The 56,072-nt window shown below is 70.6% G+C and carries 62 protein-coding genes; 25 read left to right on the top strand and 37 right to left on the bottom strand.

Annotated elements, in window-relative coordinates; translation table 11 throughout:
- The first annotated feature begins 129 nt into the window (after window positions 1-129).
- Together ACWCP2_RS08815 and ACWCP2_RS08810 are read left to right on the top strand one after the other, a co-directional pair.
- Window positions 130-645, top strand: coding sequence for a hypothetical protein (locus ACWCP2_RS08815; protein ID WP_450907878.1), 516 nt, complete (start codon window positions 130-132; stop codon window positions 643-645).
- Between the two features lie 136 nt (window positions 646-781).
- A complete protein-coding gene (locus tag ACWCP2_RS08810; RefSeq protein ID WP_450907973.1) occupies window positions 782-1,627 on the top strand; it encodes an SAM-dependent methyltransferase in 846 nt (281 codons plus the stop codon).
- Between the two features lie 17 nt (window positions 1,628-1,644).
- Here ACWCP2_RS08810 and ACWCP2_RS08805 read toward each other — a convergent pair whose 3' ends face one another.
- The 31 genes from ACWCP2_RS08805 to ACWCP2_RS08655 form a co-directional block, all read right to left on the bottom strand.
- Window positions 1,645-2,613, bottom strand: a complete 969-nt coding sequence (locus tag ACWCP2_RS08805; RefSeq protein WP_450907877.1) for a DUF5753 domain-containing protein — start codon at window positions 2,611-2,613, stop codon at window positions 1,645-1,647.
- Window positions 2,614-2,668: 55 nt separating this feature from the next.
- Entirely contained in the window at window positions 2,669-2,902 is a 234-nt protein-coding gene (locus tag ACWCP2_RS08800; RefSeq protein ID WP_450907876.1) for a DUF397 domain-containing protein, read from the bottom strand.
- Window positions 2,903-3,737: 835 nt separating this feature from the next.
- Entirely contained in the window at window positions 3,738-5,033 is a 1,296-nt protein-coding gene (locus tag ACWCP2_RS08795) for a DUF317 domain-containing protein (protein ID WP_450907875.1), read from the bottom strand.
- A 28-nt stretch (window positions 5,034-5,061) separates the two neighbouring features.
- Complete coding sequence (locus tag ACWCP2_RS08790; RefSeq protein ID WP_450907874.1) at window positions 5,062-6,177, bottom strand: DnaB-like helicase N-terminal domain-containing protein; 1,116 nt, start codon at window positions 6,175-6,177, stop codon at window positions 5,062-5,064.
- Window positions 6,177-7,415 (bottom strand): DNA cytosine methyltransferase, encoded by a 1,239-nt coding sequence (locus tag ACWCP2_RS08785; protein ID WP_450907873.1) that lies wholly within the window; start codon window positions 7,413-7,415, stop codon window positions 6,177-6,179. The genes ACWCP2_RS08790 and ACWCP2_RS08785 overlap by 1 nt, the downstream gene beginning before the upstream one ends.
- Entirely contained in the window at window positions 7,412-9,202 is a 1,791-nt protein-coding gene (locus ACWCP2_RS08780; protein ID WP_450907872.1) for a type IV secretory system conjugative DNA transfer family protein, read from the bottom strand. Before ACWCP2_RS08780 ends, ACWCP2_RS08785 begins: the two co-directional genes overlap by 4 nt.
- A 28-nt stretch (window positions 9,203-9,230) precedes the next feature.
- Complete coding sequence (locus ACWCP2_RS08775) at window positions 9,231-10,010, bottom strand: DUF317 domain-containing protein (RefSeq protein ID WP_450907871.1); 780 nt, start codon at window positions 10,008-10,010, stop codon at window positions 9,231-9,233.
- The gene (locus ACWCP2_RS08770; RefSeq protein WP_450907870.1) at window positions 10,007-10,588 is read right to left on the bottom strand and encodes a hypothetical protein; all 582 of its coding nucleotides are present in this window, start codon (window positions 10,586-10,588) and stop codon (window positions 10,007-10,009) included. The genes ACWCP2_RS08775 and ACWCP2_RS08770 overlap by 4 nt, the downstream gene beginning before the upstream one ends.
- Window positions 10,589-10,632: 44 nt before the next feature.
- Window positions 10,633-11,445 (bottom strand): DUF317 domain-containing protein, encoded by an 813-nt coding sequence (locus ACWCP2_RS08765; RefSeq protein ID WP_450907869.1) that lies wholly within the window; start codon window positions 11,443-11,445, stop codon window positions 10,633-10,635.
- 2 nt (window positions 11,446-11,447) lie between these two features.
- Window positions 11,448-11,825 carry a hypothetical protein gene (locus ACWCP2_RS08760; protein ID WP_450907868.1) on the bottom strand — a complete coding sequence of 126 codons (378 nt, stop codon included), beginning with the start codon at window positions 11,823-11,825 and terminating at the stop codon, window positions 11,448-11,450.
- 37 nt (window positions 11,826-11,862) lie between these two features.
- Window positions 11,863-12,672 carry a DUF317 domain-containing protein gene (locus ACWCP2_RS08755; RefSeq protein ID WP_450907867.1) on the bottom strand — a complete coding sequence of 270 codons (810 nt, stop codon included), beginning with the start codon at window positions 12,670-12,672 and terminating at the stop codon, window positions 11,863-11,865.
- Window positions 12,669-13,040, bottom strand: coding sequence for a hypothetical protein (locus ACWCP2_RS08750; RefSeq protein WP_450907866.1), 372 nt, complete (start codon window positions 13,038-13,040; stop codon window positions 12,669-12,671). Before ACWCP2_RS08750 ends, ACWCP2_RS08755 begins: the two co-directional genes overlap by 4 nt.
- A 272-nt stretch (window positions 13,041-13,312) precedes the next feature.
- Window positions 13,313-13,720, bottom strand: a complete 408-nt coding sequence (locus tag ACWCP2_RS08745; protein WP_450907865.1) for a hypothetical protein — start codon at window positions 13,718-13,720, stop codon at window positions 13,313-13,315.
- Window positions 13,721-13,742: 22 nt separating this feature from the next.
- Complete coding sequence (locus ACWCP2_RS08740) at window positions 13,743-14,504, bottom strand: hypothetical protein (RefSeq protein WP_450907864.1); 762 nt, start codon at window positions 14,502-14,504, stop codon at window positions 13,743-13,745.
- A gap of 68 nt (window positions 14,505-14,572) precedes the next feature.
- On the bottom strand, window positions 14,573-15,001 hold the full coding sequence (locus ACWCP2_RS08735; RefSeq protein ID WP_450907863.1) for a helix-turn-helix domain-containing protein: 429 nt from the start codon (window positions 14,999-15,001) through the stop codon (window positions 14,573-14,575).
- 27 nt (window positions 15,002-15,028) lie between these two features.
- On the bottom strand, window positions 15,029-15,700 hold the full coding sequence (locus ACWCP2_RS08730) for a hypothetical protein (RefSeq protein WP_450907862.1): 672 nt from the start codon (window positions 15,698-15,700) through the stop codon (window positions 15,029-15,031).
- 8 nt (window positions 15,701-15,708) lie between these two features.
- Window positions 15,709-16,128 (bottom strand): hypothetical protein, encoded by a 420-nt coding sequence (locus ACWCP2_RS08725; RefSeq protein WP_450907861.1) that lies wholly within the window; start codon window positions 16,126-16,128, stop codon window positions 15,709-15,711.
- Between the two features lie 114 nt (window positions 16,129-16,242).
- The gene (locus tag ACWCP2_RS08720) at window positions 16,243-16,740 is read right to left on the bottom strand and encodes a hypothetical protein (protein WP_450907860.1); all 498 of its coding nucleotides are present in this window, start codon (window positions 16,738-16,740) and stop codon (window positions 16,243-16,245) included.
- A 30-nt stretch (window positions 16,741-16,770) separates the two neighbouring features.
- Window positions 16,771-18,036, bottom strand: coding sequence for an MFS transporter (locus tag ACWCP2_RS08715; RefSeq protein ID WP_450907859.1), 1,266 nt, complete (start codon window positions 18,034-18,036; stop codon window positions 16,771-16,773).
- A 664-nt stretch (window positions 18,037-18,700) separates the two neighbouring features.
- Window positions 18,701-19,072: a hypothetical protein gene (locus ACWCP2_RS08710; RefSeq protein ID WP_450907858.1), complete on the bottom strand. Its 372-nt coding sequence runs from the start codon at window positions 19,070-19,072 to the stop codon at window positions 18,701-18,703.
- An 80-nt stretch (window positions 19,073-19,152) separates the two neighbouring features.
- On the bottom strand, window positions 19,153-19,578 hold the full coding sequence (locus tag ACWCP2_RS08705; protein ID WP_450907857.1) for a hypothetical protein: 426 nt from the start codon (window positions 19,576-19,578) through the stop codon (window positions 19,153-19,155).
- 992 nt (window positions 19,579-20,570) lie between these two features.
- Entirely contained in the window at window positions 20,571-20,825 is a 255-nt protein-coding gene (locus tag ACWCP2_RS08700; RefSeq protein WP_450907856.1) for a hypothetical protein, read from the bottom strand.
- A 32-nt stretch (window positions 20,826-20,857) separates the two neighbouring features.
- The gene (locus ACWCP2_RS08695; protein ID WP_450907855.1) at window positions 20,858-21,559 is read right to left on the bottom strand and encodes a hypothetical protein; all 702 of its coding nucleotides are present in this window, start codon (window positions 21,557-21,559) and stop codon (window positions 20,858-20,860) included.
- Window positions 21,560-21,637: 78 nt separating this feature from the next.
- The gene (locus tag ACWCP2_RS08690) at window positions 21,638-22,036 is read right to left on the bottom strand and encodes a hypothetical protein (RefSeq protein ID WP_450907854.1); all 399 of its coding nucleotides are present in this window, start codon (window positions 22,034-22,036) and stop codon (window positions 21,638-21,640) included.
- A 254-nt stretch (window positions 22,037-22,290) separates the two neighbouring features.
- Entirely contained in the window at window positions 22,291-23,805 is a 1,515-nt protein-coding gene (locus ACWCP2_RS08685) for a VirB4 family type IV secretion system protein (protein WP_450907853.1), read from the bottom strand.
- Window positions 23,806-23,835: 30 nt separating this feature from the next.
- Complete coding sequence (locus ACWCP2_RS08680) at window positions 23,836-24,297, bottom strand: DUF6238 family protein (protein ID WP_450907852.1); 462 nt, start codon at window positions 24,295-24,297, stop codon at window positions 23,836-23,838.
- Between the two features lie 40 nt (window positions 24,298-24,337).
- Window positions 24,338-25,807, bottom strand: coding sequence for an SCO6880 family protein (locus ACWCP2_RS08675; RefSeq protein WP_450907851.1), 1,470 nt, complete (start codon window positions 25,805-25,807; stop codon window positions 24,338-24,340).
- Window positions 25,808-25,908: 101 nt separating this feature from the next.
- Entirely contained in the window at window positions 25,909-27,267 is a 1,359-nt protein-coding gene (locus ACWCP2_RS08670) for an SCO6881 family protein (RefSeq protein WP_450907850.1), read from the bottom strand.
- A gap of 29 nt (window positions 27,268-27,296) precedes the next feature.
- Entirely contained in the window at window positions 27,297-27,992 is a 696-nt protein-coding gene (locus tag ACWCP2_RS08665) for a hypothetical protein (RefSeq protein WP_450907849.1), read from the bottom strand.
- Window positions 27,992-28,300, bottom strand: coding sequence for a hypothetical protein (locus ACWCP2_RS08660; RefSeq protein ID WP_327255400.1), 309 nt, complete (start codon window positions 28,298-28,300; stop codon window positions 27,992-27,994). The genes ACWCP2_RS08665 and ACWCP2_RS08660 overlap by 1 nt, the downstream gene beginning before the upstream one ends.
- Before the next feature lie 148 nt (window positions 28,301-28,448).
- A complete protein-coding gene (locus tag ACWCP2_RS08655) occupies window positions 28,449-29,579 on the bottom strand; it encodes a C40 family peptidase (protein ID WP_450907848.1) in 1,131 nt (376 codons plus the stop codon).
- A 469-nt stretch (window positions 29,580-30,048) separates the two neighbouring features.
- Between ACWCP2_RS08655 and ACWCP2_RS08650 the strand changes: the two genes are divergently transcribed.
- The 23 genes from ACWCP2_RS08650 to ACWCP2_RS08540 all read left to right on the top strand — a co-directional run bounded on the left by ACWCP2_RS08650 (window position 30,049) and on the right by ACWCP2_RS08540 (window position 51,437).
- Window positions 30,049-30,801, top strand: coding sequence for a DNA-methyltransferase (locus ACWCP2_RS08650; protein WP_399260651.1), 753 nt, complete (start codon window positions 30,049-30,051; stop codon window positions 30,799-30,801).
- 145 nt (window positions 30,802-30,946) lie between these two features.
- Window positions 30,947-31,585 (top strand): DUF4913 domain-containing protein, encoded by a 639-nt coding sequence (locus ACWCP2_RS08645; protein WP_450907847.1) that lies wholly within the window; start codon window positions 30,947-30,949, stop codon window positions 31,583-31,585.
- Window positions 31,582-32,058, top strand: a complete 477-nt coding sequence (locus ACWCP2_RS08640) for a hypothetical protein (RefSeq protein ID WP_450907846.1) — start codon at window positions 31,582-31,584, stop codon at window positions 32,056-32,058. Before ACWCP2_RS08645 ends, ACWCP2_RS08640 begins: the two co-directional genes overlap by 4 nt.
- Window positions 32,055-32,666 carry a DUF3631 domain-containing protein gene (locus ACWCP2_RS08635; protein WP_450907845.1) on the top strand — a complete coding sequence of 204 codons (612 nt, stop codon included), beginning with the start codon at window positions 32,055-32,057 and terminating at the stop codon, window positions 32,664-32,666. Before ACWCP2_RS08640 ends, ACWCP2_RS08635 begins: the two co-directional genes overlap by 4 nt.
- 92 nt (window positions 32,667-32,758) lie before the next feature.
- Window positions 32,759-33,217 (top strand): N-acetyltransferase family protein, encoded by a 459-nt coding sequence (locus tag ACWCP2_RS08630; protein WP_450907844.1) that lies wholly within the window; start codon window positions 32,759-32,761, stop codon window positions 33,215-33,217.
- Window positions 33,168-33,851: a hypothetical protein gene (locus tag ACWCP2_RS08625; RefSeq protein WP_450907843.1), complete on the top strand. Its 684-nt coding sequence runs from the start codon at window positions 33,168-33,170 to the stop codon at window positions 33,849-33,851. The genes ACWCP2_RS08630 and ACWCP2_RS08625 overlap by 50 nt, the downstream gene beginning before the upstream one ends.
- A 24-nt stretch (window positions 33,852-33,875) precedes the next feature.
- Entirely contained in the window at window positions 33,876-34,583 is a 708-nt protein-coding gene (locus ACWCP2_RS08620) for a hypothetical protein (protein WP_450907842.1), read from the top strand.
- A gap of 161 nt (window positions 34,584-34,744) precedes the next feature.
- Window positions 34,745-35,185 carry a hypothetical protein gene (locus ACWCP2_RS08615; protein WP_450907841.1) on the top strand — a complete coding sequence of 147 codons (441 nt, stop codon included), beginning with the start codon at window positions 34,745-34,747 and terminating at the stop codon, window positions 35,183-35,185.
- Window positions 35,182-35,589: a hypothetical protein gene (locus ACWCP2_RS08610; protein WP_450907840.1), complete on the top strand. Its 408-nt coding sequence runs from the start codon at window positions 35,182-35,184 to the stop codon at window positions 35,587-35,589. Before ACWCP2_RS08615 ends, ACWCP2_RS08610 begins: the two co-directional genes overlap by 4 nt.
- A gap of 115 nt (window positions 35,590-35,704) precedes the next feature.
- On the top strand, window positions 35,705-35,995 hold the full coding sequence (locus ACWCP2_RS08605; protein WP_450907839.1) for a hypothetical protein: 291 nt from the start codon (window positions 35,705-35,707) through the stop codon (window positions 35,993-35,995).
- A 30-nt stretch (window positions 35,996-36,025) separates the two neighbouring features.
- On the top strand, window positions 36,026-36,880 hold the full coding sequence (locus ACWCP2_RS08600) for a winged helix-turn-helix transcriptional regulator (RefSeq protein ID WP_450907838.1): 855 nt from the start codon (window positions 36,026-36,028) through the stop codon (window positions 36,878-36,880).
- Window positions 36,877-37,548: a winged helix-turn-helix transcriptional regulator gene (locus ACWCP2_RS08595; protein WP_450907837.1), complete on the top strand. Its 672-nt coding sequence runs from the start codon at window positions 36,877-36,879 to the stop codon at window positions 37,546-37,548. Before ACWCP2_RS08600 ends, ACWCP2_RS08595 begins: the two co-directional genes overlap by 4 nt.
- 92 nt (window positions 37,549-37,640) lie before the next feature.
- Window positions 37,641-38,903 (top strand): MFS transporter, encoded by a 1,263-nt coding sequence (locus ACWCP2_RS08590; protein ID WP_450907836.1) that lies wholly within the window; start codon window positions 37,641-37,643, stop codon window positions 38,901-38,903.
- Between the two features lie 147 nt (window positions 38,904-39,050).
- Entirely contained in the window at window positions 39,051-39,410 is a 360-nt protein-coding gene (locus tag ACWCP2_RS08585) for a hypothetical protein (protein ID WP_450907835.1), read from the top strand.
- Window positions 39,411-39,444: 34 nt separating this feature from the next.
- Window positions 39,445-40,689, top strand: a complete 1,245-nt coding sequence (locus tag ACWCP2_RS08580; protein ID WP_450907834.1) for an ATP-grasp domain-containing protein — start codon at window positions 39,445-39,447, stop codon at window positions 40,687-40,689.
- A gap of 29 nt (window positions 40,690-40,718) precedes the next feature.
- A complete protein-coding gene (locus ACWCP2_RS08575; RefSeq protein WP_450907833.1) occupies window positions 40,719-41,570 on the top strand; it encodes a DUF317 domain-containing protein in 852 nt (283 codons plus the stop codon).
- A 28-nt stretch (window positions 41,571-41,598) separates the two neighbouring features.
- The gene (locus ACWCP2_RS08570; protein ID WP_450907832.1) at window positions 41,599-42,093 is read left to right on the top strand and encodes a hypothetical protein; all 495 of its coding nucleotides are present in this window, start codon (window positions 41,599-41,601) and stop codon (window positions 42,091-42,093) included.
- 218 nt (window positions 42,094-42,311) lie between these two features.
- A complete protein-coding gene (locus ACWCP2_RS08565; protein ID WP_450907831.1) occupies window positions 42,312-42,965 on the top strand; it encodes a DUF317 domain-containing protein in 654 nt (217 codons plus the stop codon).
- Between the two features lie 27 nt (window positions 42,966-42,992).
- Window positions 42,993-44,009 (top strand): SpaA isopeptide-forming pilin-related protein, encoded by a 1,017-nt coding sequence (locus ACWCP2_RS08560; RefSeq protein WP_450907830.1) that lies wholly within the window; start codon window positions 42,993-42,995, stop codon window positions 44,007-44,009.
- A 228-nt stretch (window positions 44,010-44,237) separates the two neighbouring features.
- Window positions 44,238-44,591 (top strand): DUF317 domain-containing protein, encoded by a 354-nt coding sequence (locus ACWCP2_RS08555; protein ID WP_450907829.1) that lies wholly within the window; start codon window positions 44,238-44,240, stop codon window positions 44,589-44,591.
- 101 nt (window positions 44,592-44,692) lie between these two features.
- Window positions 44,693-44,989, top strand: coding sequence for a hypothetical protein (locus ACWCP2_RS08550; protein WP_450907828.1), 297 nt, complete (start codon window positions 44,693-44,695; stop codon window positions 44,987-44,989).
- Between the two features lie 15 nt (window positions 44,990-45,004).
- Window positions 45,005-45,751, top strand: a complete 747-nt coding sequence (locus tag ACWCP2_RS08545) for a DUF317 domain-containing protein (RefSeq protein ID WP_450907972.1) — start codon at window positions 45,005-45,007, stop codon at window positions 45,749-45,751.
- 283 nt (window positions 45,752-46,034) lie between these two features.
- Window positions 46,035-51,437: a sacsin N-terminal ATP-binding-like domain-containing protein gene (locus ACWCP2_RS08540; protein WP_450907827.1), complete on the top strand. Its 5,403-nt coding sequence runs from the start codon at window positions 46,035-46,037 to the stop codon at window positions 51,435-51,437.
- A 220-nt stretch (window positions 51,438-51,657) separates the two neighbouring features.
- On the opposite strand, the gene ACWCP2_RS08535 is transcribed toward ACWCP2_RS08540, so the two are convergent.
- The 6 genes from ACWCP2_RS08535 to ACWCP2_RS08510 all read right to left on the bottom strand — a co-directional run bounded on the left by ACWCP2_RS08535 (window position 51,658) and on the right by ACWCP2_RS08510 (window position 55,925).
- Window positions 51,658-52,359, bottom strand: coding sequence for a hypothetical protein (locus ACWCP2_RS08535; RefSeq protein WP_450907826.1), 702 nt, complete (start codon window positions 52,357-52,359; stop codon window positions 51,658-51,660).
- A gap of 86 nt (window positions 52,360-52,445) precedes the next feature.
- The gene (locus ACWCP2_RS08530; RefSeq protein ID WP_450907825.1) at window positions 52,446-52,940 is read right to left on the bottom strand and encodes a hypothetical protein; all 495 of its coding nucleotides are present in this window, start codon (window positions 52,938-52,940) and stop codon (window positions 52,446-52,448) included.
- A gap of 42 nt (window positions 52,941-52,982) precedes the next feature.
- A complete protein-coding gene (locus ACWCP2_RS08525) occupies window positions 52,983-54,704 on the bottom strand; it encodes a relaxase/mobilization nuclease domain-containing protein (protein ID WP_450907824.1) in 1,722 nt (573 codons plus the stop codon).
- 15 nt (window positions 54,705-54,719) lie between these two features.
- A complete protein-coding gene (locus ACWCP2_RS08520; protein ID WP_450907823.1) occupies window positions 54,720-55,355 on the bottom strand; it encodes a MobC family plasmid mobilization relaxosome protein in 636 nt (211 codons plus the stop codon).
- Window positions 55,352-55,561 (bottom strand): hypothetical protein, encoded by a 210-nt coding sequence (locus ACWCP2_RS08515; protein ID WP_450907822.1) that lies wholly within the window; start codon window positions 55,559-55,561, stop codon window positions 55,352-55,354. The genes ACWCP2_RS08520 and ACWCP2_RS08515 overlap by 4 nt, the downstream gene beginning before the upstream one ends.
- 139 nt (window positions 55,562-55,700) lie before the next feature.
- Window positions 55,701-55,925 (bottom strand): hypothetical protein, encoded by a 225-nt coding sequence (locus ACWCP2_RS08510; RefSeq protein WP_450907821.1) that lies wholly within the window; start codon window positions 55,923-55,925, stop codon window positions 55,701-55,703.
- Window positions 55,926-56,072: the final 147 nt, after the last annotated feature.

Here is a 56,072-nt window from a genome sequence, read left to right as displayed (position 1 = left end):
CCCGCCCCGGCCGCCGCACTGTCCGTGCGGCGGCCGACCACCTGACCCACCAGGAGCCCTCGCGAAACCCGACTGCCTCGAGCCGCCCGCTGCTGCCCCGCGGCCCGGCCCGGGAACGAGGTGACAAGCATGCAACCACGCTCCAGCCATCCGATGCTGAGAGCACACGACGAACGTGTTGGCAGGGCGGGTAGTCCCTGCGGCGAAGACCCGGGCCGCCGCTGTGCTGTGACTGCTTATACGGTCTTCTGCCGTGAACACTGGCCGGTCTACTCGCGGTTCGCGACGGCCGTCACCGGGAGCACGCCCGTCGGGCGCGACGTCGCGCGGGCCGTCCTGGAGCAGGTGGGGGCCAAGTGGTCCGCGGCGCTGCGGAGCGCGTCACCTTCTGGCTATGCCTGGACGCTCCTGACGGACGCCCTCGCACCCCATCGAACGGAGGGAATCCGAGCCCTGTACGAGGATCTTCGTGCCGAAGAGGCGGATGCGTTGGTCCTGCGTCACCGGCTCGGATGCTCAGCCGCCGACGGCGGCCAGGCCATGGGCCTGTCGTCCGCTGGCTTCGAGCTGCTGCGCAGCACGGCGCTGAGGAACGCCGCCCGCCCCAATGCGGGTCGGCATATGCCCGGGTCGGATGCCGTCTGACCTGCGGTGGTGTGCGCCGGAGTGTTTCACGTCAGTTCCGTGGCAAATTGGCTCCGAACGCGTTTCGCTCGTTGGTGGCTGCGGGTAGCCCTGGAGCGGACCGTCCTCCTAGCATGTGATCTCTACCTTCGGAGGGCTGGCGTATCGATGGGATACGTGTGGCCGGGAGCGTGGGGAGCCTCTCATTCTTGATTTCAGCAAACCCAGCGTCGCGAGAATGTATGACCATCTTCTCGGTGGGACCGACAACTACAAGGTCGACCGGGACGCCTGCGAAGAATTGCTGCGAATCGCGCCGAGCACCAAAGACCTCGCCCTTGTCAACCGCGCGTTCCTCGTCCGAGCAGTCCGATATCTTGCCCAAGAGCGAGGGGTGCGCCGCTTCCTCGATCACGGCTCGGGCCTGCCGACCAGTCCGAACGTCCACGAGGTGGCGCAAGCGGTGGACCCGTCGTGCGAAGTCGTCTACATCGACAACGACCCCGTCGTGTCGGCGCACGGCAGGATGAGCCTGGCCGAGGACCCGTCGACCACCGCCGTCCTGGAGATGGACATGCGGGCGACAGACCAGATCTTCGAATCACCGTGGGTGCAGCGGCTCCTCCGAGGAGACCAGCCGGTCGCGGCGCTGTTCGTCTCCGTGCTGCACTGCATTCGGGACACCGACGATCCGTGGGGCCTGGTCCGGCGGGTCGCCCAACGACTGCCCGCCGGCAGCTACATGGTGATCTCCCAACTGGCCAGCGACGACCCGGACCTGCGCGCTGAGATCACCGGTTTCATGGACGACGTCACCGGCGGCAACTGGGGCGAAGTCCGCTCACTCAGCGAGGTGACGCGCTTCTTCGACCAGCTCGAACTGCTGGAGGTGCCGAAGCAGGAGCCGGTAGAAGTCTCCCTCTGGCGTCCCGACAGCGATCTCGCGCCACGCCAGAACAGCAAGGAGTGGATCGAGTACGGCGGAGTCGCTCTCATCAAGTAGGGCCTGAGGCGGCGGACTCAGTCGTTGAGCTGGTCGATGTAGCGCTGGAGCAACTTCATGGTGTCCGGCTTCTCGCCAGCATCCACCCACAGCTCGTTCAGTGACTGCATGTAGGCCTCGACCTCGGCCTCGTCAGTGATCAGTTCGCCGCCCCGGTTCCTGTTCTCCAGGTAGACGACCCGGCCCCTCTCATCGTCATACGGCTTGATCAGCGTCATGGCGTTGTGCAGGGCCGAACCGGCGCTGGGCGCCGAGCCGGGCAGGATGCGCAGGCGTACCCCGGGCTTGTTCTCCGCCACGTTGTACAGGTGCCTCAGCTGCTCCCGGTGGACGCGCGGCCCGCCCCGCTGGGTGAGGAGCGCGGCCTCGGCGATGATGGCCTCGTAGACGGGGGCGTTGTCCCCGTCAAGGAGGGCCTGACGCCGCATCCGGAACTCGAGGCGCTCATCGATCTCCGTCTGGAGCTTCTGCTGCAGGGTGGCGTCGCGCTGCGTCCGGCTGAATTCCCGCATGAGCTCTTTGGCGTAGGCCCGCGTCTGCAGCATGCCGGGGATGCTGGACTCGTGGTAAGCCCTGATGACCTTGGCGCACGACTCCACCGCGGACAGAGCGCGGAACGCTTCGGCGGTGCCGGGCGGCGGAGTCCAGCCCGGCATCTGCTTCGCCCGGCTCAGACAGTCCAGTGCCTCTTCAATGTCCTTCTGCGGCGCGCGGTAGTAACGGAGCAGGGCGACGACCTTCTCGGGCTTCATCTCCACGCCGGCGTTCTCGTAGCGGCTCAGTGTCGGCACCGAACCGATCTCCGGCACCGCCGCCAGGACCTCGGCCTGCGGCTGCCCGTTACGGAACTTCTGCAGCATGTCCGCGACGGCCCGCTCCAGAGGATGAGCGGACCGCCGCGGTTTCTTGCCGTCGGGGCCTGGCAGCGAGGCGAGGTGACGGGGCAAATCTAACTCCCTGACCGCGGGCAGCCTCTTGCTGCCCATGCAATCAGATGATGGACGGCCCGAATATGCCGTTGCAACCCGTGGCCGGGGTGTTTCAGACAGTCATGGCGTCGAATTCTCCCTTGGAAGCTCCGTCGACGAACGCGGCCAGCTCCGACCTGGTGAAGATCAGAGCGGGTCCCTCGGGGTCGCGCGAATTGCGCATCGCGACGCTTTCACCAACCTCGGCAACCTCGACGCAGTCGTTAAGGCCGTCGCTCGCAGACGCCTTGACCCACCGGATGCCAACCAGCGACCCGGCAGCCACGCCGTTGTGCAGTCCCATCATATTGATGCCCTCTCATACGCTTCCTGGCCAGCGCTGACGGCCTGGTTCCGTGCGCTGACAACCCACCTGAATGCCCAACTTTCGCGCCGCCGTGAAAATTTCACGGACCGGCGAGACCGGACTGAATGCTAGACCCCCGCAAGGGGGCTCCGCTGTCCCTCGAAAGAGCGTTCTCAGTAGCGCTGAAAGCTTGAAGTAAGGTGATCATATTAAAGGTGTGGGAGTGGATGGTGAATGGCCGGAGTTGGACGGCCTGCCCAGCTGATTTTCAGGAAACACCCTCAGGGGCACTGTGGACTCGCTAGAATCTCTCGGCTTTCCCGCAGGGGGCGGCTGGAAGAGCTGCATAACGATGTCGAGCCCGCTGCATTGCGACGCCCGCCCCGGTCGCTGACAGGGGAGTCGTACGCGGCCAGGGTCCACTAGGCGCGCAGGGTCTGTGTCTCGTGGTTCGCGAGGGTGGTCTCGTCGCTCCAGGTGCATGCCTTCTCCCGTCGCGATGCTCCTCGAAGAAGGCCTCCAGGACCTTCTCGTGGTCGCCCGGATCGGCGGCGTAGACGGGCATGGTCTCTACGACGGGCTCGGCGGGCAGTTCCTGAGTCGCAGGTTTGGCTTCCGGCAGGGTTGTCGGTAGAGGGCTCAGGGCGGCCGCGGCCGCCGTCTCGGTGTCCGTGGAGGGAGCCGACGCTCTCTGAACTGTCGCCCCGTAGAGCTGTTCGAAGTCGTCGAGTGCCTGGGGCAGGCTGTCGTACGAGCGGCTGACCTGGCGGAGGCGGTCCTCTTCGTGCAGTACGACGGGGTGAGCCCCAGCCGTCCGGTCTCGTGGTTGCCTGGCTCAGTGGAGGCGGGCGCGCGGCTGGGGAGGACGCGCGGGGAGGCGAGAGTTGGGAGGTGACCGCCGTGTTACGGAAGGCGGAGGCGAAGCGACCTTGGCCACTGCGGCGGCGAGCTGGACGAGGAGGTCGTGGGGCACGCCTGCGGAGAGGCGGACGGCCCAGGCGGGTCGGTTCGCGTCGTCGCCGCCGAAGGCGGTCCACCGGTCGTCGGCCGCGTGCGGCAGGTACTCGAAGGCGACGCTGCGGGTTGGGGCATACCACGTCGTGCGGGCCGGGTGGCTTGCTGCGGACCAGCCGGCCTCCTCCAGAGGAGCGTGGGGCTCTGCTGCGTCTACCGGGAGCGGGACGTCGAGGTGGTCGATGATCGCGTGGATGAGGGGGACGGGGGTGCCGGCAGTGATGGTCGCCCGCCAGAGCCTCTCGCCCACGGGCCCGTCGTACTCGGCGATCGTCCAGGTGATGTCGGTGCGATGGCGGGCCTCGTGGTCGAACTCGACCCGGACTGTGAGGCTCTCGTGCACGGCGATGGTCGTCTCGTCGCTCCAGGTACGGTGCTTGACCCACTGCTGGCTCGATTCGAAAAGGGCGTTGAGGAACCGCTTGTGTTCGCCGGGACCGGCGACCGTCGGCGAGGCCGGCTGCGCTTCGGTGAGCTGGAGCCTGGTCGGCGGTGTGGTCTCGCCGCGGAGGGCTCGGCGGACGCTCTGTTCGAGGTCTGTGAGCGGGGCGGGGCCGGGCCGGACTGCGACGGTGTACAGCCTGTGGAACTCTGCCACGGCCTCAGTCTCGTCCTCGTAGGCCATGGCGACTTGGCGGACGTGGTTCTCTCCGTGAAGGTGGACGTGGCGGCGGACGCCAGTGGCGTACGTGCCCACGGCGACGGTCGTGTGCCCGTCGTTGGCGTGCGCGTGGATGATCAGGCGGCCTTCGGCGATGTCGTCGTGGATGCGCTGGGCTCCGGCACTTACCTCGCGGACTTCGTCGCGGGTGCACCAGGGGAAGGGATAGTTGCCCCAGGTCCATTCCGTGTCGATCTCGTCCTGGAGAGCCGTCTCGATCTCGACGGTGAAGCCGTACCGACTCAGTTGCTTGGCTGCGGTGTTCGCGTAGTACGGCTCCTCGTGGTCGATGCGGGCGAGGACCATGGTGTCCGGTCCGATGTTGCGGAAGCCGAGGTCGTGCAGGTGAGAGCGGGCGGCGTCGCTCGTGGAGCCGGAGGTCGTGGCGATGACGGCCGGGTGGTGGTCTGGGTGGAGGGCGAAGCGGATGAGCGCGTCGGCGGGGGCGTGAGGCATGAGGGGCTTTCGGTCGCGGCGGGAATGGTCATCGGCCTGGCCGGGCTGGGGTTCGTGCGGCGGGGCCAGCTCGTACGGCCGGAGTTCGCGGGGCGGCTGACGGGCGAGACGGGGGCTTCTCGCCAGGGTCGTTGGTGGCGTGGTGCCAGCGGGTCCGGACGGAGGACAGTGCGGAGAGTGCCCGGCGGCTGCCGGTGGCCAGTTGGTGGACGGAGGTTGCCTCGTCCGACGTCAGCGTTGCGATCCGGGCGGCGACCGTGACGGCTTGACTGAGGAGGGCGCGCTGGAGGATCTTCTGGCCCCAGTGCTCGGGAGCCCCGGCGGGATGGGAGACCAGGTCGAGGACCTCGTCAGGGCCGAACCCCACGTGAAGCAGGCCGCGTTGCTGGGCCTCCCACAGCAGGGTGATGGGGTCCACGGGCGCCCCTCTGCGGGCGAGGGCCGTCAGGCAGGCGAAGAGGGCGGCGTGCACAGGGACGGTGAAGTCGCTTTCGTGTAGCCAGCGCATCCGCGGCAGGTCGTCGGGGCGGGCGGTCGCTGCGGCCAGCAGCATCCGTTCCTCGTCTTCCGCCTCCGCAGGCGCCTCGGCTGCCGGGCCGGGTACCTCCGGGGTTCGGGGCATCGACCCGGGGTGAGAGGGGAAGGCCGTGGCCAGCTCGTCGAGGTAGACGGCGAGCTGGTCGGCGCGGGCCAGTACCGTTCCGGCCGGGTCGGGCCCCGGGGTGCGGGCGGCCTGGGAGAGGATCTCGGCGTGCCGGCGCAGGAGGCGGCGGGCGTGTCCGGAGCGGACCATCTGGGCATAGGCCGGGGCATGGGCGTCTGTGGGGCAGTTGCTGATGAGGATGTGCAGGTAGGCGGCTGTCAGGGCGCGGGTCTGGGCGGCGGCGAGGAGCTGATTGGGCCATACCGGGCTGGTGCGGTGGACCTCAGGCGTGGGCGGGGACACCGTGCGCATCGCCGCGAACAGGCTGCTGTGGGCGGCGCTGGCGAAGTGCTCGGGCTCGAGCGGGCCGATGGTCTTCAGGCGGTCGGGTACCAGGAGCAGGGCGCCGAGCAGGGCCTGCTCGGCGTAGTGGACCACCGGCAGCGGCGGCGGATCGCCGAGGGGCTCCTCCTCGGATGCGGCGCGGGCGTGGTCGGCCATCACGCCGCCAGAACGAAGTCGTCGCGGTTGAGCATGCGTTCCACGTGCGGGGCGATCAAGTGCCCTGCGAGCAGCGGGGGGACGGCGTTGCCGATCTGGGAGAAGCGCTGGCCCTTGGTGCCCTGCCAGGGGTAGGCCGCCGGGAAGGATTGCAGGATCCCGGCCTCCTCGGCGGTGATCCGGATGGCCGGCGCCGCGACGGAGCACAGAGCCGTGGTGGAGCGGGTGGTCCAGATGCATTCGTTGGCGCGGTTGCCGAAGAACAAGGTGGCGGCCGGCTCGGTCACGGGGCGGACAGCCGCGTTCGCCTGGCTGTTGCTACGCAGAACCCAGCCCGGCCCGGCCGTGCAACGCGGCGACGGCCGGGCTCCTCCCCGGCACCTGCACGGCGAGCTGGCCTTGGAGCTCCGGGAGGGTTCCATGCGGGGCGGGGGGCTTTGCCAGGCGCCGCGGTCGCGGGCGTCGGACAGCGTCTTACGGGAGCCGGACGGGAAGGGTTCGGGCCCGCCCCCGGGTCCGCCGCCGGCACACACAGTGGGCACGGGCCCGTCCGTGCGGCCCCAGCCCAGGGCTTCGGCCATGGATACCCATCGCTGGCGGCCGGGCCCGAAGAGGGATTCCTGCTCGCCGAGCTTGGCGTGCGTAGGTTCGGGCGGGGCGGCCCGACGGGTGCGGGAGGCGATCAGGATCGCCCGCCTCCTGGTCTGCGGTACGCCGTAGTCGGCCGCGTTCAGAATGCCGCTCCAGGTGGAGAATCCCCAAGTGCGCAGCACGGCGGCGTACTGCTTCCACAGCGGTGCGACGTCGGGCACCTCCTCCATCAGCACCCACTCCGGCTCGCCCACGGTGTGGAGGGCGTGGAGGTATCGCATCGGCTCGGCGGCCAGTAGCGACCGCGGGTCCTGGCAGGCGGCAAGCAGCTGGGGCCGGGTGTCGCGGCCGACCGCGAGGTCGGCGACCGCCTGGTGAACGAGAGGCTGGTCGACAAGACCGAGACGTTTGCCGGCCATGCTCCATGCCTGGCAGGGCGGGCTCGCTATCAGCCCGCGGGTCCGCCCCACGAAGGGCCGGACCGGGTAGAGCGCGACGTCGGTGCGGATCGTGGTCTGCCCGGCTGCGGCGCGAGTCTTGCAGGCCCATTCGTCCCACTCCAGGCCGACGTCGCGCACACCCAGGACGTGCAGGGCATGCCCCCAGCCACCCGGACCGGCGAAGAGGTCCACGATGAGGTCTCTCATACGGCCAGCCCGAAGTCGGTCTTCTTCGGAGCGGCCTTGGCGACAGCGCGGGCGGTGATCCCCCTCGAGGCGGCTGCGGAGGCGGCGGACAGGCTGTCGGCGCCGGGCTCCAGGTACCAGGGCCTCAGGTCGAGCATGGCGGCGCGCATGCCGGTGGCGAAGCAGAGTGCGGTGCCCTTGGGGAGGGCGCGGATCGCGTCGGCGGGCAGGATTCGTTCCTGCCGCATGCTGATGGAAGTGGACTTCCCGGTGTCGGAGACGGAGGTGGACTTGGTCTCGACGTCGTGGTCGCCGATCAGCCTGCTGAGCTTGTCGGCGAAGTCCGGGTCGTCGATGCCGGAACCGATCACCTTCACCGTTGAGGCGGACCACATGGCGTCCATGCCGGCGTCCCCCCAGACCTTCTGCCCCTGTCTGTAGGACTGGAGGATGGTGATCGGGATGATCCCGCGGGAGCCCAGGTGGGAGTACAGGTCGGGGAGGTCGCTGATCTTGCACACGTTGGCGGCCTCGTCCAGGATCGCCAGCATCGGCGGGTCCAGGCGTCCGCCGGCGCGCTCGGCTTCCGCGGTTGCGGCCCGCATGACTGAGTCCGCGCATGCCGCGATCAGCGCGCTCGCGCCGCCACCGCCGTCCTTCGAGAGCAGGAACAGGGTGTCGGTGCCCGTGACGAAGTCCGACGGCTGGAATTCGGCGATGCCCTTCTGCGGGGTGACCCAGGCCGCGATCTCCGAGTTCAGGAGGGCTGACGCGTACTGTCTCGCGGTCTCGTAGATCCCGTCTCTGGTCTCCGGCGGGCCCTCCACGGTGCCCTTGAGCTGGGAGGCTACCGCGGTGAAGCGGTGGTCGCGCAGGATGTCCAGCGGGGTGCGGTCTGCGGGGAAGGCGAGCCAGGCCATGACGTCGGTGATCGGCCGCTCGTCGAGGGCAGCGGCGAGGAAGAGCTGCGACAGGATGTTGCTGCCGGCCTTGGACCAGAAGTCGCCCTGCTGGCTCGCGTCCACGGAGGCGGCGAGGAAGTGCCCGGCCAACCGGCCTGCGCCCTCAAGGGACTTGGCGCCCGCGAGCGGGTTCCACCACATGGCACGCTCGGTGTGGGCGATCTGCTGCGGGTCCATGGCCCAGACCCGGCCGACCTGGCCGCGGGCGTCATACGTCGTGGTAAAAGCATCGCCCGCCGCTTTGTTCGAGGTGAGCAGCACGGGGCCGGGGGCGGCCAGGATCGCGGGGATCGCCAGGCACGTGGTTTTCCCGGAGCGCGGCGCCATGATCGCCACGGCAACGTCCTCATAGCCCATGCGGACTTCATGCCTGCTGCCCTGGAGGTTGCCGAGCAGGATGCCGGTGTCCTTCGCGGCAATGTCCTTCGCGTCCTTCAGGCTGGGGCGCAGCGAGCGGGCCTTGGCGGTGATCGCCTTAGCGAGAAGCGGCTCGATGTCGGATCGCTTCGCCATCCCGGCGACGCGCTTGCGCTTCCTGCCGCCCGTGTTGTGGCGCCTCCACCAGACGAAGCCGGTCAGGACGAGCGCGAGGAGAAACACGGAGGGCAGGATCCGGGTGGCGATCAACAGCGCCGTCTCACCGCTGTCCGGCCACAGGAGGTCGGGATGGAGGAGGGCGTTGGCCGGCTGATAGGGAACCCAGGATCCGGTGCCGCTGACCCAGGCGAGCGTGTTCCCGCCGAGCCAGGACAGCGTGGACAGGGGGACGATGACGGCCATGGCGCCGAGGAGCGCCTTGAAGGCTATGTCGTAGCCGTCACCACTGGAGTTGGGGGAGTTGGACAAGAGGGCGGTTCCAAGGGGGAGGGCTGGGTCAGCGGGAGCGGTGGGGCCGGGGCTGTACGGCAAGTCCGGGTGGGGCCGCAGGGCGGCACGGGACGGGGCTCCGGGAGACGAGGGCGTCGATACGTCGCTCCAGGGCGAAGGCCACGTCCGCAGCGGGCAGCTGCCGGATATCGGTCTGCATGCGGCCCTGCCCCAGAGGGGGCGCACGCTGGGGGTCGCGGGGGAGCGGTGAGGGATCGGCCAGGGCCCGAGTGACCGCCGAGATCAGGTGCGCCGGGGTTCCGGCCCCGAACTGTGCCCGCCAGATCAGCCCCACAGGGTCGCCGCTGATGGCCACGTCGATGAACCAGGTGCCGGAGCCGGTCTCCGTGAAGCGCTCGACCTGCACGATGCCGTCAGGGGAGGTGAACCCGCTGTGGTCACGGGCCGGCTGCCATCCGACGTCCCGCAGTGGTTCGTACGGGCTGCCGCCGGCCGAGGGAGTCGCCGGGTCGGTGAGGGCGTCGGTGAACGCGGCGATGATCTCGGCCGGTGTGCGGGCGCCGAAGCTCGCCTGCCAGGCCGGCGTGCTGGCAGTCCGGGCATGGCGGATGACCCACCACGGCTGGTCCGGCTCGGGTTCGAGACGGAGCAGGGCCTGCTGGTCGGGGCTGGCCAGCACAACGCGGGCGAGAAGGGGGTCGTGCCCGTAACTCCATCCGCTGGCTCGGTGGAGCGCGGCGGTGACCCAGGCCGGGTCGCCGGGTCCTGCGAGATAGCGAGGCCTGACGAGGGCCTGCTCGACGGAGGGCTCGTGTATCCGGCTCACCGCCGCGGCCCGACGGTGGAGTCCGCTGTCGAGGGCGGGGCCGGTGCCAGAGCAGGGGGCGCGGGTTTCCGGGAGGGCTTGGCTCGGGCGGCGGTGGCGATGTCGATCACGGATTGCCCGTGGAGGGCCCAGGCGTCGAGGTAGGCCCAGGCCTCCGCGTTTCGCTCGGCGAGCGGCTCGTCGTACTGCTCGGTGCCCGGGCGGGCGCTGACCGGGAGGGTGTCGCGGACGCCGAGCCACTCGGACTGAAGGGCGTCGATCTCCTTGAGCGCGGTGCGCAGGACCTTCAGGTGCCATCCCCGCCGCAGCGAAGTACTGCTGGTGGGCATCCGGCTCAGCTGGGCTTCGGCGGTATCGAGCATGGCCGCGGCGGTGTCGCGCACGGTGGTGAAGGCCCGCCAGGTGTCGGCATCGCGGTGGCTCTGCCGGCGTCCGTAGGCGGTCTCGTCGTGTGGCCATCCGTCCGGGTCGGTGTGCAGGTCGGAGTATTCGTCCCAGGAGTCGAGGGTGTCCTCGGCTTCCCGCAGGAACGCGCCGAGCCGCCGGAGCGCGTGCTGGTGGGCTTCGTCGGGGGGCATGGGCAACGGGGCAGATCCTTTTGGCATTGGGTACGTCGGCGAGGTCAGCGGGAGGGGCGGGCGCCTGTCCGGTCCGCGGCAGCCGGGACAACAGCACGGGCCGCGGGGGACGCAGGGCGGGGACGGGTTAGACGGGCCTGGGCCAAACGCACCTTGTACGCGGCGAGCACCTCGCTGCCGATCGCGAATTCGGGGCCGACCGCAAGGTGGGGGCCCTCGTCGATCTCGAAGCGGCTGCGCAGAACGGCTGTCGGCGTGGAGACGGCGTCGGCGACGGAGGCCAGGAGGTGCGTGGGGGTGTCCTCGTTGAAGTAGGCCCGCCACAGCGTCCCCTCGGGGCCGTACTCGCCGTGATGGCGTGCGGCCTCGAATTCCCATCCGCAGAGGAAGGCGGAGACACGCAGCTCGGCCTGGACGATGCCGTCCGGTGAGACCAGCGTCTGGGAGCCGGCGTCGTTGGTCCTGTGCGCCCAGCCGCGGGCGGTCAGGATCTCCACGACCGTGGGCGCGGCTTCGTCAGGCGCGGGACGGATCAGGGCGTCGGTCAGGCCGGCCACGATCTCCGCGGGGGTGGTGATGCTGAAGGTTGCGGACCAGTAGCCAAGGAGGAACTCGGTGCTGATCTTCCAGGCGTAGTGATGGCTTGCGGGGTTGAGGCTGAGGTGGTGGGCGTAGTCGGGGCTGGTCATCGTGATCGACGGGTGGAGCGGGTCGGAGGTGTTCGTCCACCCGGCGGCGCGCAGGGCGTGAGTGATGTGCCGGGGGTCGCCGGGCCCGGCCAGGTAGCGGGGGCTGATTGCCGAGCCGAGCTTGTGTTCGTGGTCGGAGGCGAAGACGGCGAATTGCCGGTCGGTCACTGTCAGGACGTGCTTCCTGCCTGCCGGCTGGGAGCGGCGGCCTGCCGTTCGACCTCGGCACGGATGGCGCCCAGCTGCCAGTCGAGCTTGTTGTATTCCAGGAGGAACTCGGAGGCATCGCTGTACACGCCCCACAGGTGGTCGAGGTCCTCGGCTTCTCCGGTGAGTTCGGGCCTGCCGTAGAAGTAGCTGTTGACTTCGGCAAGCGCCTGGGAGAGGCGAGCCACTGCGCCGTCGTACTTGTCAACGAGCGGTACGAGATAGGGAAGCAAGCTGTTGGCGTCCGGGTTGCTGCGTATGTACCGGGTGAGGCGGATCAGGGTGCGGGTGACCTCCTGGACGTCGTCGGGGGTGAGGTCGGCGTAGTCGGATCCGGGCATGAAAGTCCTTACCGAAGGGGGAGCCGTAGTTCTGGGGCTAACGCCTCTGGTGTGTGCCGCCGGCCGACGCATAGGGGCTGGCGGCCGGGGCGTGCCTACCCGGGCGGGCTGCTGCCCAGGAGTTGCGGGCCCAGGTAGTGGCGCGGGCGGCGGTGATCCGTGCCTGCTGCCACGCCCCGAGCTGGGAGGGCCGTACGGAGACGGAAGTGGTGCGGACCCACTTCGTCGCGGGGATGTTCCCGCGCGGACGCATGACCGGGGTGGGGTCGGCCAGCGCGGCCGAGAAGCCTTCGACGAGGTGCATCGGGGTGGTGGGGGTGAACACGGCGTCCCAGGTCCGGCCGTGTTCCGTGCGGGCACCGGCCCACCAGTGAGCCTGGCCAGGTTCGTTCTGGTGGAACTGCAGCCAACAGTTCCGGTCAGGGGATACCGCGGTGAAGTGCTGGCCGCGCTCGGTCTCCCACCCGTGTTCCTCCAACGGAGCCCACGGGTTGGGGGCATGGGCGGAGCGCGGCTTGGTCAGGGTGTCGGTGAACCCGGCGACGACCTCCACCGGCACCGTGGTGGTGAGGGTGGCGTGCCAGGCGGCCTGGTCACCGATGGCTTGACCAGAGACGGTCCAGCCACCCGGCATGCTGTGCGGATCGAAGCCGATCCGTACGGTCCGGTCGGGGCTGTCGAAGACGATCGGCCCGCCGGTACGGGAGAGGTCCTTCCAGCCGGAGGCGCGGAGATACTCGGCCACGTACCGGAAGTCGCCGCCGCCGGCCAGGTGCCGCGGCTCGACGAGGTAGTGCTGCTCGGGCTGGTCCGCCGTCGGGCCCCAGCCTGTCCATTGCTTCTTCACCGGTGCCTCCGCGCGACGAGCGGCGAGGCGACCGGCGGGATGCCGACGACGACCGGCGGACGGGCGAGACGATGAAGGTCTTCGGTGTGCTCGGCGAGGTCGTTGCTCACAGCGGCGAGTTCGTTCGCGGCTCGGCCGATCGCCAGCCAGACCTCCGCGGGCAGCGCGCCGACGGTGGCACGGTCCCGGGCGAACCGTGAGCCAGCGGCCATCAGGTCGGTGACCTGGTCGAGGATGCCCTCGGGAGCCAGCACCTGTGCGAGTACCTGGGCGGCTTCGGCCGGTTCGGCGGAGTCCAGGTGGGCGGTCAGCCGACTGATCTCCTGGGTGATTTGGCGTACGAGCGCCTGCGGGTCGTAGAGGGTCACGTTCCTCCGGTGCGGTTGGGGCCGGCGGTGCGCCGGCGGGACTCGTGCAGGACGCCGAAGGCTCCGGTGGCCAGTACGTTGTGGCGCCCGGAGGACGAGGCGGTCACGGCACGCAGGTACCGGCGGAGCAGGAAGACGGCAAGGCGTGGGCGGCGGGCGGCGGAGATCGGCGGCGGGGTGGGCGGGGACGTCGGGATCGTGGTGCTCCGGTTGGGCGAGGAGGGGGCTGTCCCCGGCCTCAAACGCCGGGGACAGCCAGGTGAAGAGGAAGGTCAGCGGGACCGAGGGGCTGTGGGACTGGCCGGTCCGGTGGGGGGAAGAGCTGGAGGACCCGACGCCTGTGCCTGGGCCGAGCGGTGTTCGGAGATGGCCTTCGCCCAGGCGGTCACGTCGTACACGTCCGGATCGATATTGACGTCGTAGTCGGCGATGAGCACCGGGAGCATCGAGCGGGTGACCAGCCCCTTCTGCTCCTCTTCGCTCAGGCCCTGAGGTGTTTCGTGCCAGACGTAGACGGGGCCTGAGGTCTTCTCGGTCTTGCGTTCGAGGCCGGCGCTGTCGAGGAGGGCCAGCAGTTCTTCGGGGGCTCCGGTGCGGCTGACGACGTGGATCGTGTCGGGGTTGAAGGCCCGACGGTAGATCTCAACATCGGTGCCGGATTCATCGGCGACATTGCCCACGGGGACTCCTTCGGGTGGTGGGTCAGCGGCTGGGGGACGCGACGGCTGGGGCCGGGGGACGGGCGGGCCGCGATGTCGGCTTCGGCGCTGTGGGGGCGGGGCGGACCGTGACACCGACGCCGATCTGGGCCAGCCGTTGCGAGACGGCCTGGATGCGGGCGAGCTGTTGCCGGTCGCCGTAGGACGCGGGCAGCAGGAACATGCGGTGGTAGGGGTGGTACTGGAAGCCGTGGATGTAGAGGAGGCCGGTGGCTTCGGGACTGCCGGTGACGGCGCCGACGGCACCGTCCGGATACCAGGCGATGCTGACGTTCCCGGCGATCACCGCAGGTGCGGGCCGACGGGGCACCGGGTGGGCTGTGTTGTGCCGGACCTGCCGGAGTGCCGTCTCGTATCGGGGCAGCAGCCTGCGGGCGATTTGGGCCGCGGCACGGGCGGGGTCGGCGGGGATGGCGAGGCCGTTGGGTTCGGCCACCAGGTGGAAGGCGTCGTCGTGGGCTTCCGGCTGCAGGGCGCCCACCATGAACTGGCGGCGGCACAGGGGGCGATCGAAGATCAGCAGACGGGCTCCATCGCCGCGGGCGAGGACCGCCTCGTGGCCCAGGACGAAGTTCGTCGCGGCGTATCCGACGGCCCCGATGTCCCAAAGTTCTTTGGTGGTTCGGATCTGGTCGGGGTATTCGCCGTGGCGGGCGTAGGTGGTGGTCCAGGTGTCGCCGGGAAGCCGGGCGGCGAGGGCGTGGGCGAAGGCGCCGAGGTCGGTGCGGGGCGGGTTGGAAGGCATGGGGATCTCGGGAGGGTGGAGGGGAGGCGGTTCGCGCAGGACAGGTGGTGGAGCTGGGGGGGCGTGCCCTACTCGTTGTTCGGGGCGCCGGGCCACTCGTGGATGTCAGGGTGTTTGGCGAGGTAGGCGGTCAGGTGATCGCTTGCCTGCCGGTGGGTGGGTTGGGCCTGCTGGACGGCGCGTTCGGCGCGAGCCAAACCCTCGATCAGCTCTGTGGCCTTGGTGGATAGCTCTGGCGGGCTGACGAGGTCGGTGAGGGCAATCCCGAAGACCTGGGCGAATCCAATTGCCTCGTCGAGGTGGATACGCCGTTTGCCGTTCTCGATCCGCCACACCGCCGACGGGTTCATTCGGCATCCGCTGTGGTTGAGCCGGTCGGAGAGACTGGTCGTGCTCCACCCGCGGTGTCTGCGTTCGATGTTGATTTGTGCCGCGGCGTGGTTCTCGCCGAGGACATGCCCTGCGTGGGTGCTGTCTGTGGTGACGTCGCTGGCCATGCGCGAGTGCTCCGTTTCAGTGGGGGGTCATCGGGTGCGCCGGGCGGATGTCGGTGGTGGCGGTGCTGGTGGGCACGAGCAGGTGACGGAGGCTTCCGCTTCCAGGGGGTCGACTCCGGTGCATGCGGGGCGAAGCGGGTGGGCGGTGTGCCGGTCGGCCAGCAGGTTTCGGTAGGCGCCCACCTCGGTGGTGATGACCGAGAGCTGATCGGCGAGGTGGCGGATCCGGTTGGCGTGAGCCGGGTCGGCTTCGTCTCCGAGCCCTTGCAGGAAGTCGGCCGTGGAGTGGAGAACCTCGGCCACGGCGGGCAGGATCCCGTCGTCGGGCGCCACCAGCTCGGTGATCGCGGCGGTGGCCCACTCGCTGTGTTGGGCAACCCGAATGTGCTCCGCGAGTCCGGCGACCTGGGCGCCCAGCGTGAGGTCGTGCATGGCACGGACGTCGGAGGCGAAGTCGGGGTCGTGCTGCGGGGCATATCCGACGGCCTTGAGCAGGGCGACGGCGCGTCGGGCCCGACGGACTTGTTCGTCCGGCTCCAGGCCCCGGGGAAGCCGGTGGTACCGGTCGTGGCCTCGGTGGATGGGGATGAAGCCGCTGCGTTCAAGGAGGGACTCGGCTTCGGCGTCGCCTCCGCGGGCGAGGACTTCGTCGGAGTGCGGATCGCGGCCGATATGGACGATGCGGGTGGTCAGGGGCATGGCGCTGGCTACCTGCGGCCCGAGCTGTCGGCGACGTGGACGAGCTGGTCGAGGGCGGTCAGGGTGTACCAGCCGCAGTCGACGGCGGTGCTGTCCGCGTTGGCCCTGCGCACCATGAGCCTTTCCATGGCACGCAGGTAAATGAGGCAGTCGGCGCAGCGGCGGTTGAGATGGACGAGATAGCGGGGGTGTGCGGTGACGAACGTGTGCTGACCGCCGTTGGGGTCACGCAGCCGCCAGCCGTCCTCGTTGGTGGGTGTGTGCCAGGACGGGGTGACGACGGTCATGGAGTCCCCCCAGAGCTCGTCGCCCGCGATCCCCTTTAGGACCACGACGCGGTCGCCCGGGGCGAAGTGCCGGTGGGTGATGTCCCGGTCAGGGGTGAGGGTGTCGGCCGGAGCAGTGGGACGGGGAGCGGCTTCGGGCACGGAGGATTCCTTCCACGTGAACGCGGCAGAGACGGCGGTGGGGATGACTTCAATGGTCCGGAGAATCCGGGATTTACGAATTCACGGATACCGTGATAGCTGTCGCGTAATTCGTCACCGGAATGGATTCTCGGTACCGCGGTCGTCGTCACCTGCGGCGTCGAGGAGTTCGGGAACGTCCACACCGTCGGCGTCACGCTGGTCGATCCACCAGCCGGCGCGGGTCACGGACCGGATCTTCTCCTCCAGGGCCGCCCAATCGGCGTCATCCCAGGTGCCTTCGACAACGAGAGCGGTATAGGCGGTGGTGACCAGCTGGTGCCGACTGCGCTCGCCCCACTCCAGGGCACGCTCGGGCCCGTCGAGCGGCGGCATGTCGAACTGCTCGGCCCACTCCTTCGCGGCGGCCTGCTCTGCAGCCCGCCGGGCGGCGAGCCACTCCTCGCGGCTGAGGTTGTCGCTGGTACGGCTCGCCCTCCAGCAGTCGGTGCAGTCGCGGCCGGAAAGCCATCGGGCGAATCCCGCACGCCGGTCGGCGGGGCGGTCGGAGAGATTGTGATCGACCTCGTGCCCGCAGGCGTGAGTGACGGTCCAGGTAGTACGTACGGCCATGAAGAGGTGTTTCTCCTTGCGGGGATGAGGTCAGTTGTGGGCGGCACGGGCCCGGGTTCGCCGGTGCCGGCCCCGGCGGCGCGACGCGCCAGCGGGGGCGAGACGTCGGCGGGCAGCCGTGAGGAACGACAGCGACACGGCGGCGCCGACGGCAGGAAGCGCTGCTCCGGCGAGCGGGTGCGCTGCGAGAGCGCCGGCGAGCGCGGTGCCCGCGGCCTGGCCGACGCCGACGGAGAGGATCAGCCACGCGTACGCCTCAGTGGTGCGCGTCGGCGGGGCGAGCGAGTCCACGGTCATGAAGGCACAGCTGACGACCACCGTGAGGAACAGCCCCGGTACCGCGACGGCTGCGACGGCAGCGCGCGGGCCGGGCAGGGTGAGCAGCGGCAGCCATCCGGTGAGGAAGCACGCGGCACCGACGAGGAGCTGCGCCGCACTCGAGCCAGGCCAGACACGGCGCCCGTAGAGCAGGCCCCCGAGGAAGCTGCCCGTAGAGAACGCGGCGGGGATCGCACCGGACAGCAGCTCCATGTGGTGGCCGGCCGCCATCGCGACGGACCACACGTTCATGGCGCCGATGGCGCAGCCGGTACCGGCGAGGGCCAGGTGCAGCATCAACAGCCCTGGGGACAGCAGGCGTCCGTGGGCTTCGCCGCCGCGGGATGTCGGTGGGCGCCAGAGTCGGGACGGCGGCGCGGTGAGGACAATGACGGTGCCCAGCAGCCCGAGCACGGCCGTGGTGACGAGCGCGAGGCCGGGACCGCGGGCGGCGGCGAGGGCGGTCACCAGCAGGGGGCCGACGATGTAGAGCAGCCCCTGGGTGCCGGTGTCGAGGCTGACAGCGATGCGCCGCCGGCCCGGATCGGCCAGGACAGCCGGCCACAGGGCACGCAGACCGGCTTCCAGCGGCGGTGTACACAGGCCGGCCACACCCACTACCGCGGTGACGACCGCGGGATGCCCACTCGCGTCGATCACCGGAAGGGCCAGCAGGCTGGAGGAATTGAGGATCACTGCCGGTCCGGAGACGCGGGTCTGACCGAATCGGTCCATCAGCCTCCCCTTGACGGGCTGGCTCAGCCCGGACGCCAGTCCGTACAGGGCGCTGAGCATCCCTGCGAAGGCCAGGGAACCGCCAACGCCCGTGATCCACAGGGCAAGTCCGACGGGAACCATGCCGTTGGGCAGGCGCCCAATGAGGGTGCCACCGAGCAGACGGGCAACGTGCCGACTGCCCAGTACCGCACCGTAGGTGGCGCGCGGCCGCGGGACGGACGGGGGATCGGTCAGGGACAACAGGGGAAGGGCTTTCCGTCGGAGGCATACGGGAACGGTGGCGGTGCGGCGCCGCAGGCTGGGCGGACCTGTCGGCGCCGCACAGGGTCAGTCGGAGTGGGGCTCGCCGGGAGCGAAGGCGAAGGGCTCGCGCGCCTCGCTTACCTGCCGCGCCCGGTCGCTGACGTGGCGGGGGCCGGCCGAGGGACCGCGGGTGTCGATGCCGCGGGCGCGCACGGCAGCGTGGTGTGCGGCGTGTCTCGCTGTGGGGAACGGGAGTTGGCGGCCTGCGCGATACGCGAGCGGTGTTCGTGAAGGGTGGCCGTCCGCTGCTGGTGCGGCGGGTCCGGTGTGAGCTCTGGGTCGAGGGCGAAGTCGGCCTGCACACGCAGGCCCAAGGCGCGTATTGCTGCTACGGCTTGCCGGGCGCGGCGGCGGCCGTCCTGCACCGGCTCGGTGAGCCGGTGCAGGTTGGTTCCCGGAACGGGTTCGAACTGGACGCGGTCCAGGACCCAGTTCTTGAGATGGTCGGTCAGGGGCCGGCCGGAGGCGGCGACGAACCCGTGCTCTTCGTGCCAGCCGATGTACAGGTGGGGCGGGTCCGCAGGCAGGGGGCGGTCCTTTCAGTGCAAGGTGTGGGTGAAGTCCTCGGTCGCAAGCCGAGCTGGGCTGTGGCTTGCGACGGTCAGGCCGGGGCCGGTCCTGGGTGCGCGGCGGCGAGCTGGTCGACGCCCAGCTGGAACGCGAGCCGGTCGGCGACGTCGAGGAGTTCGCTCGTGCGGCGGTAGCGGTCACCGAGGGCGCGCTGACCATGGCCGTCGCACCACGCACCGGCAGCGCGCAGGAAGTCACGCAGGGCCAGCAGCGCACCGCCCTCGGAGCCGATGACCGTGTCGGTGACGACGTGGAACTGCGCGGCGGTCTCGGCGTTCGCGAGCGCCTGGGTCCAGGGCAGCAGGCTCTGTCCCGGACCCGGCAGGTCCAGGGCCGCCAGGTAGTCGGCCGCCTCCAGACGGGCAGTGCGCCGCAGGTCGCTGCTGCCGGGTACGGCCGCCATCGGCGGCTGCTCCCCCTGCACGTCGAGGCCTCGGTCTTCGCCGGTGGTCGGGTCGGGCGCCTTCCGGAGAGGTCGGGTGCTCACCGGCGGGTCGCCGACTTCGTGGCCTGCGCGCGGGGTTCGGCTTTGCGGACCGTCGTGGTGGGTGCCTGGCTGCGACTGGCAGGGCGTGTGCGCCAGCGTTCGGGGTCGTCGGTGAACGGGGTGAGCGGGTCCACGTCCCAGCCGACGACGAGACCGCGAGGCCCGTTCTGGAGGCTGGCGACCTCGACTCCCTCTGGACGCAGGACATACGCCCAGCTCAGCCAGCTTTCCTGGGCGGATACTTCGTCGAAGGTCATCCGCTGGACGGGGCTGCCGTCCAGCGTGACCAGGCCGGTCGTCGGGCGGCACGCGTCGTACCCGTTGCCCAGGCGCTGCTGTACGGGTTCCGGCGCGTCGGTGAGGAGGTCCGCGCCGAGGTGGTCCCAGCTGACCTCGGGGGAGTCCACAAGGAAGCGGGCCATCGCTTCAATGTCGCCCTTGAACCGGAACTGGTGGGCGGCGAGGAGAAGCGGCAGGTGATGGGTGGGGTAGCCGTCCCAGTGGACGTAAATGCCCTCGAAGCCGGTCGGGGTCGGTCGGGCGATGCAGGATCGGGTGGCCAGAACAATCTCCTGATACGGGATGGATGAGGCAGTCGGCGGACGGACCGAGGGCCGGCCCTGGCCGAGCGGATGCCTAGAGAAGCGGGCCGCCGGGGCTCTCCCCACCGCGAAGCCGCGGGGGAGGGCCGGGCGGCGGGGGAGTACGGCTGCCGGGCGGTGTGTTGAGCGGGGTCCCGGTCACGACGACGATGTCGAAGCGGTGGACTTGCAGGCGCAGGACGGCCTGCTGGATGACGGGCTCGGGATGCCGCTCCGCGTACCTGAGTCGGCACAGACCGGTTGCGGGATCCAGCGCCCACCGGCCGTCGGAGTGGAGCAGGGCCCTCACGGCCGTCGGCGCAACCGTATTCAGCAAGGGCTGTCCGTCGTCGCCTCGCCCGATCACGATCTTGTCGTGCTCCCGGAACCGGGTGGTGCGGGCCACCACCATCGCGGCCGTGCGGTACGGGCGCAGAAGACGACGACGGACGTCGGCCGCCGCCCGGACGGGGTCTCCCGTTACGCCGATCGCGGGTGGAGGCTGGACGCCACCGTGCTCGAAGACACCGGGGGGAGCACGGCGGAGACGATGAAACTGTCCAGGTCCGGTGTCCGGGGGAGAACGTAGAGCTGCAGGCCATGGGGGTGAGTGAGGACGGCCCGGTGCAGGTGCGGGAAGGACTCCAGCGTTCGGTGCAAGCTGCCGCCGGCCATGTCCCAGACCCGGCCTTCGGCCGGGTCACGACCGGAGGGGGTCCACCGCCCCACCGCAGTCCAGCCCGGTCCCAGCCCGGTGGCGAGCCGGTCAGCGAACCCGGTCACGAGCGCGTGCCGGTCGGAAGGCCCGAGCCCGCGGCCCGGCCGGCCCGTTCTCACTCATCCGCCTTGGGCCGGGGGTGGTGCACGTGCGCGACGGCGTGCCCACGGGAGTGCAGGGCGTGCACCGCCTCGTGGACGAGGTGCTCCTGCTGCTCGACGGGCAGCGTGTGCGCGGCCGTGTACCCGTGGAGTCGGGAGCAGTACGTGAACCCCCTGGACCAGAGGAGCTGCTGGACCGGGTCGGCCCGGGGGTGGTCCAGGGGTCCGGCGGTGTGCTGGCCGATGTGAATGCTCACGGGGTGGTACACGGAGTGGGGAATCCTTTCTGCAATGTTCCTGGTCAACGGCGCTTCGGGGCGGCGCTGCTGGCGGTGACGGGTTGGGTGGGCGGTAGCGCCGCGGGTGCAGGGCGGGGCAGGAGCTGGCGCCGCAGTTCGGCGCGCCCGGTGAACTCGGTCGCCGCCGTCAGCGAGGTCTCTGCGGCCTGTCCGAGTTCGCGCCGGCCGTCGGCGTGGTGGAAGACGATGCGCCACTGGAGGTGCTCGGCGAGGCGCCCGCTGGATCCGGCCGCGATGGCCGTGGCAGCGGAGAAGTGCTGCACAGCGGAAGCGGCGTGCGCGGCAGCAGCCGAGAGGGGAACGAGCACAGCGGTCGTCAGGGCTGGGGGAAGTCCGGGTGCCGCGAGGAGGGCTGAAACCGCGCGCTGGGTGGTGGCGGCAAGCCCCTGGGCGTGGCGGGCCTGGTCGAGAAGGGCCGGGCCGAGCGGGTTCTCGGGGACGTGCCCGGCTTCGTCCAGCAACGTGAGCTCGTTCTTCGCGCGGAGGAAGTCCTCCGCCAGGACCTCAAGCCGGGATGGCCAGGTCTGCTCGTCTGGTGCCGGGTTGATGTCCCAGGAGAAGTCGTACTCGTCGTCGGAGTCGATAAGGCCGTTCTCCAGCTGGGCCTCGCGGTCGACGACCTGCGCGAGGACCGTGTTCTCCTCGGCCTGGCACTGCCGGTAGTCGGCCCATTCCTCCTCGGTCAGCTCAGGAGGGCGCTGCATAGGGGAGCTCCTTCGAACGCGGCGATTTCGTGCGGCTGTTGGCGTACGGCCTTGGGGATCGGTGGTGGGGGGACCTGTTCACCGGTGCTTGGCCTGTGATGACGTGGCGCGCGGTATGAGGTCCGGCGTTGGCCTGGCGGGGCCGTGACTCAACTGCGTCGTTTGGGTGGCCATCGGCTTCGAGTCCGGCCGCTTCGGGGGAGTGCGCTTGCGGAGGTGCGCCAGGTGCGCGTCGACCGCAGTGATGAAGCGGGCCACGTGGGTGCTGGCCTGGGAGTCGGGATGCGATCTGGAGTCGTAGAGGACCGTCATCGAGGAGTGGTCCACGGCGGGGGTTTCGTAGGTGACCAGCCATCCGCCGTCAGATCCGATGATGACCACGGCGTCTTGGTCGGGAGGCCAGGCGTAGACGATCCAGTCATCCAGGCCGAAGTCGACGTCGCAGGTCAGTCCGCGTTCCCGCAGCGGGGTCGTCAACTGCTCGAACCTGGCCCAGGCCCGAAGCCACTGGGGATCGCGGATGTGTCGGTGATCGGGCAGGGGGGCCAGGCCGGAGGTGAGCCTGGTAGTGGGCGGCGTGTCCAAGTCAAACGGCTCCGGTAGGCGTCATGGGCGGGGCTATGGGGTGCGGCTTGGGGGATGGAGAGAACTCGTCGGCTGGGCTCGGCTCGGCCACGACGAGGCGAGCGGCTGTCGGTGCTTCAGGAATCGCGAACCCACGGGTCGAGAACTCAGTGCATTCGGGAGTCCGTGTCGAACAGCTTCTGTTCGGCGGGGTGGAGGAGGTGCTGGACGATGAACGACCTTCCGGCGACGCGCCACAGCCCGCGGCCTCGGTTGAGGTGGGATATGGCCTGCATTTCGACGGAGGTGAGTCCGAGGAGGTCGGCCGCGGCGTGGAGTTGGTCGTTCTCCTGGCGGTAGATGATGCGGGTGGAGCAGTCCGCGAGAAGGCCTTCGGCGAGGGCCCGTCCGCGTGATCCGGCGTCGCCCGCGGTCAGCAGGTCGGACAGGCGGTGGATGACCATCAAGTTCGCGATGCCGAGCCCGCGGGACAGCTTCCACTGAGCCTGCATCCGCTCCAGCAGCCCCGCGTGCCTCATCAATCTCCACGCCTCGTCGTAGACCACCCAGCGCCGTCCGCCTGCGGGGTCCGTCAGCGCGGACTCCATCCAGGCCGAAGCACAGGTCATGGCCAGTACCAGCGCGGTGTCGTCGCCGGATCCGCCCAGGCGTGAGAGGTCGATGGTCAGCATCGGGCTGGTGGGGTCGAAGCGGATGGTCGACTGGGCGTCGAACATGCCGGACAGGTCGCCGTTGACGAGCCGGCGCAGGGCGTGGGCGAGGTCGCGAGCCGCGTCGCCGAGGTGGCCGGACATGGTGCCGCCGGCCTGGTCGAGTAGCTCGGGCTGGTTGAGGGTGTGGGCGATATCGCCCAGCAGCGGGGTGCGGCCGACCGCGGCGGCGGCCTGGACGACCGCGTCGAGCGCGACGTCGAGCGCCGTGTGCTCCATCGGCTTCAGGTCCCGGCCGAGCACGGTGCGGGCGAGGGAGCCGAGCAGCAGCAGGCGTCGCTTGCGGACCTCGACCGCCCAGTCGGCCTCGGCCACACCATCGGGCCGGGGCGCGGCGTCGAGCGGGTTCAGCTTGCCGGGAAGCCCCGGGCCCAGCGCGATCGACGTGCCACCGAGGGCCGCAGCGACCGGGGTCCACTCGCCCTTGGGGTCGCAGGGGACGTACACCCTGTAGCCGAAGGCGACGGAGCGCAGGGCGAAGGATTTGGCCAGGGCGCTCTTCCCCTGGCCGATCACGCCGGCCAAGAGGATGTTGGGGTTGGTGAATCCCTCGACGCGCCCGTACAGGGTGAAGGGGTCGAAGGTGAAGCTCGCCTCGGCGTGGACGTCGCGGCCGATGTAGATGCCTTCGGCGCCGAGCCCGCCTTCGGCGAGGAAGGGGTACGCGCCGCTGGCGGTGGCGGTGGTCATGCGGTGAGCGGGAAGGCGCAGCCGGGTGCCGCGTGCGGAGGCGGCGCCGGGGCGGCCGTAGGCCGGGTACACCGGGAGCGGCATGTGCGCTTCGGCGGGCTCCTGGCCGGAGGGGTGGGCGGCGGCGGTTTCGCGGGCCTTGGCCTGGGCTTCGGCTAGCTGCTTGCGGGCTGCTTTGCGGGTGGCGCGGTCGGTTCCGTGCGGGGTGAACAGGGGGGAGGCGCTGGCGCGGCGGGCTCGGCGTGCGGGCCGGTGGTTCATCGGGGCGGCCTTAGGTCGGGTGTGGGCAGGTCATCGTCCGCAGTGGGTGGTGTGGCCGCGCAGGTCGGCGGGGGTGGTCTTGCGGCGGATGGCGTGGCCGGTTGCGAGGTGGCGGTGGCAGATGGTCAGCACGGGCGGGCCGTCGGGGAGCCGGTCCGGCCGGCACGCGGCTTCGTCGCCGGAGGAATCCGGCGGGAGGGTGTGGAAGGCGTCGTGGACTTCGGCGCTTGCCTGCCACAGCCGGGTGTGAGCGGTGGCGAGGTGGCGTCCTGCCGCGGGCCAGCTGTTGCGGGTGGTGTCGGAGAGCTGGTCGAGGAACTGGTGGAGCGTGGTGAGGTGGGCGTGGAGGACGTCAAGGTGGGCGCGGTCCGCAGGCGTCTTCGGGCGGGGCCGGTCGGGCTGGGGCGTGAGACTGCGGGTGTGGTGGCGGATGCCGGCGGTGGCGGCGCGCAGGTAGGGGTGCGCGTCGGTGGTGGGGGTGTGGGGTGTCACGGGATCCTTCCTGCCGGGGCAGGGTCAGCGGCCTTGTCGGCTACAGGGCGGTGCGGGCCAGGGGCAGTGCGGCCAGGGCGAAGGCGTCGGGCTGCTGGCAGATGAGGCGGCGCAGGTCGACCTGGGCGGTCACCGCGGCGGTTTCGATCTGTGCGCAGGCGGAGTCGAGGAGGGCGTCGGTCTCCGCGGTCACGGTGATCAGTCCGGTCAGGGCCACGTCTGCGTGGCCGGCGATCAGCTGCCGCTCCCGGTCCTTCACGTCGGCGTACTCGACGTTGTCCTCTTCGCTGTCGACCATGCCCTTGCGGCGCCGCTCGGCGGCGTCCGAGATGATCGTGGCCTTGCGGCGCTGGACATCGCGCAGGGCGGCGGACAGGGCTTGCGGGGCGTAGATGAGGGAGAAGCTGCGTCGGACGCCGGCGCTGAACAGGAGGCCGTGGAGGAAGCCGGCCGAGGTTTCGGTCCTGGGCCAGTTTTCGACCCAGTAGGTGGCGTGGCGGGCGGTGTCCGTGGCGAGGCGGTCGCTCTCCTCGATCTGGACCACGGGGCCCGCGGCGGTGGGGTCGGCCTCGGCGCGGCCGGACTCGGACCACTGCTGGAGTGCGGAGAGGGCCTTGGGGTCGTAGGCGGTCCGTATGACCGCGGAGATTTCGCGGGCGGTCAGCCAGCCGGTGACCGTCAGCCCGGAGTTCCGCGCGGCCTGGGCGACTGAGCTGGTGGTCTGCGCCATCACGGTGAAGGCTCCGGGCAGGCCGCCGCCGGCCTGCGAGATCAGCCGCTTGGCGGCCTTGAGGTCCAGGGAGATCGCGATGTACGACTCGTGGGGGGCGGCGGCCGGGCCTGCGGAGGCGACCAGGTCGGCGTACACCTGCCCGGCGACGGGGGTGTCGGCGCGGCCGTGGGTGCTCCAGTGGCGGGCGAGGCCGTCGCCGGAATCGGGCACGGTCCGTTCCAGGACCTGGACGGTGGCGACGTGTCCGCTGCGGGCGATGCTGGCCAGGGCCCGGCCCCAGTTGGCGACGTTGGCGTTCTGTGTGGACGGGTCGAGCAGTGCGAAGGCCCTGCTGGTGACGCGGGCGACGGCGGTCAGCGTCTGCTGGTGCGGATCGTGGATGGCCGATGCCTGTGAGCCTTCGGGGGTGACGACGCGCAGCGCCGCTGCCGAGCCGGGCAGGTGGAGCAGGCCGTCGATGCGGGGGCGGGAGACGGCGCGGGCCAGCCACAGGGTCTGGCCGGTACGGCGACGGTGGATGTAACGGGTGATGATCGGCGCCCAGTCGATGAGCGAGCGTCCGCTGTGCCGTATGAAGGCCAGGGCCGCGATGGCGGCCCACAGCGGGACGAGGGCGAAGGCGCCGGCGAGGCCGGTGGTCACGACCGTGACCAGGAGCAGCGCCAAGGCCACGGAAACCAGGATCAGCTGGGGGAAGGACAGGCCGAGGAGGATGCCGCGGCGCGAGCGAAGAGGGAACTTCACTGTCAGCGGGGGAGTCAGGGTCAGATCAGACAAGGGGCGGGCCGTTCGAGGTGCGGGCGGGCAGCGGGTGGAACCGTGGGACGCGCCGGAGCGAACGCGTCGCGTCCCACGGGGATGGGGTCAGCGGGCGGCGGTCAGGGACCGGCGGGCGGCGGCGCCGCTGACGCCGAACCACTGGCCGAAGTGCCCTCGGAGGAAGACGAGTTCCCCTGAGGCGGCGGGGCGCTGCTGCCGCGTTCGCCCCACTGGCCGCCGCCTGAGGCGGAGGAGCCGGTGTCGCCGGGCTGGCCGGATGGACCGCCGACCTGGCCGCTGGTGTCCTGCTGCGCGCTGGTCGGAGGCGGCTGCGCCGCCTTCTTCAGAGCGTCCATCGCGGGGGACATTCCGCCGCCCTGCCCGTCCTGCCCGCCCTGGTCGCCGCCGCCGGTGGAGTGCGAGGCGATGTCGCCGGGGAATCCGCCTCCCGCGTCGGGGCCCTGCGGGGCAGCGCCTGCTCCGGCTGCTGCTCCTCCGGTACCCGCGGTCGCGGCCATCGCGGCTCCCTTGCGGGCTGCGTTCTCCGCGTGCTGCCGTGCGACCTGTCCTCCCGCGCCACCGGCACGGTGGATCGACTCGCCGCCGTCGGTGCTCTCAGCGGCCCAGTGGACGAACTTGAAGCAGGCGTACGGGCACAACAGGACGAGGCACATGATGACGACGCCGGCCATGACGTCGGCGAGGGCGGCGGTTCCGTCCTTGGCGTCGGTCCTACCGAGGGCGGAGATGCCCAGCAGAAAGATCACGGTCATCAGGAGTTTGGAGACGACCAGGGTGGCGGTGGCCTCGATCCAGCCGCGCCGCCAGCGGCGAGCGACCTCCCAGCCGCCACCGGCACCGGCGAACACGGCCAGGGTGACCAGGACCAAGATGCCCACCTTGCGTACGAGCATCACGCACCAGAACATGAAGGCCCCGACGGCGGCTCCGAGGCCGACGATGCCGGGCACCATCCACCCGAGTCCGGCCAGACCGCCGATCTGGGACACCTTGATGCTGCGCCGGACGGCTTCCTTCATCGATGTGCCCGCGGCGGCGAAGAGGCCGTCGCTCAGGGCATCGACGACCTCGATGGCGACGGTGGTCAGGGCGATGGCGCCAAACGCGAAGATCACGCCCGAGGCGGTGCCGGTGAACGCCTGGCGCAGGGCCTCGCCGTCGCGGCGGAAGGCGGCGCGAACAAGCTGGGCGCACATCGTTGCGACGAGGACGACCAAGCCGATCGGCAGCAACATCTCGTAGTTCTCGCGGAACCATGTGGCGTTGAGGTCGACCTTGGTGGTGGTGTCGATGGCGTCGGCTGCCAGGTCGGCGGCTGCGGCAGCGAGTTCGCCGATGCTCTTGGCGATCCAGTTGCCTATGCCCTCGGTGATCGCCTTGCCGGGGTTGTTCGCGAAGTCGATGACGTCGGCAGCCGTGCACAACTTGTTGGCCAGGGGCAGGTCGCAGAAGCCCACAGGGGTCTACCTCCTCTCGTGGGTGGGGGTCAGGGCAGGACGCTCGGGGCGATGGCGACCAGGGAGCAGTCCGTCTTGGGCCGGCACTGCACGGCGAGGGTGGCCGTGCGGTCCTCGGCTCCGGCCCCGCCGCCGTTCCAGGTGATCTGCTGCTTGCCGGTGACCGTGACCACGTAGATGTACGCCTGGGTCAGTGCGGCGGGGTCGTCGGCGAGTGCTTGCTTGAAGGAGCTGGGGAAGTGCGCCTCGCTGATCAGGGCGGTGGCGTGCTGGCCGTTGTCGTGCATCCGCGACCACAGGACGGGGTCGGGGATCTGGGCCTGGACGCCGGTCCAGTCGGCGTACTGGCTCTCGCGGGTGACCCAGGCACGGAGGCCTTCCAGCTGCTGGGCGTGCGTGGTGGTGCGGGTGTCGTACGTCCACAGCACCTGGGCTGCGGCCTTTGCGTAGACGAGCGGATCAGCGATCTGCGGGGGCTCGGCCACTCCGCCCGTCCCGCCGGTCGGCGGGTTGGGGGAGGACGGGCCGGGAGAGCTGGTTGCGGGAGCTGGGGTGCTGGTCCGGTCCGCGGTGTCGTTGCCGCCGGTCCACCACGCGGCGAGGCCGGCGAGGGTCACGAGCGCGGTGAGGCCGACGACGAGGACGGTGATGCGCCGGTTGGACGACCAGTGCCCGGTGTGCAGGTACATCCGGGGGCGGGCCCGTGTGCGGGATCGTTTCGCCACTACTTGACCTGCGATCCCAGGGCGGAGAAGAACATGACGATGCCGTTGGCGGCGCCGAGACCGAGGGCCGCGCCGGCGCTGACAACCGCACCCTTCTTGCCGGTCGCCTCGGAGTTGTGACCTCCGGTGAAGTGCCCCCATGCCCACACGGCGAGGGAGACGGCGAGGGCGCCGACGACGGCGATGATCCCGTACAGGTTGATCGAGGAGACGACGCTCTTGAGGACCGAAAGGCCCGGAAGGCCGCCTTCGTTGGGGGTGATGCCCGGGTCGTAGGCAAGGGTGATGAGTCGGTCGATGGACGACATGGGTGTGCTGGACTCCTTGCAGGCAACGGCGGTTGGCCGGCGCGGGTGGCGCGAGAAGGGGGAAGGGCGCGGCGAAGGCGCGCGAGGGCAGCGCGAGGCCGCGGGAGATCCGGCCGGAAGGCCGGGAGGGGGAAGCCGCAGGCGGCGGCTAGGAAGCGGGGACCATCCGCTGGACGGCAATGATGGTGCCCAGGCTGGCCTGGGTGACGATCCGGACGGGCTTACCTGTCCGGGGTGCCTCGATCGCCAAGGGGGTGCCCTTGGCGGTGCCTATGGCCATGGCCACGTGCTCGGGGCCGGACGGGCCGGGGCGGGTGAACAGCAGGTCACCGGGCCGGATCGCGGATACCGGTACCGGGTCGCCTTCCTTGACCTGGGTGTACGTGGTGCGCGTGAGGGTGATTCCGGCGGCCTTGTAGGACTGCTGGGTCAGGCTGGAGCAGTCGCACCGGCCCATCGGGTCCGGGCCGCGGGAATTCGTGCAGGTCCCGCCCCACTGGTACATCGTTCCGAGCTGGCCCATCGACCAGCGGATCGCGGTGCGGACCTTCTCGGGTGCGTCCTTGGGGATCTCGTACCCGTCCGGGACGGCGCCCTCGGGGATCGGTCCGAGGTCGCCGCCTCCGGTGCATCCGCCGGTTGCCGGTGGCTGGGTGCCGCCGGTCCCGGGATTGCCATTGCCGCCGGGGAGGGTCTTGACGATTGCCTTCTGCAGGGCACGGGCGAGCGGTTCCCACTGTGCGTACGCGCCCGGGAAGCCGCTGAGCTGGACTGCCTGGGCGGCCTGGGTGATGGTCATCTGCTCCCACCCGTGCACCTTCAGCAGCCCGTTGTAGAACTTGGTGGCGGCGTAGACCGGGTCGCGGATCTGCTCGGGGGTGCCCCAGCCCTGGCTGGGCCGCTGCTGGAACAGCCCGAGCGAGTCCCGGTCGCCGCCGTTCAGGTTGCGCAGGCGGCTCTCCTGGATGGCCGTGGCCAGGGCCACAACCTGTCCGCGTTCGGGGACATGGAGGGAGATGCCGGTGGCGACGATGGTCTTGGCGTGCGGGATCTGCTCGGCGGGCAGCTCCAGGCCTTCGACGTGTACGTCCTGGCTGGTGCCGCCCTTGCCGCCGAGGATGGCCTCGACGGCCTTCGCGACCGCGGCCGTGTCGAGGCCTTTGCCTGTGGAGCAGTTGGAGGACCGTCCGGCGGAACCGGCTGCGGCGACGGCCGCGGTACCGGCGAGCAGGACGGGGGAGAGACAGGCGACGCCGATGATGGCGGCTATCGATTTCAATCCGGCCCGCCGGGCGGCGTATCAGCGCCGCAGCGCAGTCCACGGGACGGATTCAGGCATGGGTGTGCCACGGTGATGGGTCCTTGAAGTGAGGGCCGGCCGCAGGACTGGCATGCGACGGAAAGGGCCTTCGGCCGGCTGGTAGGTGATCAACAGCGAGGGACCGCAGGTCGAGTTGCTGCTCGACGGGGGTCCGCGCAGGTGTCAGGTGATGCTGGGCATGAGGGATCTCCGGCAGGGGAGGGGATGTCCCATCCGGGTTTCCCGGCGGGTCTTCCAAAACCCTAGGGCCGGAATCGGGAATGCCGAAATAGTGATCGGCGCCGAGGTGATTCCCGGATCGTGCCCTAGGCTCCTGCCCATCCCCGACGTTCCCTCCCTGCCCGCGGATTCTGCGAATCCGTGTGAGGCCGAGGTCTGTCTGAATGCCGGTCGGGGCCCACCCTCACCTACCGAAATACGGTTCCCCTTGCCCTTTTCCCTCCACGAGGGCGACGCGCTCAGCGTGCTCGCCACTCTTCCCGATGCCTGCGTGGACTCCGTCATCACCGACCCGCCGTACAACAGCGGTGGCCGGACGGCGAAGGAGAGGACCACGCGCACCGCGCGGCAGAAGTACACGTCCAACGATGCCGGCCACACCCTTCCGGACTTCACGGGCGAGAACATGGACCAGCGGTCGTACGGCTTCTGGCTGACGCAGATCATGACCGAGGCACATCGCCTGACGAAGCCCACGGGTACGGCGCTGCTGTTCACTGACTGGCGACAGCTGCCGGTGACCACCGATGCGATCCAGGCGGCCGGATGGCTCTGGCGCGGCATCCTGACCTGGCACAAGCCGCAGGCCAGGCCGCAGAAGGGCCGCTTCCGCCAGGACTGCGAGTACATCGTGTGGGCGTCCAAGGGGCCGATGGACAACTCCCGGGCCATCTACCTCCCGGGCCTGTACAGCGCCTCGCAGCCCTCCGGCGCGGAGCGGAAGCACATCACGCAGAAGCCCGTCTCGGTGATGCGTGAGCTGGTGAAGATCTGCCCGGAGCAGGGCACGGTCCTCGACTTCTGCACCGGATCCGGCTCCACCGGCGTGGCCGCGCTCCTGGAGGGCCGCTCCTTCATCGGCGTCGAGAAGACCCCCGAGTACAGCAAGATCGCCGCCGACCGGCTCACCGAGACGCTGACGCAGACCCTCACGCAGGGCGACTGCACGCTGGCGGCCTGATAGCCGACGGGCTGGTGGCGGATCAGTGCCGCCGCCAGCCCGTCGGCTTCCTATCAGCACTTCCGTGAATTCGGAATTCACGGATTCTCCGCATCGTTGAACGCACCTTCCCTACGCGCCCCGTGCGGTTTCAAAGGAGTTTCCCGTGCCCGAATCCATAGACCCTCACGACGAGGGTCAGCTGGAGCCGATCCGAATGGCCGATGGCGACCTGGAGGACCTGGAGGCCTCGGTCCGCAAGCTGATGGAGCAGTCGGCCGACCAGGCCCGGCTGCTCGACAGCCTCGCGGCCGACCCGATGCCGGCCTCGCCCTTCGCCGGGTTCCCGGCGATGCCGGCCAGATCCAGCATGCCGATGATGCCGCCCCCGCCGCCGGAGCCCCGGTTCATCCTCACCCTCGACGGCGAGGACTTCGACACCGAACTGGACGGCCTGACCGACTGGGTGCAGCGCATCTTCCTCGGCGTGTACGGCTCGGAGATCACCACCGCCACGCCGTGGTGCCACGAGTGGCAAGAACACCTGGACGTGGTGGGCTGGCTGCACGCGCTGTGGCTGGCATGGGGCCAGCACATGGACCCCGAGGCCGGGCCCTCCGGCCCCGCCGTGTGGCACCGGGACTTCCTCACCCACACCGTCGCGGCGGTCCGCGCCCCTGGCGGCCCGCTCTCGGCATGCACAACCGACCCTGAACGGCGCTCCCACCGGCTTCTGCCGCGCCCCGACGCACCGCTCCTGCCGACCTCGGAGGACGGACGCGCCTTCCCCGGCGAGACGGAATGAACACGCCGCCCCAGTACGGGCTGTCGTTCGACCCGCGCGCCCTGAACGACCTTCTGGCCGCTCCCGGCGACATCAGAGACCTTGCCCTGGCCCACCTCCAGGACGCGGTCACCGGCGTACGCCAGGGCGCCAAACTCACCGGCGACCTGTCCGGATTCCGCAAGAGCTACGTCGACCACCGTGCCGAATGGCGGATGGTCTACGCCCTGCGCGCCGCCCCGGCCGGTGCCACGCACCCCACCGAGGTCTACGTCGTGGCCATCCGCCCACGCGATGGCTACGACGTGTACGACACCGTGGCAGCCCGCCTCGGCCGGGAACGCCGCCCCCTGAGCGCCCTCGCCCACGCGGCCCGCTCCCGCTCCCCGCACACGACCGTGCACGCCGCGAGCCCGTTGCCCGTACCAGCGACGCGGCCCGGCATCCCTCAACCCGCCCCGATCGTCCCGCCCACGAGAGGCATCTCCCGTTGACTGTCCCCTCCCAGCACGCCCTCCTGACCCCCTTCATCGACGGAATCATCGAAGGTCTCCTCGACATCCTCGACGAGGACCGATGCGGGCGAGAGGCCTGCTGTGCCGACCGCCCGGAGGCCGCCCCCGGCAGCCTGTACTCCGGCTGCGCCCGCGGTTCCGGCACTGCGGCACCACGTCCGTCCAGCTGCGCCTGCCGAACCACGCTCCTGGAGCTGCTGGACGTGTTCCGGTCCACGGAGCCCCCGACGGGCGCCGCAGCCCCGTCCCTGTGCTGCTCGGACCAGACGGTGAGCCGCTCCAGTAGTGCAGCCGAGAGCGTCGGCGCTACGACCTCTTCGCGTCTGGTCGTGGAATGCCTCAACGCCTTCGGCCGACGGGGCAATCCGCAGGCCATGGCCTCCATGGACCTGGTCGCCGAGCTGACGGGCGTACCGGGCGTGGCAGGCAAGGGCTGGAGGTACGCCGACATCACTCCCGTGCGCCTGGCGAAGCTGCTGGCCCCGTACGACATCCATCCGCGGAACACGGATCTCTCCGACGGCCGGCGGCGCAAGGCCTACTCGCGCCATGCTCTCGCACGGGCCCTGCACAGCCAGCCGCTCTGAGCGCCGCGTTCGCCACCTGCTCGATCCACCGGGCCGGTCCCGAAGACTGGGACGCGGTCAAGGCCTTCCTCCTGCGGTGCAGCGAGCAGTCGATGCACCGCAGGTGGGGGAGGCTCCGGATCTGCCGACCGGACTTCGAGCGCCTGCTGCGCGCCTCGGACAACTGGACCGCCAGCGCGCCCGGCGACGGGGTGATCGCCCTGGTCTCCATCGGACGCCTCCAGCACAGCCCCGGCGTCGTCGACCTCGGCGTACAAGTCGCCGACCACCTCCACCGCCGCGGTATCGGCACGGGGATGGTCCGCTTCGCCGCCCGGCATGCGCTGGCCGGCGGAGCCCACACCCTGAGCGTCTACACCGGGCAGGCCAACGCCCAGATGTTGGGCCTCCTTCGCCGCCTGGGTCCTGCCTCCACGTTGCGTGACGGCAGCCACACCGAACTCCGGCTGTCGCTGTCCGAGGTCACCAGCCACTCCAGTCCCACCCCCGACGAGGACTTCCATGCCCCCAGCCACACGGCTCGGCGTCCGCAAGGCCCTGACCGGTCTTGACGACCGCATCGAAGCCGCGACCGGAACCACGGTCGACGCACTGTGGGAACACCACGACCGCGGCCTGCTCGACGAGCCGGTCGCACGCCTGGTGCGGGCGCACCGCGCCCTGGCCAAGGCGCACACCGACCTCGCCTTCCACCGAACCCTCCTTCAGCGCCTGGCCAGCGGCGAGTTCGAACTCGATGCCGCCCTGCTGGCCCGAGTCGACCGGGTAGTCGGCCAGATCAAGGAGGCCGTGGCCGTGCGGGACACCCTGCACGCCGAGGCCGTCACAGCCCTGGAGCCGGTCGAACGAAACGCCCCAACGGCACGTCCCGACGTGTCCGCCCCGGACTACGCCGCCCTGCTGGCCATCGCCCGCGGCGCCAAGCTCCACCAGCACCTGCTGACCGGCCGCCTGTCCGTCGCCACGGAATCCGGCGCCAGGATCACGCAGTACGTCCTTGAGCGGCTCGAACAGGCCGACCTTGTCGTCCGCGACACCTCACACCCCCTCCACGCCGGCCAGCCCGTCCTCCTCACCGAGGTCGGCCGCGCCGTACTCGCGGGAGCCCGTGCACCGCGCTCAGCATCGACCGGTTCGTCCTACGTCGCGGCGGCGGAAATCCGCAGGAACCGCCAGCTGCGATAACCAATCCGAGAGAGATCCGATTGAGTGTCACCATCCAAGGACAGCCCCGACTTTCGGCTCGACGGCTATGAAGCGGCCAGCGACGAGGTCGAGGAACACTTCTACGGCCGTATCGAGGCCGACGAGGACATGCTGACGGTGCTGGCCGAACATCACTCGGCCGACGCCCGCCACAGCTTCCACGTCCTGCACGATGGGACCGCCACCTGGGGGTTTCCCGGCGAGCCGCAGATCATCGCCCTGCACATCGCCCGCGACCCCGGCGAGAGAACCTTCACGTTCGAGCACGCCATGCTGCCTCTGCCGGCCATGGCCCAGTCCTGGCTCGTGTCCCGGGGCTGCCCGCGCGAAGGGATCCGCCTGCCGCCGGGCATGGGGACCGCGTCCGCCGACGAGGCGACCACCGCGCTGCAGGAGCGACTCGTCGGCGACGGCCATCGCTTCGCCCTGGTCGACAGCTACACCAACGACAGCTCGAACCGGCCCCAGATCACGGCTTTGCTTCGAGCCCTCGACGACAAGGACGCCCACCCCTTCCGGGTTCTGGTGGAAGAGGCAGACCTCACTCAGTTCACCCACACCTTGCGCGAAGTCGGATTCCCCACCTATGACGCCGCCGAGTCGTATTTCAACGACCCAGACGGTGTTCGGCAGAATCCGTCAACAACGCCAGCGCCCCAACGTGCCGTTCCCGCGCCACCCGCCAGCGGAGCAGCTCCCCGCCGCCGTTGACCTTCCGGCTTCCAGCGGAGTGGGCGGACCGGGCAAGGCCTTTTACCAGCGGATCCGTGAATTCGGAATTCACGGATTCTGCGGATTCTGGAACCAGCACTTCGCGCTGTGCGCGCCGGATGTGCGGCCACCCCGCCCACCTTGTACGAGAGGAGTCTTCTGTGCCCGATGGCGAGCAGGATGTGCTGGAGTTCTTCGCCCAGAGCATCGAAACGACGTTCCAGCGGACGCTGCCGGACCTCGCCCGCGACCAGGGCCGGTCCCGTCCGGGAGCTGCGGAAGCACTCCGCTGGTACGGACGGCTGGCCGCCGCGCAGGACAGGCTGCACCAGGCCGAGGACGACCTCGTCGTGGCCCTCGGCGCCGAGCCCGGGGAACTCACCCCCCGGCAGTGGGAGCTTGCCCACCGCGTGAACACTGCGGTCGTGGAACGCGACGTCCCCGCCGTCATCCTGAAGGCGCTGCTCGACACCGTCATGGCGGACACGCCTGAGCGCGGCCCCCGGCCGAACACAGTGGCCGCCCGCCGGATTCAGACTCCCGCCGTCGCGGCGGCCCAACCGCACAGTGTCGGCAGTGGAGTTCATGGGCGGGCTCGATGAAGCCGACCACACAGGACCAGGCGATCGAGTCGGCCTTCGGACACCCGGTCGGCCTCCTGCACCAGCGCGCCACATTAGGCCTTGCGGAGCCCGCCTTGCACCGCGTGATGGAACTCAGGGCCTTCCTCGCCGTCGCCGAGGAACATCTCGTCCGGATCCGTGACCGCGTGCACCAGTCCACCGCTCCGCAAGCGGACCTCGGCGAGCTGAACCCGGACGACCTGCGGATGGACGCCCAATGGCTGGACGCCGCAGTGGACGCGCGGACGGGACTGCTGTCCGCGCTCACCAACATCCTCACCTCCATGCCGGCAGCCGGACCCGAACGGCACCACCTCCGGCCACCGCCCCCGACGGTCCGGCCCGCCCACGCTGTCGCCCCGGCGCCGATCCGTCACTCGTGAAGGAGAAGCACTGCCCCACGACACCTCCGACGCCCTCCGTGACCGCATTGAATCCCTCTACGGCAAGCCCCTGAACGACCTTGTGCGCCATGCCGAAGGGGCCTCCACAACAACCTTGCTCGGCGGTCTTCTCGGCATCCACGCCGACCTCGTCTTCGCCGAACGGAACATCGACTTCCAACTGGACCGCCTGCGCCAGTTCACCAGCGAAGGCCGAGAGATCGGCCCCTTCGCCGCCGGCCACATCCTCGACTGCGCCCAGCGGCTGAGCCAGTCCGTCACCGCCCGCGACGCCCACACCAAGGCCCTCACGGCCGCGTTGCAGGGCCTTCGCCGCAACGAATCGCCCGCCGCCACGGTGCCCGCCCCCGCCGCACGCACCGCACCGGCCGCGCGCACTCACTGACACCGTCCCGCACCCCTGGAGAGACCTCCGTTGCCCACCACCGGCCTGCCCCGCCCCCTTACCGCCGACCTCGCCCGGGTCGGTGAAAGCCTGGAGATGCTCAGCCCGCGCTGGACGGTATGGACGCTGATGACCCTCAGCGACCAGCCGATGCGCTACACCGAGATCAAGCCCCGCCTGGGCATGCTCCAGGACGGCCAGCTCGCCCCGCGGCTCGCCCGTCTGACCGCCGACGGCCTCGTCGAGCGCCGCCAGGAGCACGTACGCCACGTCAACTACCGCCTGTCGGCCCGTGGCCAGGCCCTCACCAGCGTGATCGCTGCGCTCGCCTCCTACGGCGACAACCACCTGGACAAGGAGGCGAAGCCGAACCGGAAGACCGGCGAGCTGGAGGTCGAGCGGATACCCCCGGCACAGAACGCCGAAGACGTCCTGACCCTCATCACGCCCAAGCACGCCACCCCGCTGCTGTGGGCGCTGCGCTCCGAGGGACGCGCCTCCGGCCGGGACCTGGCCGCCATGGTGCTCCCCGGGGGGAACACCGCCCTGCTGTACTCGCCACTGCGCCAGCTCGTCGCCGACGGGCTTGTCGAGCGGCTCGGCCACAGCGACTACCAGCTCTCCGCCCAGGGGATGGAACTCGCCCCGGTCTTCCGCTCGCTCTCCGCGTGGGGCGCCGGCCGCCGGACCCAGGCCGAGCATCCGCTGTGGGCCGAGCGGACCGCCCCCGACCCGCAGCTCCCCGATGGCCGGTGGGCGGCCAACCGCTCCCTCCCCGCTGCGGCCCCGCCGGCCACGACCGTGCGGACGGGCAACCTGTTCTCCCACGCCCAGACCGTCCGCCCCGCCGCGGCCAGCTCCTCGATGGGGGGCCGGGCCCGATGAGCACACCCCGACCGGCCGCCGACGCGGTCAGCGCCGCCGCGATGCTGAGCCTGCGGTGGACAACGCGCATCATCAGCGAGATCGACGACAACGGGCCCATCCCGCACCGAGCCGCTCAGGCCACCTTCCCCGATATCCCGGCAGACAGCCTGCAGCACGGGCTGCGCACCCTTCGCCAGCGCGGACTCCTCCAGGTGCGCGAGCGCCGCGACGACGACAGCCCCGTCGAACTCACACAGGCCGGCCAGGACCTCGGCGACGTCTACGAAGCCCTGTCCCGCTGGGCACGGCGGCACCACTACCCCACTGCGCAGAGCGACTTCGCCACCCGGGTCGAAGCGACCCTCTACCTGCTGCGCGACCGCCACACCGTGAGCCTGCTCGAAGCCCCTTCGGCCATGCCGTACGGATACCGGGCACGGCGGGCGCTTCACGCCGGTCTCATCGGCACGGGCTCCAACGGCTGGTACACGCTCACCGAGGCCGGAGGGGAACTCGGGCAGGCGCTGGCCGTCCTCACGAACTGGGCAGCCGCCCACCCGCAGGTCGTCATGGACGCCACGAGCCGCCGCCCGGGCAGGCCGACCACAGCCCTGCACCACGCCGTCGGCCCCGCCCTCCCACCGGCCCATGCCGGCTCCACCCCGGCGCCGCGCTCCCTTAGGTAGCGCTTCTCCCCGCTTCGCATCGTGGGCCACTTCCTGCCCGCTGACCGCCCCCGGCCGCCGCTGACCGGGCCGCATTCCCGCTGAAAGTGATCATGACTCGTCGCAGAGCCGTCGGTGGCCGCCACGCCCGTATCCCCAACTTCGGCATCACGCGCCGTATCTACCTGCCGCGCTGCGCGGACGCCGTGTCCTTCAGCATGGCCACGTACGCCATCCCCCTGCTGGTCCTGGCCACCACGGGATCCGCCGCCCTGACCGGGATCGCCTTCACCCTGGAGTGGGTGCCCCGACTCGCCGCGTTCTCCTGGGCCGGCGCGGCCGTCGACCGGTGGGGATGCACGCGGGTCTTCCGGATGGCCGCCACCCTGCGGGCCCTGGTGCTGCTGGCCGCCGTCGCGGCGCTCACCCTGGTCGACGACGGACTGCCCGCCACCATCGCCGTGATGGGCCTGGCCGCAGTGACCGGCGTACTGACCGAATACAGCTACGTGGCCGCCGAAACCGCAGGGGCACTCGCAGGGCGCAAGGCCGGTGACAGCGAGCACAAGATCCAGTCGGTCCTCCTCGGCATCGACAACACCGCGAACCTGACCGGCCCCGCCGCCGGCGGCCTGCTCCTGCAGTACGCGGGACGCACCGGCATGCTCCTCACGATCGCCGGACTCTCGCTGCTGGCCGCCTCCCTCGCCCCCCGCGACCGCCTCCACCGCACCACCGAGGTCTCCGCCTCGCCCATGCAGGGACTTAGGGTCGGCTGGGCCACCCTGCGCTCGCTCCCAGCCCTGGCCTGGCTGATCACCGGACTGACCGTCTCCAACATCTGCACTGGCACCCTCCAGGCCGCCGCCCCCGTCCTGATCGTGCAGCAGATGGGCCACACCAGCGCCTCGGTCGGACTGATCTGGTCCGCCGCCGCGGCAGCCTCCCTCCTCGCCGTCGCCGTCTGCCGCTTCGCCATCGACCGCGCCGGGCTCTGGCCCGTCGGCGCGGTCTGCGCGGCCATCGCCGCGGCAGCCGGAATCGCCGTCGCCCAGGCCGACGCCTACACCCAGCTGCTCATCCTGGTCGCGGTCCTCATGGCCGGGGAGGGCGGCATGACCGTGGTGCTGCGCACGCTGCGCTCGAAGCTCATCCCCGAAGCCGTCTTCGGCAGCACCCTCGCCGTCACGATCCTCATCATGCTGCTGCCCTTCCCAGTGGCCGGCCTGCTCGTTGCGCTGACCCCGGCCAACCTCCTCGGCCAAGTCCTCACCGTCTGCGCCGCACTGCAGGCCCTCGGCCTCGCCGTCGCGTTCTGGCAGATGCGGCGCGACCCCGCACTGGCCACCCAAGCCGCGTACACGCAGGCGGCCTGACCACCCCGGTCGCCCTCACCACACCCACTACCGCAAGGACACGTCATCGACGACCTCACCAGCCCCGACATCCTGTACGGCCACACCCCCGGTCACACACGACCGCTGTGGATTGCCCTGCTCGGCGACCTGCCGCAGGCAGCCGCCGTGCTCGAGCGGCTCGGCTTCCAGACCATGACGGACAACGGCGGCGAGCTGTACGTCCCGCCCGCCGACGCCAGCACCGAGCGGACCACCATCATGCACCTCGCCTCGTTCGCGATCTTCTGCAAGGAGGAGTGGACCGTGATGTACACGCAGAACCACCCGGCCCTCCCCGAAGACCGCGTCCAAGCACTGCTGGGGATGCAGGCCGAAGAAGCGGGCATCGACCCCATCGAGCTCGCCACGGCACTCGTGCGACAGGTGGACCACCTGCCCGCCACCGCTCCCGCCGCCGCCCCTGCGCTCCCGGTACAGGCCGCTCCTCCTGGCGCAGTTGCCGGCCACCGCGCTGCGCACCGCTGAACCGCTCCCGCACCCCACTTTCTTGGAGCTGTACTTGACCCACCAGAACCCTGTCCTCCTCGTCGTTGCCCCCGGCGATTCCATTTACCGCGGCTACTGTCTGGAACAGGTCGCCGAGGCTTACGACGTCGTCGTCATCACGCCGAGCCCGATCACCTGGGAAGACCCTCACGTCATCGACCATGAGGTCGCCGACCCGCACAACCCGGATGCCCTCCTCCCCGCCGGGCAGGCCCTGGCCGACCGACACACCATCGCCGGTGTCCTGACCTGGAACGAAGTCCTACTGGTCGCAACCGCCCACCTGGCCGAGGCGCTCGGCGTGAAGTCCAACCCGCCCGCGGTCATGCACAACTGCCGGGACAAGCAGGTCACGCGCACGCTCCTGGCCCGGCACGGGGTTCCCTCCGCCCGCTCCGTCCAGGTGGCCAGCCTGTTGGAGGCCGCGCTCGTAGCCGAACGGATCGGCTACCCGGTCGTCCTCAAGCCCGCCGGTCAGGCAGGCAGCGTCGGCGTCATCCGGGTCGACGCGGTCGAGGAACTCCCGCGCGCCCTGGCCTTCGCCACCACCGGCGCGGCCCTGCACGGCGGCGAGAACACGGACGTTCTGGTCGAGGAGTACCTCGACGGCCCGGAGATCAGCGTCGAATGCGTCACCCAGAGCGGCTCCACCACCGCCGTGGCCGTCACCCGCAAACAGCTCGGCTTCGCCCCGTACTTCGAAGAGACCGGGCACACCGTGGACGGGGCCGATCCGCTCCTGGCCCAGGTGGCGCCGATCGCAGCCGCAGCCATCCGGGCCCTCGGTATCGACCACGGCGTCCAGCACGTCGAAATGCGCCTGACCGCCACCGGCCCGCGCATCATCGAGGTCAACGGCAGGATCGCCGGCGACCTCATCGGCCACCTGGTCCGCCTCGCGACCGGCATCGACCTGCCCCTCGCCGCCGCCGATCTCGCCTGCGGTGTCACTCCTGACCTGAGCCCCTCCCGCATCCGCGCCGCCGGCATCACCCTGCTGTACCCGGAAGCCTCCGGCATCCTCACCCACCGCGGCGTCGACGAGCAGTTCATGGACAACGCCCTGTGGCTGGAGCGCCTCCAGTGGCTCCGTAGCCCCGGCGACGAGATCGTCCTGCCGCCCGAAGGCGATGTGGACGTCGCGCGGGCCGGGCTCTACGTCGTCACCGGCTACGACGTCGCCAAGGTCGAGCAGCGACTTGCACAGACCGCTGCCCACATCACCCTCACCACGCTCGCGGCTGGCGAGCTCAGCTAGCCGCACCGTCGCCGATGCCCCAGGACCCCATGACTCATACCGACGAACCCGCGGGGGACTACTACGTCAGCCCCCGCTACCTGGCCGGATCTACCGTCGAGGGCGACCCGGGTCTTCAGCCCGCCCTCGACGCGGGATGGAAACCGAGCTGGGACGACCACGGAAACGTCTTTCTCCCTGCCCCTGACCAGCGGGTGCGGATCGGCTACATGCCGGAGGGCGACGACGACGCCCTGTGGAAGATCAGCGCGTACGAGCACCACTTCGGTGCACCACGGTGGGCCGCCGCCTTCAACGACAAGGCCCCCACCGAATTCGTCACCGCCTTCACCATCCAGCTCGTCGCCGCGTACCAGAGGGACGACGGCTCGGACCTGCGCAGCCCCGGCGGTGTCAGCAGGGGCTTCGGTCCGCTGATGGAAGCGGGTTGGAGGACTCACATCGCGCCCGGCCGCCTGGAGCTGACCTCCCCGGACGGACTCGCCGGAGCCTGGTTCGACCATGGCCCCCTCGACGAGGCACGCGAGCTGGTGACCAACGACACGCGCTGGGGAATGTGGGGCGGGCCGGAGCGCTCCTACTCCTCCTGGTACGCCGTCTTCAGCAGCCGCACGCCGGTGGAGCTGATAGCCGCGACCGCCACCGCCGTCGTCAACCCCGAGCCCGTGCTGCGGTGGGAGGGCGAGCTGTCTCAGATGACCAAGCGGTACGCCCAGCTCGCACCCGTGGTGCCGCCGAAGCCGCCCGCGCCCACCCCCCTCGACCTCGCACGCCGCCGCACACCTCCGACCGCGCGTCCCGCCAGCGTTCACCGCTGGTCGACCACCACGGTTCCCGGTGCCCGACTCCCCGTTCCGGCCCGCCCCGCTGCCCGCCGCTGATCCCGCCGAACCAGGAGGCCCCACGTCCATGGCGCTGTCCCCGAAAGCCTTCTTCACCCAGGAACTGGCCCTCACCTTCGACAACGGTGCCGTAGTCGGCAACAGCTACTACGCGGCCCCGGCCCCGGACAGCCCGCTCCTCCTGCGGATCTCTTTCCAGCCCACCATCCGACAGGGGGAGTACGCCGGTCTGCGGCTGCGCATCGTCCACGCCGACCGCGGGCCCATCGACGAGATCACGCTCTCCTTCGCCGACCACGGCACCTTCAGCACACGGGACAGGATCGCGGGCCGAACGGACCGATCGGACGGCTACGCCGTCTTCCGGGACTTCAACCCCTGCACACCGGGCCCGGCGCCTTGGGCCGGCGGGGACTGGACCCGTCTGAAGGCCGCCGTCACCCGCTACGCCGACCTCTGGTTCTCCACCCGCCCCACCCCTCCTCGCACGCCCGGTACGTCGCTTGCCCGCACCACAGCGCTGCCACTCGCCGAGAAGACCACCCAGGGCCGCCACCGCTAGCCGATGCCCGAACCACCCCACCGACGAACGGACCGGAACTGACCGACCCCATGAACTCACTGCCCTCGGACAAGACCGTGTCCGTCCACGCCCGGCACCTCGCCGGTCGTGGATCGGACCAGGTTTTCGACGGATGGCCCTTCCCCCACAACAGCGGTGAACACGACTGGACATTCCACTGCCCTGAGGACGGGTACCAAGTGGCATCCAGCCCTTGCATGAGGCTGCGGTCCGGCTTCCTCGCCGACCCCGGCGGCGCAGCCGGAGACGGACTCTGGATCACCGCCGCACACCAGCAGCCCTTCGAACCGGCCGCCTGGAAGGCCAAGTTCGACGCCTCCACCCCCGTAGAGATGATCTGGGACTTCCACACCGAGCTGCTGCACTTCTACCTGGACGACTCCTACAGCGACAGCGACATGCTGTTCGACGACGGCACCCCTCCTGTCGCCGCGTACCTGCCACTGCTCAACTTCGGCTGGAACCACACCGTCAGCCATCGGGGATCCCAGCGCTTCCGCAGCCCGGACGGCATGGCACTCCTCGAACACCGGTACATCGCCACCGACCTCGATAAGCCGATGTGGATGCTGACCGCTGGCTACCCCGTTGAACCGCTGTGGCGAGCATCCTTCACCGGCCGGACCCCCGTCACCTACGTCGCGGCCTTCACCGCCTCCCTGGTCGCGGAGGAGCCGCTCACACGCGCCGTGGGCGAAGTCCCCTTCCACACCAGGCACCTCGCCCGACTCTCCTCCGTCCCGGACCGCAAACCCGCCAGCACCCCGGCCCTGCCGCCGGCGCCCCCGCACAACACGGCGGGGCGGCCCGCGCCCGCTGACTCGCCCGGCCATACGCCGGCAACCTGTTGAGCCAACCCACCAAGGAGCAGAACCCCGTTGTCCAGCCGATCCGCCCGCCGCAAGGCACCCACCGCTGCCATCGCCGTTGCCGCCGCCGCAACGGGAGCCCTGACCTGGGCACCCTCGGCCTCGGCCGAGGCACCCGAGCCGACCCCCTCCACCTCGGCCCCGGCACCGCGCAGCATGCCCGAGCCGGAGCCCGGCGGCGTCGAGATCCACAAGAAGGACCCCGCCGGCGCCACGCTCGAAGGCGCCCAGTTCAGCCTCCTCGACACCGTCAACGGGACGAAGGCCCTGCAGGGCAAGACCGGAGCCGACGGCATCCTCCGATTCGAGAAGGTCACCCCCGGCGTCTACCGGCTCAAGGAGACCGACTCCGGCAGCGCCATCCACGACCTTGCCGAGGACCGGGACATCATCGTCACCCCCGGCCAGGTCACCCCCGTCACCGTCGTCGACCCCTTCAAGCACGCGGAACTGACGGTGAAGAAAACCGACAAGACCACCGGCAAGCCGCTCGCCGGCGCCGTGATCAACATCCGGCCCTCCGGCACCGGGGGAGAAGCCGTCACCCTGACCACCGGCAAGGACGGAACCGCGAAGGCCCAGCTCACCGTCACCGCCCGCTCCGGCACCGCCTACACCGCCACCGAGACCAAGGCACCCTCCGGCTACCAGCTCGACTCGAGCCCGGTCCAGGTCACCGCGAAGCCCGCCGCCGGTACGACCGCGGAGTTCACCAACACGCCCACCGCGACCACCCCGCCGACCCAGCAGCCGAGCAAGCCGCCCACGACCAAGCCCACGCCCACCCCCGACACCTCCGCACCCGCCACCCCGACCCCGGACAACACCAGCAGCACCCCCGCCCCGTCCGACACCCCGACCAGCACGCCCACGCCCCCCGCCGGTTCGGACGGTCAGCTCGCTCGTACGGGCGCTGGCTCCACCAGCTGGCTCGCTGCGGCGGGAGGCCTTCTGATCAGCGCCGGGGGCGGCGCCATCTGGGCTGTTCGGCGCCGACGGGCCAACCAGCCGGACGACGCCTCCTGACACACGCAGCACCGCCGTGAACGGCGGGACAACCGAATAACGCACGCGAGGGCGGCATTCCCACTGGGGATGCCGCCCTCGCTTTGTGCTGTCCGCACAGACCGGGCCGTTCCGCCTGCGGGAGATCGCTGACAGCAGAGCAGCAGAGCGCCTCACACGCTGGAACACCATCGCAGGTGCATGTCAAAGTGGGTGTCTTCCTGGCCCCTTCCGAGCACGGAGCCGCCCATGAACCACGCCGGCGATCAGCCCGGCTTCTCCACCACGATCGAGGCCCTGCGGATCCGCACGTGGCTCCTCGGCCGTGGACACCCCACCCAGATCATCGACCACTTCACCGCCGACGACTTCAGCCTGGTCGTCGACGACCGAGCCGATGTACACGTCGCCAGCAAGGACGGCCGCTTCTACCTCGGCTGGTTTCCCGAGGGCCGTCCCGGCGCCCGCGATGACGGCTGGGTGATCGCCGTCACCGGCACGGCCACCGTGCAGGGCTATCGGGCGACGTTCAGCACCGAGACCCCCGCTGCCGTCGTGGCTGCCGCCGTCGAGGCTGTACTCGCCACCTCCCGACGCATCTGACGCGCAGCGACGGCCAGACCGGCCCCGGTCGCTGCCGTACGCGTCACCCACCTGTCCCGCGCTTCATACGCCGTGCCTCGGCGTGTCCAGAAGGAGCAGCAGTGCCATCACCGACCCATCGCGCCGTGACCGTTGGCGAGATCATCGACCGTCTCTCGTCCTGTGACCGGGACGCGCCGTTCTTCCTCGCGATCAACCCGGAGTTTCCGTACGTCCATTTCGCCGGCGAGATCGTCAAGGCCCGTGACGCACAAGGCCACCAAGTGGTCTTCCTCGGCGAAGCCGGACAAGGCGAGTTTCTTCCGCCCGCCATCGCGCAGGCCCTGACCTGGCACCCGCCCATGGGCACTGCCTCCCTCAGCCGCCGCGCAGTACGCCGATCCGCACGGCCGGCATGACCAGCCACCGAGCCCCTGGAGGCGCCCCTGTACTCCCACACCCCGCCCGGACCGAGCACCCCCAACACCGGTTGGCTCTGGGCGAGCCCCCGGCACCTGGCCGGGGATGACGGAGACCTCGCCGAGGCCGTCGGAGGCGCCCTGACGGGCACCGGCTGGTCCTGCTGGACAACGGCACGCAAGTCGTTCTTCCACTCCAGCCCCGACCAGCTCCGAAGCGCCGAGTGGGTACTGGCCGACCCGCTGACCACTCGCTTGGGCGACCTCCCGATCGCCTGGGAAATCTCCGCACGCGAGGCCCCCGACCGCGGCATCGCGGCATGGACGGCGTACTTCACCGCCGACATCCCCCACGAAGCGCTCACAGCCTTCGCTCTCGCGCTGGACGCGAGGAAGGAACCGGCGTGGGGCTTCGACGGGATCGACGCGGTCACCCAGGTCCTGGCGTCTGCGGACTGGACCCCTGACGCCGACAACCCGGGGCACACTTTCTGGGACGCCTCGATCACCTCGTGCTGGTCCTGGACGGTCCTTCCCGCCGGGATCGAGGACCAGGACCCCCGCCCAGACCTTCCCGGCTGGATGGCCTGGTCGCAGCCCGACCTCGCAAGGCCCTACCTGTGGTGCGCGGCGTTCAGCCATTCGGCACCGCAGGACCTCGTCAGCACCTTCGCCGAGGCGCTCGTCGCTCCTGCACCGGTGCCTCGCCGAACCCTCCCGGCCGTCTCCGAGCGGTGCCTCACGGTCAGCCACACGCCGTGACTGAGGTGCGAGAGTTGATCGCTGCACTCCTGTGGTGACTCAGTATGGCCATGTAGCCGTGATCCGCGCCGACCGCGCTCAGCGCTGCCTCAGGGAAGATTCGGTGCGGCTGCGACCCATGTAGTGCAGCACGAAGTTCTAGCACTCCGCCCGCCCACAGGATGCCGGGGCCGCAGTTCTGCCGAGCTGCGGCCCCGGCGTCTTCCCAGTTCCCGGACAGCCCTGCGACGTCGGCGACCCCCGGGCTAGGGTCTGCCTGAGATCGTCATGGAAGCAGGGGGACATGGACGGTACGGCGTACGAGGACGGCCCGAGCGGTACGTGGTCGCGCGAGCTGTGGGACTACGCGCAAACCGTGCTCAAGGAATGGCAGTCCACACAGGTCTGGCAACCCGCTCAGCAGTTGCGCGCGGCCTCGCACGGCAACGCGCGCGACTACGCAGGCCGCTTCCTCCTGGAACTGCTCCAGAACGGCCACGACGCCCACCGCGGAGGCCGGAACGACGGAAGAGTGCAGGTCCTGCTCGACGAGAACGAAGGGACGCACGGCACGCTCTACGTGGCCAACGGCGGCACGCCCTTCACCTGGGCCAGCATCCAAGCAGTGTGCAAGCTTGCCCGGAGCGAGAAGACCGTTGGCGAGGGAATCGGGAACAAGGGCGTCGGCTTCCGCAGCATCCTGGAGATCACGGACGCCCCGGAGGTCTACAGCGCTGGCACGGCCGGAGAGGGCCCGGCCGTGCTGGACGGGTACTGCTTCCGCTTCGCCGTACGGGACGACCTGCGGGTGCTGCTCGGGGACGAGGACCTCGTACGCAGGGCGGAGGAGGAACTGCCCCCCTTCCAGGTCCCCTTCCCTCTCTCGGACGTGCCCCCGACCTGCAAGGAATTGGCCGCCGACGGTCATGTGACGGTCATCAGGATCCCGCTGCGCAACGAGACCTCGCGTCGCGCGGCCGTCCGTCGCCTCGACGAGCTCGGCGCCACGAAGGCCCCGGTGATGCTGTTCCTGGACCGGCTCGACCGACTGGTCATCGAACGGCGAGGTGGCGAAAGTCCCCGGCGTACGGAACTCACACGGCGGGAAGACACCTTGGGGTCCGCCGAGGTCCTGCCCTGGGGACACGGCGGGCAGGCCGGTGCGGCGCAGACCGTCCCTGCCGTCTCCCTTGCCCGTGTCGAACTCGACTCCCTGGGCGCGTACCTCGTGGCCCGCGGTCGTATCCCCGTGGAGCGTTTGCGCGGCACGATCGACGCGGCGACCGAGCTCGGACAGCTGGACGATTCGTGGGGTGACTGGAAAGAACCGGCCGTGGTCGAGGTGGCGTTGCCCCTCGACGGCAGCGACTCGCTGCGCGGTGGCCGGATCTACACCTTCCTCCCGCTGGGCGAGGACGCCGCCGCGCCTCTGCGCGGGCACCTCAACGCCCCGTTCTTCACGAAGGTGGACCGTACGGCCCTCGACCGCGAGCACCCGCTGAACGGAATGCTGTTCGCGGCGGCCGCCGAGACCTGCCTGGCGGCAGCCGCCGCGCTGCGGGACCGAGCCCGGCCCTCCGACCGCAGGCTGGCGGTCGACCTTGTGACCTGGGAGCACGAGCCGCGCTCCCACAACCTGCTGCTCGAAGCTGCGCGCCGGGTGCACGGCGCGGAGTTCGCGGACGTTCCCGTCGTACCCCTGCTGAACCGGGAGGCTCCGCACGGTTCCTGGGGCACGCCCCGCGATTCCGTGCTCTGGCCCGAGCTCGAGCTGTCGGTGCTCACGGCCGGGGCGGCCGGGGCGGTGGGTATCGCGGTGGCCGATCCGGCCGTCGGGGCCAAGCCCCTGAAGCGTCTCGCGAGGTTGTGCGAGGCGCTTAAGTGCCCCTTGGAGCCCTCCGCGCAGCAGCGGGCGGAGCACGCCGAGCTGATCGTTGGGACCCTGCCGCTGCCGGCTCCCAATGCTCCCGTCGACGACTGGAACGGCGTTTACGCCGATCTCGCCCTGTTGTTCAAGGACGAGGGCGGAGTGCTCCAGGGCAGGAGGCTGCTGCTGGCGGACGACGGGAAGCTCCGCCGTGCCAACGGCGGCCCTGCCACGGAGAGGAAGGACGGCTCGCGGCGCACGGCGGCCCGGCGGGAGGCCTTCTTCCAGCCGGCTCGCGGCGAGACGGTGGGCGACGAGGGCCTGGCCGTGCCGGACGCTTTGAAGAAGCGCATGTTCTATCTTCACTCGGGGTTGAACTGGGTGGAGGAAGAAGGCCACGTACGACGCCAGGAAGCCCGGCTGTTCCTGGAACGCTTCAGGCTCGTCCGGCGGTTCGACGCCGCCGGCCTGCTCGACCACGTCCGCCGCGCCCTCACCGAGAGCAACTCGGCGCGGCTGCGCGAGCAGGCCCTCCGCTTCGTGTTCCGCCTCTACCGGTCGAGGCAGTCCGCGCAGTCCCTGCAACTACGCCCGCTGGGGCTGTACGTTCCCTCCGCCGAGGGCCCCGCCATCAAAGCGGCCGACGCCGCCTTCGGGGCCGGCTGGACCGGGACCCACGGTGACGAGCTCGCCTCCGTCGTGGCCGAGGGGCGGGAGTCCTCGTCCGGGCTCCGCTTCATGGCACAGCGGCTCGTGGCACCGCCCGAGGAGTTCCTGAGGCGCGGCGAAACCCTGGAGGAATGGCGGGAGTTCCTCAGCGATCTCGGCGTCACCGACGGGCTGCTCCCGGTGGTGACATCCGGTGCAGAGACGGAAGCCGAGGGTGGGACGCTCACCACGAGCAACCTCATCCATATGGCGAAGGTGACCGACGAGGTCGCCGATCAGTGGCGGCCGTTCATCGACCGCTCGTGGAGCGCTGTTGCCCATCCGTACACCCCGTACGTCGGAACCCCCGCGTTCCGGCTGCCGGGCCAGGACATCGCCGGGCGGCTGAGCGAACCGGGCCGGCTCGCCTATGCGCGACTGGTCCTGCACGGCCTGGCCCGGTGGAGCGCCACTCACTTCATCAGCGTCTGGAACCGGGACCGGACGGGCAACCAGGATCTGCAGCACGTCCCGACCCCCTTGTCCGCCTTCGTCCGTGGCCAGCCCTGGCTCCCGGTGCGCGGCCGCGGCGGAACCGTCCGCTTCGTCCGGCCGGACGAAGCGTGGCATGCCCCCGCAACCCTTGAGCAGGAGCCGGCCTTCGCCCCGACCGTCATGCGGCAGCTCCGCCCCCTGCTAGACGACGATCAGGCCCTTCGACGGCTGCGCGATGCCGGGCTGCCGACCTGGGGCGACTCCAGGGACAGCGCCCGGCTCATCGCCACCCTGGGCGAGCTGGTGAAATCGGATGCAGTGGACGACGGGGACCGGCCCGCCCTTCAGCGCGCGAGCGAGCGTGCCTGGCAGAACCTCGCTGCGCAGGCAGCCTCGATCGAACCGCTCATCGGCTCGGCCCTGCTCGCCGAGCGGGGCAACCGGCTCATCGCCGTCGACTTCGCCGCACTCCTCGACGGCTCCGTCCGGCTATACGTCACCGGGGACCGGGACAATCTCAAGGCCCGCCTGGCCAGGGAGCTCAAGCTTCCGCTGCTCGTGGTGCCAGGTGCGGCGGCGGCAACGGCCCGGATTCTCCGGCGCCGCTGCCCGGACGCGATACGGCACGCCGACGCCGCCGACCTGTCGGTCGAGGTCACCGGCCCCTCCGGTACCACCGTCGTCGGCACCTCCGACACCACCGACGGGCTCGGATCGCGGCTCGTCGACGAGCTGCCGTGGCTTCCGCTTGCGGTGGGCGTCCTGGCCGACCATCCGCCCCGGGGCGGACGCCCTACCGACGCGGAGCTCACCGATTTCGTCGCCGCCGTCCGCCGCATCCGCATCCACCGCTACGCCTCGCTGAAGATCACCCTCGACGGGGCGGCCGTGGAGCTCCCGGGACGGCAGGACGGCATACTGCCCCTGCCCGACCCCTCCCACCCGCTGGTCCTCACCCCGGACCTGCCCCTGTCCTGGGACTTCGTGGCCCGGCTTGGCTACGCGGTCAGCCAGGTCCTGGACCGTCCGGAGTTCACCGGCCCGCTCAAGCTCGCCGCCCGCGAACTGGAGCGCGGGCACGCACCCCTCGGGGAACCGACCGAGCGGCAGCTCGCGGCGGCGCTCGATCTCTCCGTCCACCAGGTCAGGGGGACCGCCCACCGCCTCGACGGGTCCCTCGCGGGTGTACTGGAGCGCTGCCACCCCTTCCTTGTACACGCCCTCGGCGCCGACCGGGCGAGGGAGCTGACGGAGCCGGCTCCGGCCGACGCACGGGAGTTCCTCGCCCGCCTAGAACCATACGAGGGAGCCCTTCCGCTGCCCGCCGCGCAGCTCATCGGCGCCGCTCGGGACGCGCGGGACATCGACGGCCTCCGGGCCCTGGCCGAAGTCGACTTCGCGGGCCTCAACCGCACCCTGGCAGGGCTCGCGCCCCAGTACCGCCCGATCAGCCACGCCGAGGCCCACGACGAAGCCGTACGCCGGCACGTGGATCTCGGTCGGGGCGCCCTCGTCGACAGGCTGCGCTGGGCCCGGCTGGCAGACTTCGATGCCCGCAGGCCCATCGCCGACTGGCCCGCCATCCGCTCCCTGACATGGATCACGGCTCCGGAAGAGTGGGCGCTCACCGTCGACACCGCCGACGACGGCCTGCTGCGGGCCCTCGTCGAACAGGCGCTCACCGCCCGATTGGGGGCGCCCGCCCCGGCCAAGGGCGAACGGCTCGCAGCCACGGACCGGTTGCGCAGCCACAACCACGCGGCCATAGCCAGGACGGCACCCGACCTGGTCGCCCTGGTCAAGGCCGCGAAACGACCGCTGCCCGTGGCGCTGGCGAAGGCAGCCGCAGAGGAGATCACCGCGCTGCTGGACGAGGTGGGGGCGCTCGACTTCCGCGAGCTCTCGGCCGACGATGTCGTGGGCTGGCTCGCGGCCCTGGGGCAGTGGCCGCCGGGAATGGCTGCCTCCTCGGAGCCCGAGGCACACGGGCTCACTCCCGCCGAGCTGGACCGAGTACGGAACGCCGCGGAACAGGCGCGCACCGAACGGGCCAAGCGCAAGCGGATCATCTCCATCGGTGAACGGGACTTCGACATCGAGTCTGGCGACTTCACCGAGTTGGCCTCGGAGCTGCGCCGCGCTCTGGAATCCGGCCCGCCCCTCAGCGGCAGTGTCCGAAGGCGCTGGGCCGCCCTGAAGCCGATCCCGCCCCGGAGGGCGGCCGGCCCCTCGGGAGGACGGCCAGGTGGGCGCGTCGACGGGGAGCGCGGGCTGTCGTCGGCCCAGCGCTCGGCGATCGGCTTCGTGGGCGAGTGGTACGCGTACCAGTGGCTTCGCGAGCAGGACCGGGCGACCGACGAAACCAGCTGGGTCTCCGGCAACCGGGCCCACGTCTTCCCAGGGCCCGCCGGAGACGACAGCCTCGGCTACGACTTCAAGGTCGGCTCCGGGAGGAGTCCGCAGTTGTATGAAGTCAAGGCCACCCAGGGCTCGGGCGGGCAGATCGAGCTCGGCGAAACCGAGGTACGGGCGGCGCAGAAGTACGGTGGCAGTGACCGTTGGCGGATCCTGGTGGTCACCTCGGTACTGGATGCGGAGCACCGGCAGGTACGCATGCTGCCAAACCCGTTCAGCGAGCGCGGCCGCGGGCTCTACCGCGAGGAGGGCGGCGCGCTCCGCTTCGCCTACCGGCTATGAGGTGCAGTCGGTCCATCCTCCACAGCCACCACGCGCCTGCGCCCACCGCGGCCAGGCGTCGGCCGACACCGCCCGGATTCGGAGTCGACGGCTCTGAGTGACCGGTCGTGCCAGGCGCTCTTGGCCTTGGCGCGAATAGGTTGGGGTGAGCCTCACCCAAAGTATCGGGCCCGCCCCCACACACTTTGGCACGGCATCTAGGGTGGTAGCCCGGGTGCTATTAAGAGCCCGCGGGAGCCAATGCCTTGTTGAGGGCCTTGTCGAGGTGGGTGTCGACCAGGCCGGGGCTGCCGGACAGGACGACCAGGACGGTGCCGGAGCGCACGGCGACCTGCTTGATCATGGTGGTTCGGCCGCCGCTGGTGAGTGTCATCACCGTTGCCCACCGTTCATCGCCACGCTCCGGTGCGGTGACCTTCTGGGTGGTGACGTCGATGGGCGTGCTGCCCGACGCCAGCTGGTACTTCGGGCAGGCGGCCATCGCGTCGAAGATGGTGCGGGTGCCGGAGGAGAGCTTGTCCTCGGTGTCGGTGTAGATCTCTTCGGCCACCTCGGAGTCGGCGGACCCGCTATAGGCAAAGGTGACCTTGGCCTGGGTGGGGAAGTCGAGCGCCCCTCCGGCAGCGGCTCCACCCAGCTTCTCCATGGCGGGGCAGCCCACGACGGCGATGTCGTCGTGCTTCGAGTCCTGCTGCGGTTGGACCCGGTAGTCGGAGCCCATGTCCACGATGTCGAGCAGACGAGGCCCGAGCTGGTCGGCCGAGAGCGGCACGGCCTTCTTGCCCTGCGGCGTGGTGCTGGGGCTGCTCGCTTGCCGGGGTCCGAAGGAGCCGGGTTCCGGTGTGCTGCCGGTCGAGCAGGCTGCCAGCGTGAGCGTGGCCGCTGCGGCAAATCCGAGCAGGATGAAGCCGTGGTTTCGCATGTGTGATCCCCCCGTGCGTGTGTGCGGGCCGACGGTACCCCCTGGCGATGCTGGTCTTCCAAGGGGGGTGATGCTGAATAGCGAGGTCAGAGGATCGCGCCCGCGAACGTGCCGTCGTACCCGAAGGACGCCAGCCCGTCCTCCCGACTGCCGAAGACCCCTTCGATCGGCCCCGAGTTCCGCGCGTACCAGTCGCCGTCGAGACCGGGGACGAGCGTCTCGTGGGCGCTGCGGCAGCGAACCCACACACGGTCACCGCTGTTGAGCACCAGCCAGTCCCGGTAAGCCCCGCACTCGGTGCAGGCGATCACCTCGTCGTCCACGGACAGCGGCGCCCAGTAGCGCATCATCGTCCCGGCGAACTCCTCCGGCGCCGGCACGCGCAGATCGACCGGTATCTCCACCGAGCCGGTCTCGGCCCCACCAGCCGGGCGGACCGCACCGTTGTGGGCCGGTTCCTGCGCGGCGGAGGCGATGTGCATCGCCTCGGCCTGGAACTCGCGGACCGAGCGGTCCTGTCGGCCTCGTCTGCTGCGGAACATGGGCGCCTCCGGGTGGTCGTGGTCCGCGTGTACGGTCACACCCTCTCTCGGGGGTGTGACCTGGTTCTACTCAACAAACGTTCACAGGCCCGGCGAGCGACGGGAGGGCCGTTCGGCGGCGGGGCGAACAGCAGCCGAGCGTGGTGCAGTTCCTCCGGCGGACGCAGTGGCCTTGGCCGGATCGGCGGGCAGGTCGGCCATGCGGCGCAGGCGCCACACCAGGACGTCGCTGACGGAATCGGCGGTGCCCAGTTCGCGGCGGGACGCGGCGGCGGCGAGCAGAGGCCCCGGCTGATGTCCGGCGGCCTCCGCTTCGGCGAGCGTGGCGGCCAGCGCAGGCCATCCGGGCTCGGCCAGAAGCTGCTCGGCCAGATCCGGGACCGCCTGCCGCACGACGGCTTCGTGCCGGCGACGGACCGGAAGCGAAAGGCGCCGACCGCGTTCGCGCAACGCGCCAAGGGGCCGCTCGGCGGCACCCGAGTACGCGGCCCGGAGATACCCGGCGGCCTGTTGAGCAGCGGCGGCCTGCTGGGCGTGCCCCTTTCTCGCGTGCCACAACGCGGCGGCGGTGACCAAGAAGAACAGCATGTCGATCACCATCGCCGTGGTGGCGCCGTCCTCGCCGCGGCCCAGAGCCGGACCACCGTGCGAAAGGGCGCGGGCAGCCTGCCGCAGCCCCCGGTCGTGGTCGCGCACGGCTCGGACGTGCGACCGCGAGGCCCGCTCGAACGCTGCCGCGGCTTCGCGGAGCTCGCGGCGGGTATGCGCCGCGGAGGTCTTGGAAAGTGCGTCCAAGACCTCTCCGGCTGCAGCGATGTGAGCGGCGACCGCGCCGTCCTCCCCTTGGTCGATGACCAGCACGGCCTGCCAAATGGCTCCGGCCGCGCGACGGCGAGCCGATGCCGGCCTGGACATACCCGGCTCTGCCACCAGCCTCGTGCCGTCGTCGGTCCCGGCCCCGTTGGGCATGCCGCTCCAGCGCTCGCGGATGCGCGGCAGCGACAGGTCGGGAGCCAGCTTCGACCCCGAGTAGAACACCGGGTCGCCGTCCTTGTTCCGGTCGTCGGGCAGGGCGACGGTGTAGCCGAGAAGGTCTCCGGACGGTGCGACTCGCTTCCGGACGAGGAGGCCGGAGGCTGCGAGGCGGCCGAAGAACTCGGTGTCGCTGGCGGCGCCGGCCACCGCGCGGCGTACGCTCTCGCGGAGTTCCTCGCGCGGGGTGCGCTCGCGGTGCTCGCGCTCGGCCTTGTGGCGCTCGGCGCTGGTGGGCCGCTGGGCTGCGGTGCGGTCGCCGGAGTTGAGGCGGCGCAGCCCGAGTTCGGTTTCCAGGAGGCGGGCTTCGTCCTGGACGCGCTGGGCGTCGTTGTCGAGGTCGGGTTTGTAGCCGTCCTCGCGGACGAGGGTGGCGATGATGTGGATGTGGTCGTCGGCGTGCCGGACCGCAGCCCAGCGGCATCCCGCCCCTTGGTCGGGGTCGTCGATTCCGGCTGCGGCAACCATGCGCCGGGCGACGTCCGCCCACTCCTCGTCGGTCAGGATCCGGTCGGTGGGGGCGTTGCGGACGGACAAGTGCCACACATGCTGGGCGGGACGGCTGCTCTCCTCAGCGTTCTGTACGGGCTGGTCGAGGAGGCGCTGGAGCTGCTTCAAGGTGGCCTGCGGGTCGCGGCCGGGGTCGGGGGCGTTGTCGTCCCAGGAAGCCACCAGGTGCGGGTCGGTGTGCTCCTCGTACTTGCCCGGCCCGTACAGGTAGGCGAGCAGGCCGATGGTGCGCTTCCCGCGGTTGTGGATCCTGGGGATCATGCCGGTGTTGTCCTTCTAGGTCTGGTTCAGCAGGTGGTCGGTGGCGGCCTGGACGCGGTCCACAGCCCGGCGGACGGTGGCGAGGACCACGTCCAGTTCTTCGGGCTGGCCACCGGAGTTGATGGCGCGGGTGATCTGGTTGAGGTTGGTGCCGACGCGGCCGAGGTGCCGGCGGGCGGCGAACAGCTCCGAGACCATCTCGCGGTGGCCGGCGATGGCGGCGGCGGTGTTGTCGAGGTCGTGCGCGGCGGCCATGCCGCTGCGGGCGAGGAAGGCGGGCAAGGTCGTGCGGGCTGCTGCTGCGGCGCTCGACAGCATGGTCTTCTCGTCGTCGTTCAGGCGGACGCTGCAGACGTGACTTCGCTTGTCGGATGGCGGCTTGGGGGAGCGCTTACGCGAACTGTTCGGTGCGACGCGCTGTCGGCGTCGGGGTGGTTGCCTCTCCTCCGGCTGCGATCCGCCCTCGGTCGCTGCCTCCCGGACCAGTGCCCCCCGGCGCTGGTCCGGACCCGCCACCCCCGGGGCGGGCTCTGGCCAAGACACCTTCCCCAACGGGGAAGAGTGTCTTGGCCGATAACTTGCTCGCCCTGAGGTCGGGTTGGTGACCGGCTGCCCCGTGGAGCTGGGCGGAGGACTGATCGGGTTCGTCATGATCTGCGGGTCCTCGTACGGCGGATGTAGTGCTGGATGCCAGCCGCGACTTCGACCAGCGCACTCGGGCCGGACAGCACCCGGACGGGCGCGTCGGGGCGGTCCTGGACGAGCCACTGCCCTGTGGGCGTGGGCATTGCGGCGTGGAGGTGTCCGTGGCGGACCAGGACTTCCGCCCAGGCGTAGGCCTCGGCATCGTCGGCCACTCGTGGACGGCTGTGGGGTGCGGGTGGGCGGGACAAGGCTGGCTCCATTCGGTGTTTGTGGGGGCGGTGGCCCGCATAGAAGGGCGGGCCACCGCGTAGAGATCGAGTCCGCAGGGCACTGACCTGCACCTTTGGAGAATCAGCCGCGTGCGAGGCGCTCCTTGGCCACGGTCGTGCTCCGCTTCGGGCGGGGGAGGTGGGAGAGCGCCGGGTCCCGGTACAGCACTTCCTGGAGCTCGGCGAACCTCTCGTTTCCGATCGGGAGGTTCTTCTCGCGCAGGTAGGGGCCGATCACCCGGCGAGTCATCCGGCCACCGGCGAGCGCGGCTTCACGCGCGATGGGGAGCAGCACCTCCAGCGGCACGGGATCGGCCGGTGGTCCGGGGGTCTGGTCCGGGGTTGGTCCGGCGGGGTGTGGTCCGGGGGTCTGGTCCGGGGTTGGTCCGGCGGGGTGTGGTCCGGGGGTCTGGTCCGGGGTTGGTCCGGCGGGGTGTGGTCCGGGGGTCTGGTC

This window comes from Streptomyces sp. NPDC002104 (assembly GCF_053593795.1).
This window is presented reverse-complemented; position numbering and strand designations above follow the sequence as displayed.

Coding starts and splice junctions, on each gene's coding strand:
- ACWCP2_RS08815 (WP_450907878.1), top strand. CDS start 130: ATGCAACCACGCTCCAGCCATCCGATGCTGAGAGCACACGACGAACGT.
- ACWCP2_RS08805 (WP_450907877.1), bottom strand. CDS start 2,613: ATGGGCAGCAAGAGGCTGCCCGCGGTCAGGGAGTTAGATTTGCCCCGT.
- ACWCP2_RS08800 (WP_450907876.1), bottom strand. CDS start 2,902: ATGATGGGACTGCACAACGGCGTGGCTGCCGGGTCGCTGGTTGGCATC.
- ACWCP2_RS08795 (WP_450907875.1), bottom strand. CDS start 5,033: ATGCCTCACGCCCCCGCCGACGCGCTCATCCGCTTCGCCCTCCACCCA.
- ACWCP2_RS08790 (WP_450907874.1), bottom strand. CDS start 6,177: ATGGCCGACCACGCCCGCGCCGCATCCGAGGAGGAGCCCCTCGGCGAT.
- ACWCP2_RS08785 (WP_450907873.1), bottom strand. CDS start 7,415: ATGAGAGACCTCATCGTGGACCTCTTCGCCGGTCCGGGTGGCTGGGGG.
- ACWCP2_RS08770 (WP_450907870.1), bottom strand. CDS start 10,588: ATGCCCCCCGACGAAGCCCACCAGCACGCGCTCCGGCGGCTCGGCGCG.
- ACWCP2_RS08760 (WP_450907868.1), bottom strand. CDS start 11,825: ATGCCCGGATCCGACTACGCCGACCTCACCCCCGACGACGTCCAGGAG.
- ACWCP2_RS08740 (WP_450907864.1), bottom strand. CDS start 14,504: ATGCCTTCCAACCCGCCCCGCACCGACCTCGGCGCCTTCGCCCACGCC.
- ACWCP2_RS08735 (WP_450907863.1), bottom strand. CDS start 15,001: ATGGCCAGCGACGTCACCACAGACAGCACCCACGCAGGGCATGTCCTC.
- ACWCP2_RS08730 (WP_450907862.1), bottom strand. CDS start 15,700: ATGCCCCTGACCACCCGCATCGTCCATATCGGCCGCGATCCGCACTCC.
- ACWCP2_RS08720 (WP_450907860.1), bottom strand. CDS start 16,740: ATGGCCGTACGTACTACCTGGACCGTCACTCACGCCTGCGGGCACGAG.
- ACWCP2_RS08710 (WP_450907858.1), bottom strand. CDS start 19,072: ATGGCGGCCGTACCCGGCAGCAGCGACCTGCGGCGCACTGCCCGTCTG.
- ACWCP2_RS08705 (WP_450907857.1), bottom strand. CDS start 19,578: ATGGCCCGCTTCCTTGTGGACTCCCCCGAGGTCAGCTGGGACCACCTC.
- ACWCP2_RS08695 (WP_450907855.1), bottom strand. CDS start 21,559: ATGCAGCGCCCTCCTGAGCTGACCGAGGAGGAATGGGCCGACTACCGG.
- ACWCP2_RS08685 (WP_450907853.1), bottom strand. CDS start 23,805: ATGAACCACCGGCCCGCACGCCGAGCCCGCCGCGCCAGCGCCTCCCCC.
- ACWCP2_RS08660 (WP_327255400.1), bottom strand. CDS start 28,300: ATGTCGTCCATCGACCGACTCATCACCCTTGCCTACGACCCGGGCATC.
- ACWCP2_RS08640 (WP_450907846.1), top strand. CDS start 31,582: ATGAACACGCCGCCCCAGTACGGGCTGTCGTTCGACCCGCGCGCCCTG.
- ACWCP2_RS08630 (WP_450907844.1), top strand. CDS start 32,759: ATGCACCGCAGGTGGGGGAGGCTCCGGATCTGCCGACCGGACTTCGAG.
- ACWCP2_RS08625 (WP_450907843.1), top strand. CDS start 33,168: ATGCCCCCAGCCACACGGCTCGGCGTCCGCAAGGCCCTGACCGGTCTT.
- ACWCP2_RS08610 (WP_450907840.1), top strand. CDS start 35,182: ATGAAGCCGACCACACAGGACCAGGCGATCGAGTCGGCCTTCGGACAC.
- ACWCP2_RS08595 (WP_450907837.1), top strand. CDS start 36,877: ATGAGCACACCCCGACCGGCCGCCGACGCGGTCAGCGCCGCCGCGATG.
- ACWCP2_RS08590 (WP_450907836.1), top strand. CDS start 37,641: ATGACTCGTCGCAGAGCCGTCGGTGGCCGCCACGCCCGTATCCCCAAC.
- ACWCP2_RS08575 (WP_450907833.1), top strand. CDS start 40,719: ATGACTCATACCGACGAACCCGCGGGGGACTACTACGTCAGCCCCCGC.
- ACWCP2_RS08570 (WP_450907832.1), top strand. CDS start 41,599: ATGGCGCTGTCCCCGAAAGCCTTCTTCACCCAGGAACTGGCCCTCACC.
- ACWCP2_RS08565 (WP_450907831.1), top strand. CDS start 42,312: ATGAGGCTGCGGTCCGGCTTCCTCGCCGACCCCGGCGGCGCAGCCGGA.
- ACWCP2_RS08555 (WP_450907829.1), top strand. CDS start 44,238: ATGAACCACGCCGGCGATCAGCCCGGCTTCTCCACCACGATCGAGGCC.
- ACWCP2_RS08540 (WP_450907827.1), top strand. CDS start 46,035: ATGGACGGTACGGCGTACGAGGACGGCCCGAGCGGTACGTGGTCGCGC.
- ACWCP2_RS08535 (WP_450907826.1), bottom strand. CDS start 52,359: ATGCGAAACCACGGCTTCATCCTGCTCGGATTTGCCGCAGCGGCCACG.
- ACWCP2_RS08525 (WP_450907824.1), bottom strand. CDS start 54,704: ATGATCCCCAGGATCCACAACCGCGGGAAGCGCACCATCGGCCTGCTC.
- ACWCP2_RS08520 (WP_450907823.1), bottom strand. CDS start 55,355: ATGACGAACCCGATCAGTCCTCCGCCCAGCTCCACGGGGCAGCCGGTC.